Here is a 45,021-nt window from a genome sequence, read left to right on the forward strand (position 1 = left end):
CCCCTGCCCCGTCCGGCGCACAGGCTCCCCCGGCGGGCCCCACCCGGACGAACAGGCTCGCGATCGTCGCGCTGGTCACCGGCGTCCTCGGCCTCGTGCTGCTCGCGGTCGGCTTCGGCATCGCGGCGCTCCTGCAGGCCGGAGGGCGCGGTGAGAAGGGCAAGGGCCTGGCCATCGGCGGCCTCGTGGCGGCCGGCGTCTGGACGGTGGGCGGGGTGGTCGCCCTCCTCCTCACCGCCGGCTCGATGCTGATCGTCGAGCGCGACGAGTCCGGGAACGTCACCGGCGAGGGCCGGACGATGGCCGAGGCGCTGCGGACCGGTGACTGCTTCGACGGGTTCGACGGGGACGAGGCGAAGTTCCTGGTGACGGCGCTGCCCTGCTCGCAGCCGCACGACGGCGAGGTCATCGCCAAGGTGCAGCTGTCCGGCGACGCGTATCCCGGCGACGAGCAGGTGGCCAAGATGGCCGACGAGGCGTGCTACCTCAAGAACGACCATCTGCAGAAGAGCCGGCACGCCGCGGACCTGGAGCCGTACAACATCTGGCCCATCCGCACGACCTGGAACGACGGCGACCGCCAGGTGGTCTGCCTGATGCACTACACCGGCGCCGAGCCGCTCACCTCACCGCTCGGCGAGACCCTCGACCCGGGCCTGAGGCTCTGGGACGAACTGACCGCCGGGGACTGCCTCACCGAATGGGACGACGAGTCGTTCGCCCAGCGCGTCGTCCCCTGCGCCAAGGGGTACCGGATCCAGGTGTACGCGACCTTCGCGATGGAGGCGGGCCCCTACCCCGGCGAGAAGGGGGCGGAACGCAGGGCCGAGCGCGGCTGCGAGCAGCGGCAGGTGCGGATCTTCCGCGGCCACCGGCTGCCGGACCTGGTCTGGGCGCTGTACCCCGAAGAGTGGGAGTGGGAGGCCGGGCAGCGCACCGCCGTCTGCTTCGGCGAGAGCGAGAAGCGCACGCTCAAGAAGCCGATGCTCCCCCGCTGACCCGCACCCGGTACCACCGTGAGCGCCTGCCGCCCGTGAATGCGCGCCACCCGTGAACGCGAACCGCCGGTGCCCGTTCCGGGCACCGGCGGTACGGGTGATGGGAAGCGCCGCTAGACGACGGCTCCCGAACTGTCGGACGTTCGGCGGACGGGCGCCTTGGGCTTGTCCTTCGGCTGCGGCGGCGGGGACTTCGCGTACTTCTCCAGCACGATCGCCACCGGCGTCGCGGTGAACACGCTGGAGTACGTCCCGACCACGATGCCGATCAGCAGCGCGATGGCGAAGTCCATCAGCGAGTCGCCGCCGAGGACGGCCAGCGCACCCAGGATGAACAGCGCACCCATACCGGTGTTGATCGTCCGCGGGACGGTCTGCAGGGTGCCCTTGTTCGCGATGTCGGCGAACCTGCCCTTCGGATTGTCGCCCCACAGCTCCCGGATGCGGTCGAACACCACCACCGAGTCGTTCACCGAGTAACCGATGATCGTGAGCAGCGAGGCCAGGAACACCCCGTCGATCGGTTTGCCGAGCCACGCGAAGACACCCGCGACGATCATGATGTCGTGGAACATCGCGACCACCGCGCCGGTCGCGAACGTCCAGCGGAATCTGATCGTCAGGTAGGCGAGCTGCGCCAGCAGCGCGACGCCGAGGGCGATCAGCGCCTTGGCGCGCAGCTCGTCGCCCAGGCTGGGCCCGATCAGCTCGTCGCGGATCTTGGTGGCCCCGCCGCCCTCCTTGCCGAGGGCGTCCCCGATGCGCTTCTCCTCCTCGTTGGTGAGGTCGCTCGTCCGGACGGAGATGTCGGATTCACCCGAGCTCTGCACGATGGCGCGCGGGAACCCGGCGTCGGAGACGGCCTGGCGGGCGTCGTCGATGTCGAGCGGGCGGCTCGTGGAGTACTCGACGATGCGGCCGCCGGTGAACTCGACGCCGAAGTTGAGCCCCTGGGTGAAGATCCCGAGCGCGGCGGCGACGACCGCGACGCCGGAGATCATGAGCCAGAGCCGGCGGCGCTTCATCAGGTCGGGGCCGCGCTCGTTCAGCCACTTGCGGATGCGCCCGGCGCCGCTGAGGCCGCCGGCCCTGCCCTTGGTGAGCTTGGGGAACCGCGCGGCGGCGGCGTCGGTGAGGACGCGGCTGACCAGCATCGCGGAGATGAGGGAGCCGACGACACCGATGGTGAGGGTGACACCGAAGCCCCGCACCGGCCCGGAGGCCAGGAAGAACAGCAGCGCACCGGCGAGCAGGGTGGTGACGGCGGTGTCCGCGATCGCCGACCACGCCTTGTTGAACCCGGTGGCCAGCACCGAGCGCGCCCTGCGGCTCGGGTGCGCCGACAGCTCCTCTCTCGCGCGTTCGAAGGCGAGCACGTTCGCGTCGATCGCCATGCCGATGGCCAGGACGAACCCGGCCAGGCCGGGCAAGGTCAGCGTCGCCCCGATCGCGACGAGGGCGCCGTAGGAGATCAGCGCGTACCCGGCGAGGGCCACGGTGGCGAGGAGGCCGACGAGGCGGTAGACCGCGACGATGAACAGCCCGGTCAGGATGATGCCGATGACGGCGGCCTTGGCGCTGGCCTCGATCGCCTCGTCGCCCAGCGTCGGGCCGACCACCCGCTGCTCGATGATCTCCACGGGCACGGGGAGCGCGCCGCCCTCGATGAGGGCCGCGAGGTCCTTGGCCTCGTCGGCGCCGAAGTCGCCGGTGATCTGGGTCGAGCCGCCGGTGATGCCGACGCCGCAGGGCACGCTCTGGGTCACCTGCGGCGAGGAGATCACCTTGCCGTCCAGGACGATCGCGACCCGCCGCTCGTCGCCGACCGCGCAGGCGGCCTTGGCCGTCACCTGCTCCCACTTCTTGCCGCCGTCGCCCTTGAAGTCGACGTTGACGGCCCAGCCGCCGACGTTCTGCGGGTCGTAGGAGGCGCTCGCCTCGCCGATGCCCTCACCGGTGAGCACGGCGGGCCCGATCAGGATGGGCTGGCCGCTCTCGTCCGGCAGGACCTGCTGGCCCTTCGCCTTGTCGGGCTCCTGGCCGGTGTTGGCGAGCACGGGGTGTGCGGTGAGCTGGGCGGTCTTGCCGATCGCCTCGGTCGCCCGGGTCGGGTCCTGGACGTCGGGCAGCTCGACGATCAGCCGCCGGTCGCCGGACCGGGTGATCGACGACTCGGCCACGCCGAGGGCGTCGATGCGGCGCCGCATGACCTCCAGCGCGCGGTCGGTGGACTCGCGGTCGGCCTTGACCGTCGGCGAGTCCTGCGTTTCGAGGACGATCTGGGTGCCGCCACGGAGGTCGAGGCCGAGGCGGGCTTCCTTGGTGTAGGCGAAGTAGAAGGATGTGGCGAGCACGGCGAGTGCCAGTACCGCCCGCACCAGGTTGGCGCGGTTCAAAAGGGGACCTCCACGGAGCTTCGGCTCCGCGCGGCTGCGCGCGGAACCGCGGACGAAAGGGTCAGGTGCGCGTGGAGGCGGGCGGGGCGCGCCCGCGCGGGACGCCCTCCGCCGCGGGAACGGGCGCGGTGCCGGCGGCCGCGGGCCGGATGGCGCGGACGGCCGGCGGCCGGGCGTCGGTGCCGGGCACCGGGAGCGCCGCGGGCGCGGGCTGTGCCTCGGCCGCGTCCGGCGCGGCGGCCTGCCGCGTGGGCGCGGTGGCCACGGTGCCGCCGGTGGCCGCGGTCGGCGCGTGGCCGCCCGGGTGCGGCCTGGCGGAGGCGCGGCTGCGGGTGGGGGCGTGCTGGGCCACCCAGGTCCGGACGGCGGAGACCGTCCCGGTGGCGGAGCCCCCGGCCTGCGCTCCGGATCCGGCACCGGATCCGGCCCCGAAACCCGTCGGCGCGGCCACGAAGCCGAGGAGGCCGAGCGTGAGGACGAGGAGCCGGGCGAGGGGGAGGACCGGCCGCGGTGGCTCGCGCATTCCGCTCCTCCGCTCGGCTGGGTCGGCTGCCCGGTGGGAGCCCGGTTCCGGATGGCGCCGCCCACGATGCCGGGGCGGCGGCGGGCGGTCCAGTCAACCTAACCCAGGTTCAGGTTAGGGGAGCACGGTTCGCGCACCGTTGACAAAACACGAGACGGAATTCCCGTCAAGGTGAGCCGGCGTGACAAAGGCGTGCCCTTCCCCGCCCCGGCGCGCGTGCCAGCGAACACGAAGGCGTGTCCGGATGCGGCCAGGCCGGAATCGGCCTGCAGCCATTGTCCGGCCGACAAAAGCGAATTACCTTCGCGTACGCCCACCCCGAACCGGACAGAGGAGTATCCGGTGGCACGTTTCAGACAGGTCGCTGTTCTCGGTACCGCGGCGCTGACCGCGTTCGCACTGACAGCCGCCCCCGCCTCCGCCGCTACCACCACCATCCGCGCGGGCTCGGCGACCGCCGACCCCTACTCCGGCAACGTCCAGGCGTCGCTGCTCGGCGAGGCCTCCGTCTCCGCGTCGATCGGCAGCGGCTCGTGCAGCGAGTCCACCATGACCGGCTCGATCAACTCCGACGGCACCGGCCTCGCCATCGCCTCCGCGGGCTTCGGCGAGTGCACCGGCACCGCCGGCGTCACCATCACCACGCTGAACCTGCCCTGGACCGGCGGCGGCGTCGCGCACGACCCGGCCGGCACCGACGGCCGGGACGCGACGGTCACCATCGCCAACTTCCGGGTCCGCGCGGTCGTGGACCTGTTCGGCGGCATCGGCTGCAACTTCGGCGGGACGCTCGCCGCGAACGGCTACAACGGCGACAACCCCGCGCGGCCGGACACCAGCAGCGGCGAGGCCCAGGTCGGCGTCAGCAACGCCACGGTGAACCGGCAGTCCGGCAGCCACTTCCTGTGCCCGTCCACCGCCCGGGTCACCGCGACCTACGCGCTGCAGGGCGAGACCACCCCCGGCTCCGGCACGTTCGACCAGTCCCTGTACGTGACGAGCTGACGCTCCCCGCCGGCTCCGTTACGAGCTCCCGACAGGCGTTCGCTCCCAGGGAAACGCTCCCATAGAAGGATGCGGGCCGCCCCCCACGCCGGGGGGCGGCCCGTAGCGCTTCCCGGCCGCGTGCCACGGCCGGCCGGCTCAGCAGCCGACGAGCTGCGCGCCCAGGAACGACTCGACCTGGCTCAGCGCGATGCGCTCCTGGCTCATCGAGTCGCGCTCCCGGACCGTCACCGCGTCGTCCTCCAGGGTGTCGAAGTCGACGGTGACGCAGAACGGCGTGCCGATCTCGTCCTGGCGGCGGTAGCGGCGGCCGATCGCCCCGGCGTCGTCGAAGTCGACGTTCCAGTGGCGGCGCAGCTGCGCGGCGAGGTCGCGGGCCTTCGGCGACAGGTCGGCGTTGCGCGACAGCGGCAGCACCGCGACCTTGACCGGGGCGAGCCGCCGGTCGAGCCGCATGACCTTGCGCGTCTCCATCTTGCCCTTGGCGTTGGGCGCCTCGTCCTCGGCGTAGGCGTCCATCATGAACGTGAGCGCGCAGCGGTCGACGCCCGCCGACGGCTCGATCACGTACGGGACGTACCGCTCGCCGGACTCCTGGTCGAAGAACGACAGGTCGGTCCCGGACGCCTTGGAGTGCGTCGTCAGGTCGAAGTCGGTGCGGTTGGCGATGCCCTCCAGCTCGCCCCACTCACCGCCGGTGAAGTCGAAGCGGTACTCCACGTCCACGGTCCGCTTGGAGTAGTGCGACAGCTTCTCCTGCGGGTGCTCGTAGAGACGCAGGTTCTCCTTGCGGATGCCGAGGTCGACGTACCACTGCATGCGCTCGTCGATCCAGTACTGGTGCCACTCCTCGTCGCTGCCGGGCTTGACGAAGAACTCCATCTCCATCTGCTCGAACTCGCGGGTCCGGAAGATGAAGTTGCCGGGCGTGATCTCGTTGCGGAACGACTTGCCGATCTGCCCGATGCCGAACGGCACCTTGCGGCGCGCGGACTGCTCGACGTTCTTGTAGTTGATGAAGATGCCCTGCGCCGTCTCAGGACGCAGGTAGGCGAGCCCGGACTCGTCCTCGACGGGGCCGAGGGAGGTCTTGAGGAGGCCGTTGAACATCCGCGGCTCGGTGAACGAGCCCTTGACGCCGCAGTTCGGGCAGCCGATGTCGGCCAGGCCGTTCGCCGGCGGGCGGCCGTGCTTCTCCTCGTACGCCTCCTCCAGGTGGTCGGCCCGGAAGCGCTTGTGGCAGGACTGGCACTCGGTCAGCGGGTCGACGAACGCCTGCACGTGGCCGCTGGCCTCCCACACCTCGCGCGCCAGGATGACGCACGAGTCGAGGCCGACGATGTCGTCGCGGCCCTGCACCATGGACTTCCACCACTGGCGCTTGACGTTGTTCTTCAGCTCCACGCCGAGCGGGCCGTAGTCCCAGGACGCGCGGAGCCCGCCGTAGATCTCGCTCGACGGGTAGACCAGGCCGCGCCGTTTGGCGAGGTTGACGATCGTGTCCAGCACATCGGAACGGCGTGCCATGAGAAATTCTCCATCCAACTGGCGGTCGGCGGGACAGTGAGTGCGCCCCGGTCCCGCGGCGACGGCGGGCGGGGGCGAATGTGATCCCCGGTGATGGCGGACGCGGCGCGGTCTACCGCGGCGCCCGCGAACGTCCCCAGCTTAGGGCACCGTGCCGCCTGGTAGGTGTACCTAATACGCGAGGCCATCGGCGATGTTGCTGTCGATGTTGAGGGTGACTCCGCCGTGCGTCTCGTCGTGGTCCCCCCGGTACTGCTTGATGCGGCGGTGCGGGCGCCACCAGTCGTCGGGGATGTACGGGTCGCCGTAGATCTCGGCCTTGCCGTTCCAGTGCGCGAACCAGATGCCTTCGGGCTTGCTGATGCCGGTGGCGCGGCCGACGTCGCGGATGCCGGAGGAGACGCTGCTGTAGAGGCAGGGCGTGTACCCCTCCGCCTTCAACTGCCGGACCCAGTTGTCGACGAACCGCAGGACCGCGGCCTTGCAGGCGCGCTTGCGGCTGTCGTACGCCTCCATGTCGAAGTAGATCGGGGCTTCGGCCGGGATGCCGAGCGCCTTGGCCTTGCGGGCGGCGTCCACGGCGGCCTTCCGGCCCTGCTTCGCGGCGTTCTTGGCGGTGAACTGCTGCGGGCGGTCGCCGCACGGGGCCTGCAGGCCGACGTAGGTGGGGGTGATGCGGTACCCCATCTCGCGGACCTCGCGCACCCACCCCTCGGTGAGGTTGGGCTGCGCGCATCCGCGTGCGGCGCCGCCGATGTAGATGTTGGTGACCTTGAACGACGGCCGCCACGCCTTCATCGCCGCGAGGGACGGTGCCGTGCAGGTGTCGAACCCCTTGCCCCGCACCCACCTCTTGGGCGCGTCCTCCGCGGTGCCCGGCTTCGCCTCGGCCGTCTCGGGAGCGGCCGGCGGGGTCGGGCCGGGATCGCTCGTCCGCGCCGGCTCGGGGACGCGCGGCGCGGCCTTCCCGGTCAGCCGGGCGCCGCGCAGCATCCGCTGGAGCGCCGCCGGGTCCGTCCCGTACACGCCGGTGATCGTGACGCCGGCCTCGCGGAGGTCGAGCCGCATCTCGTGGCCGGCGGTCCGCGGGACCGTCAGCCGGGCGAGCGAGGCGCCGGTGACGCGCCGGGCGTCCGGCGGAGGCGCCGATCCACCGGAGGGCTGGATGTGCACGGCCTCGGTCCGGCCGACGATGCGGGCCGGGCAGGCGGGCTCCGGTCCCGGGCGGCCGAGGTAGAGGGCGCGCCGGTCGTAGCGGACGCACCGGAGCGGGTCCCGTTCGAGGTCGTGGACCTCCCAGCCGGCCGGGACCGGGACGCGCAGCCCCCGGTACTCGACGACGCGGTCCGCGTCGCGGGCCGGCCCATCGCCGCCCGCCACCGCGGAGGCCCGCTCGGACGCGGACCGCCCGGTGGCCGAGCCGAGCACGGCGACGGCGGGTATGGCCGTCGCCACCCCGCACAGGACGACGCTGAACAGGACGCCATGGCGCATAGGTTGTCCCCCGGAGAACACGAGGTCCCCGGGCGGTCGTCCCCCGCAGGACCTACGGCATGATCGTGATGCCGCAAAGATGACCTTGGCGGGGGACGCGAAACGGGGGCCGGGCGCTTCTTGCCGGAGCCTTGACCTGCGAGATCAGGCGGAGCTGACGATCTCGTAGGCGCCCGGTTCGTCGACGGCCATGGCGGCGAGCGGGATGAACTGCAGCCGCACCTCGTAGGCGCCGAGGGCGCGGCGGTAGTGCCCGGCGCCGTCCCACTCGGTGACCAGGGCCCACAGGCCGGGGTCGTCGACGGTCCTGGCGAGCCGGCCGGAGCGGAAGCCGGGGCTGGCCGCGAGCGCCGTCAGCACCGCGCCCATGCGCCCCGCGAAGTCGTCGGAGTCCTCGCCCGGCACGCGGTACCGGGTTATCGCGATCATCCGTCAATCTTGGCAGCCGTTCCGCCGTGCTCCGTCCCGGCCTCTCCGGGATGCCGCGCGGTACGTTGGGGCGCGTGAATGCGCGAGGCGACCAGGCGGGCACGCGGGCGACCGGCGTGCGGGCGACGATCGAGCGGTGGAGCGCGGCCCCGGTGGTGTTCCTGCACCGGATACCGCGCTGGACGCTGCTCGTCGCGGTGTTCGCGCTCCTGGCGATCGGCATGATCGGCACGGGCTGGGCGGCGGCCGCCGGGCTGCTGGCGCTGGCGGCCCTGCTGGCCTGGTTCGCCTACCTGAACTGGCCCGCCCTGGACGGTTCGGGAAGGCTCCTGCGGATCGTCGCACTGGCGGTTCTTGTCGGTTTTGCCGTGGGACGTGCGCTTGAACGGTTTTGACAACGGTTTTCATCTTCGTCCATAATTGCGGGGTGTCTCGCCCCCATGACCCGCCGCGCCCGCGCCGCCCAAGGCGCACCCTCCCCGCCACGGCTCTGGTGCTCGCCGGGATCGCGGCCGGGCTGACGGGCTGCGGCGGCGGAGACGGCGGCGCCCCACCCGGCAAGACCGAGGTGACCGCGTCCTTCTACCCGGTGGCCTGGCTGGCGGAGAAGGTCGGCGGCGGCGACGTCTTCGTCCGGACGCTCACCAGGCCCGGGACCGAGCCCCACGACCTGGAGCTGACGCCACGCCAGGCCGCGGACCTCACGAAGACCGACTTCGCCGTCTACGTCGGAGGCGTCCAGCCGGCCGTGGACGACGCCGTCCGCCGCCACGCCAAGGACAAGTCCCTCGACGCCGCGAGCGTGGTGAAGACACTGCCCCGGCACACGGGGGGAGACGGGCACGGCGACCACGGGCACGGCGACCACGGGCACGAAGAGCCGGACCACGACCCGCACATCTGGCTGGACCCGTCCCGGATGGCCGCGGTCGCGACCGCCCTCGGCGACCGGCTGGCCAAGGCCGACCCCGGCCACGCCGCCGGCTACCGCGAGCGCGCCGGGTCCACCTCAGCCGAACTCACCGAACTCGACCGCGCGTACCGGGACGGCCTGCGCACCTGCGAGCGCCGGGAGATCATCACCGCGCACGCCGCGTTCGGCTACCTCGCCGACCGCTACGAGCTGGAGCAGATCCCGGTCGCCGGGGTCGACCCGGGCGCCGAGCCGTCGCCCCGGCGGCTGGCCGAGCTGACGCGGCGGGTCTCGGCCACCGGCGCGACGACGGTCTTCACCGAGACGCTGGTCAGCCCGAAGGTCGCCGAGTCCCTGGCGCGCGCGGCGGGCGTGCGCACCGCCGTGCTCGACCCCGCCGAGGGCGTCGCGGACGGCTCTTCCGGCGACTACCTGACGATCATGCAGCGGAACCTCCGCACGCTGCGTGCCGCGCTGGAGTGCGCATGAGCGTCCCGCCGTTCGAGATGACCGGCGCGACCGTCCGGCGCGACGGCCGCGAGGTGCTCGCCGGCATCGACCTGCGGGTCGCGCCGGGCGAGGTGCTCGCCGTCCTCGGGCCTAACGGCTCGGGCAAGTCCACGCTGGTCAAGGCGCTGCTCGGGCTCGTCCCGCTGGCGGCCGGCCGCACCGAGATCTACGGTGAGCCGCCCGCGCGGTTCCGCGGCTGGCGGCGGATCGGGTACGTCCCGCAGCGGCTGCCGGCGGGCGGCGGCGTCCCGGCGACCGTCCGGGAGGTCGTGGCGTCCGGGCGGACGGCCCGGCGCTCCCGGTGGCTGCCCGCGCTGCCCGGGGACCGGGCGGCCGAGCGGGACGCCGTGGACCGCGCCCTGCGGGCGGTGGGCCTCACCGACCGCGCCCGCGACTCGGCCCACCTGCTGTCGGGCGGCGAGCAGCGGCGCGTGCTGATCGCCCGCGCCCTCGCCGGCGAACCCGACGCCTTCGTGCTGGACGAACCCACCGCGGGCGTGGACACCCGCAACCAGGCGGCGCTCGCAGCGGCGCTGCACGAGCTCACCCTCGGCGGGCGCACGGTCGTCCTGGTGGCGCACGAGCTCGGCCCGATGGAGCCGCTGATCACCCGCACGATCGAGCTGGGCCAGGGCCGCATCGTCCACGAGACCACGCCGACGGGAAGGCCCGCATGAGCGAGATGCTGCAGTACCCCTTCATGCGGGTCGCGCTGGTGATGGCGGTGCTCATCGGGCTGGCGGCGCCCGCGGTGGGCACGTTCCTCGTCCAGCGCAAGCTCTCCCTGCTCGGCGACGGCATCGGCCACATCGCGCTGACGGGCATCGGGCTCGGCCTGCTCACCAGCACCTCCCCCGTGCTCGGCGCGCTGGTCGTGTCGGTGGTGGGCGCCGCCGCGATCGAGATCCTGCGCGCCCGCAGCCGCAGCGGCGCGGACGTCGCGCTGGCCCTGCTGTTCTACGGCGGCCTCGCGGGCGGCGTCATCCTCACCAGCGCGGGCGGCGGCAGCGGGACGGCCCTGCACGCGTACCTGTTCGGCTCGATCACCAGCGTGACGGTCACCGACCTGTACCTGGTCGCGGGGCTGAGCGCCGCGGTGCTCGGGATCGTCGCGCTCTTCGGCCGGGAGATGTTCCTGCTGTGCCAGGACGAGGAGCTGGCGCGCGCGTCCGGGCTGCCCGTCCGGTTCCTCAGCGTGCTGATCGCCGCGACCGCCGCGGTGACCGTCGTGATCTCGATGCGCGCGATCGGGCTGCTCCTCGTCAGCGCCCTGATGATCGTCCCGGTGGCGGCGGCGCAGCAGCTCGCCCGCGGATTCCGGGGGACCATGCTGGTGGCCATGGCGGCCGGTGTACTGTCGGCCGTGACGGGCCTGGCGGGCTCCTTTCAGTACGATCTGCCCCCGGGCCCATCGATCGTGCTGCTGGCGCTGGCGCTGTTCGCGGTCGCGGTCGCCGGGGGCTCGGCGCTGCGCCGCAGGCGCGCGCGGGCCGTCCCGGCCGGGGCCACCGCCCCCGCCGCGGCCGGCCAGGGCGCCGACACGCGCGTGGACGCCGAGGCGGAGGTGCTAGGGGGATGACGACGTCCCGCCGGAACGCGGTGCGGCAGGCGCTGGCCGGTTCCGAGGGGTTCCGCAGCGCGCAGGACATCTACGCCGACCTGCGCGCCGACGGTTCCAAGATCGGCCTCACCACGGTGTACCGGGCGCTGCAGGCCCTCACCGACGCCGGCGAGGTCGACGTGCTGCGCACCGACGAGGGCGAGGCCGTCTACCGGGCCTGCCGCACCGAGGAGCACCACCACCACCTGGTGTGCCGCGAGTGCGGCCGGACGGTCGAGGTCGAGGGCCCGGTCGTGGAGCGCTGGGCGGACGCGATCGCCGCCGAGCACGGCTTCGCCGACATAACGCACACGGTCGAGGTGTTCGGCACCTGCGCGGACTGCACCCGCAAGGCCCGCTGACGCTACCTGCGGGTTCATGATCCGTCCGTCCCGCGACGTGAAAGGATCGGGACATGGCTACGACACGAACCGCTAACGCGCACTGGGAAGGGCCGCTGACCAGCGGCCAGGGGACGGTCTCGCTCGACTCGTCGAAGCTCGGCACCTACGACGTGACCTGGCCGGCGCGCTCCGAGGAGCCGAACGGGAAGACCAGCCCCGAGGAGCTCATCGCCGCCGCGCACTCCACCTGCTACTCGATGGCGCTCTCGCACGGCCTCGCCGGCGCGGGCACGCCGCCGGAGAAGGTGGACACCAAGGCCGAGGTCACGTTCCAGCCGGGCGAGGGCATCACCGGCATCCACCTGACGGTCCGGGCCAGCGTCCCCGGCCTGTCCGCGGCCGACTTCGAGAAGGCCGCCCAGGACGCCAAGACGAACTGCCCGGTCAGCAAGGCCCTCACCGGCACCAAGATCACCCTAGACGCATCCCTGGCCTGACGGTTCCGGGGTTCAGGCGCCTCCGGGCGCCTGAACCCCGAACACCGCATTGGGCACAGCGCCGCCGTAGCGGCGGTCTCTGGAGGCGTAGATCTCGCAGGCGTGCCACAGGTGGCGGCGGTCGAAGTCGGGCCAGAGGGTGTCGAGGAAGACCATCTCGGCGTACGCCGACTGCCAGAGCAGGAAGTTGGAGGTGCGCTGCTCCCCCGACGAGCGCAGGAACAGGTCCACGTCGGGGATGCCGGGTTCGTCGAGGTAGCGGGCGAAGACCTTCTCGGTGATCTTGTCGGGGTTGAGCCGGCCGGCGCGGACGTCCCGGGCGATCGCGGCCGCGGCGTCGGCGATCTCGGCGCGGCCGCCGTAGTTCACGCAGAACTGCAGGGTGAGGACGTCGTTGCCGCGCGTCATCTCCTCGGCGGTCTCCAGCTCGCTGATGACGCTGCGCCACAGCCGGGGCCGCCGGCCCGCCCAGCGGACGCGGACGCCCATCGAGTGGAGCTGGTCGCGGCGGCGGCGGATCACGTCGCGGTTGAAGCCCATGAGGAAGCGCACCTCGTCCGGCGAGCGCTTCCAGTTCTCGGTGGAGAAGGCGTAGGCCGACAGGTACGGGATGCCGAGTTCGATCGCGCCCATGATGACGTCGAAGAGGGAGTCCTCGCCGCGGGTGTGCCCTTCGGTGCGCGGGAGGCCGCGCTCCTTGGCCCAGCGGCCGTTGCCGTCCATGACGATGGCGACGTGCCGCGGCACCAGTTCCGCGGGGATCGGGGGCGGGACCGCACCGTCCCGGTGCGGCTCCGGCGGCGAAACGGCCCTGCTCAAACTCTCTCCCTGGGGATGTCGGTGTCGTCGGCCGGTGCCTCCCGGGCGGGAGCGGCCTCGTCCCGGGACCCGGTGTCGCGCTCCACGTGGCGCAGGGACCGGATCCCGTGTTCCAGGTGCCACTGGAGGTAGGCGGCGACCAGGCCGCTGGTCTCCATCCGGTGGCGCTGCTCGCTGGCGTCGGCGTACTCCCAGTCGCCGCGCAGCAGCGCCAGCATCAGCGCGAACGTCGGCGGCGCGGGGGTCGCGGCGCCGGGCCGGCGGCAGTTCGCGCAGACGGCGCCGCCCGCGGCGATGGCGAATCCGCGCAGGCCGCCGCGGACGCCGCAGCGGCAGCACTCGTCGAGGGCGGGGGCCCAGCCGGCGACCGACAGCGAGCGCAGCAGGAAGGCGTCCAGGACGAGCCGCGGGTCGTGGGTCCGCTCGGCGAGCGTGCGGAGCCCGCCGACCAGGAGCAGGAACTGCCGCAGGGCGGGCTCGCCCTCCTCGGCGGTGAGCTTCTCCGCGGTCTCCAGCATCGCCGTCCCCGCGGTGTAGCGGGGGTAGTCGGTGACCAGGGCCTCCCCGTAGGGGCGCAGGGTCTCGGCCTGGGTGATCAGGTCGAGGGAGCGCCGCTCGTACAGCTGGAGGTCGACGTGGGTGAACGGCTCCAGCCGGGCCCCGAAGCGGGACTTGGTCTTGCGGACCCCCTTCGCCGCGGCGCGGATCCGGCCGGTGCGCCGGGTCAGCACCGTCACGATGCGGTCGGCCTCGCCCAGCTTCTGGGTGCGCAGGACGATGCCTTCGTCGCGGTAGAGGGTCACCCGTTCATTCTGACGCACGGCACCGGATGCCCCGGCGGGCGCCCGGGGCATCTCCCCCGGATCTTCACAAGTCCGTACAGACTATAGCGGTGTGCGGGATAACGATTACATACCGTGACCGGTTTCGGCCGCCGCGTCCGGCCGGAAGGTGTGGCTTGAACCATCCGGAGCTGGCAGCGTTGGGGCATGAGATGCCCCATCGTCGCGCGGTCCGCGCCGGACGCGCCCCCGCGCGGCGCCGGGGGCCCGGCCGGGAGCGGATCTCCCCGCGGAGGCGAACGGATGGCGCTGTGAGAGTGACGGTCGTCCGCAGCGGCGGATTCGCGGGGATCGAGCGCCGCGCCGAGTCCGACAGCGCCAGCGACCCGATGCTGGCGCGGCTCGTCGGGCGCGTGGACCTCACGGCGGTCCCGCCCCCTGGCCGAATCCCCGATCAGTTCCTGTACGAAATCGACATCGACGGCGACCGGACCACGGTCGGCGAGGCCCAGTTGCAGGGCGCCCTCCGGGAGCTCGTCCACCACGTCCTCGGACGCGCATGAACGGACCGGAGGCCCGGCGGCACCGCCACCGGGCCGCCTCCGGCCGCGCGGATCACCCCGCGTGCGAGCGGGCCACGCGGTTCACCGCGGACAGCATCGCCTTGAGCGACGCGGTGACGATGTTCCCGTCGATGCCCACGCCCCACACGGACGCGCCGTTCACGTCGCACTCGACGTAGGCCGCCGCGCGCGCGTCGCCGCCCGCGCTCATCGCGTGCTCGGCGTAGTCCAGGACGCGGACGTCGATGCCGACGGTCGCGAGCGCGTCCTCGAACGCCGAGACGGGGCCGTTGCCGACGCCCTCGATCTCGCGGATCTCGCCGTCGACGCGGATGTCGCAGCTGATCGCGTCCTTCTCGTCCACCCGGGAGGTCGTGCGGTGCGCCAGCAGCCCGACGCGGGGGCCGCCGGTGAGGAACTCGCTCTGGAAGATCTCCCACATCCGCTCGGCGGTGACCTCGCCGCCCTCGTTGTCGGTGTGCTCCTGCACGACGCGGGAGAACTCGATCTGCAGCCGGCGCGGCAGCTCCAGGGAGTGCTCGGTCTTCATGATGTAGGCGACGCCGCCCTTGCCGGACTGGCTGTTGACCCGGATGACGGCCTCGTAGGTGCGGCCGACGTCGTGCGGGTCGATCGGCAGGTACGGGACCTCCCACGGGTGGTCGCCGATCGGCACCCCGGCCGCCTCGGCGTCCCGCCGCAGGTGCACGAAGCCCTTGTTGATGGCGTCCTGGTGGGACCCGGAGAACGCGGTGTACACCAGGTCGCCGCCGTAGGGGTGCCGCTCGTGGACGGGCAGCTGGTTGCAGTACTCGACCGTCCGGCGGATCTCGTCGATGCCGGAGAAGTCGATCTGCGGGTCGACGCCCTGGGTGAACAGGTTCAGGCCCAGCGTGACCAGGCAGACGTTGCCGGTGCGCTCGCCGTTGCCGAACAGGCAGCCCTCGATGCGGTCGGCGCCCGCCATGTAGCCCAGCTCGGCGGCGGCCACGGCGGTGCCGCGGTCGTTGTGGGGGTGCAGCGACAGGATGACGGAGTCGCGGTAGGCGAGGTTCCGGTTCATCCACTCGATCTGGTCGGCGTACACGTTCGGCGTGGCCATCTCGACCGTCGCCGGCAGGTTCACGATGACCTTGCGGTCGGGGGTGGGCTTCCACACGTCGTTGACGGCGTTGCAGACCTCGACGGCGTACTCCAGCTCGGTGCCGGTGAACGACTCCGGCGAGTACTGGAAGTGGATCTCGGTGTCGCCCATGTCCTCGGCGAGCTTGGCGCACAGCTTGGCGCCCTCGACGGCGATCGCGGTGATGCCGTCGCGCTCCTGCTCGAACACGACGCGGCGCTGCAGCGTGCTGGTCGAGTTGTACAGGTGGACGATCGCCCGCTTGGCGCCGCGCACGGACTCGAAGGTCCGCTCGATCAGCTCCGGACGGGCCTGCGTCAGCACCTGGATGACCACGTCGTCGGGGACGCGGTCCTCCTCGATGATCTGCCGGACGAAGTCGTAGTCGGTCTGGCTGGCCGCCGGGAAGCCGACCTCGATCTCCTTGTAGCCCATCCGTACCAGCAGCTCGAACATGCGCAGCTTGCGGTCGGCGTCCATCGGGTCGATCAGGGCCTGGTTGCCGTCGCGCAGGTCGACCGCGCACCAGCGCGGGGCCTCGGTGATGACCGCGTCCGGCCAGGTGCGGTCAGTCAGCTTGACCGGGGCGAACGGGCGGTAGCGCTGGAAGGGCATACCGGAGGACTGCTGTGGCGGAAACATCCGATGAGAACTCTCTGCTCGAACCTCGCGGCCGACGGCACGTCGCAGTCCCGCAGCGAGGGAGCCGGCCTGATTACAGGCCCCCGCTGCGGCCGCTAAGGAGGAGCAGCTCACGGAACACGTCCGCCAACGTAACAGATGCCATCCGCGTTACGGAAACCGACGTCCGGATACTGAGACAACGGGGACCTCTTCTGTCTCATGACCAACGGCGCGGAGTCCGTGCGCCATTCCCCCGCCAGGTCAGGGGACGAGCACGGAGAGGCAGGTCACACAGCCGTCGAGGGCCTCGAACTCGCCGATGTCCACGCTCGTGACGCGCCACCCGTCGGCGGCGAGCCGGGCGGCGGTGCGCGGCGCGGACGCCGCCATCAGGACGTGGTCCGGCCCGAGCACGACGACGTGGGCGCCGGCCGGTTCGCGCGGCACCCGCAGGCAGGGCAGCACCGAGGTGTCCACCAGCTCCGGCACGCCGATCAGGCCGCCGTCCGGCAGCGCGGTCATCGCCGACTTCAGGTGCAGGCAGCCGCCGAAGTCCACGGGGACGAGCCGCCGCCCGCCCACGAACCGGGCCAGCTGGCAGATGCCCTCCTCGTTCGTCCGGGTGCCGCGCCCCACGTAGACGGTGTCGCCGGCCTGGAGCACGTCGCCGCCGTCCAGGGTGCCCGGCGCCTCGATCCGCTCGATCCGCAGGCCGAGCTCCCGCGCGGCGCGCTCCGCGCCGGCGCGCTCGCCGCGGCGGCGCTCCTCCCCCGAGCGGCCGATGACGGCGACGTCGCCGCAGACGACCAGCGCGTCCTCGATGAAGACGGCGTCGGGCTGGTCGTCGGCGGGGGCGACCGCCCGTACCCGCCAGCCGGCCGACCGCAGCGCCGCGACGTACGCCTCGTGCTGGCGCGCGGCGAGCGCCACGTCCACGGGGCGGCGGTCGGCGTGGGTGACGATCCCCTCGGCCAGCCGCGGGCCGGGCGCCCGGACCAGCGCCCGCCCGGCCGCGCCCCCGGCGCCGCGCGTCCGGGCGGCGGGGACCGCTGCCGCGGCGGGACCCGTGTCGACGACGGGGGTCATGTCAGCGCGACGCCCCCTCGGTCGTCACGATCACGCCCAGCGCGTAGGCGGGCGACATGCCGAGCAGGTCCGCGATGCCGTGCAGCTCCCGCCGCTCCCCCTCGCCGAGCGGCCCGTCCGCGAGCCCGATCCGGACGGCCTGCGCGAGGAACCACTCCTTGGCCTCCACGGCGAGCTGCGTCCCGGCGCGGACGACCTCCCGCTCCAGGAACGTGCGCCGCTCCGCGAGGTCGGCGTTGACGGCGGCCTCGTCGTAGCCGGGCTCGCCGTAGCCGGTCACGATCGCGACGGCGCGGGCGCGGGCCGCCGGGTCGGCGGGGTCGCCGGCGCGCAGCACCAGCGCCGCGGCGGCGCGCATGCCCGCGGCGAGGGCCTCGGCCAGCTGCCGCGCGGTCGGCGTCCGCAGCGCCGCCACCGGGAAGCGGCCCCGGCACGTGCGGCACTCCACGTCCTCCCGGAGCCGCCACAGCGGCACCAGCGGGACGAAGAAGATCGAGAAGCAGCGGCGCCCGGCGCGCCTCCGGAAGGCACGGTCGCCCCCGCACCGCGGGCAGTGGAACGTCCCCTGGCCGACGGTGCGGGACACCGCCGTAAGGCCGAAAACGAGCAACACCGGGGATCTCCTCCCATAACGGACTTCGTTCCAAACTACCGAGCCCCACGGTGCGACGTGGTCGTACCGGGCAATGCCGTTCATGCATTTACGCTGGGTCCATGACCGGTGACCTGGGTTCCGAAGCGGGCCGCAAGCGGTCGCGCCCGTCCTTCCTGCCGCCCGTGGACGGTTATCCGCCCGCCGCCGAAGACGTGTGGGAACCCGCCCCCGCCGCCCCGGCGCCCGGGGGCCGGCGCGGCACCGTCTGGATCGCCGCCACGCTCGCCGCCGCCGCGGTGCTGCTGGTGTCGGCGTTCCTGCCGTGGGCCCACGCGCAGATCATCGTCGAGCTGTTCGGGCGGCCGATCGGCCGCGACCTCGGCAGCCTCGCGGGCATCGACGCCGACACCACGGTCGTGGCCGTCCCGGTCCTGGCGGTGGCCGCGATCGCGCTCGCCGCCTGGGACCTGATCGGGCGGGACGCGCGGATCGGCGCGCTCGCCGCGATCCCCGGCACGCTCGCACTGCTCGTCTGCGGCGTCTTCGTCGTGCGGCTCGGCGACGTCCGCGACAACCTTCCCCAGAGCGGCCTGGACTTCGGCTACCAGATCAGCCTGCGGTACGGCTGGTACGTGGCCGTCGTCGCGTCACTGCTGGTGGCGGCGTTCAGCCTCGCCCGCACCGTCGCCGACCGGACGTCCAGGCCGTCCCAGGGGCGGCCGGAGCAGTACGCGGACCAGCGGTACCCGGACCAGCAGTACCCGGACCAGCAGTACGCCGAGCAGCGGTACGCAGGCCAGCAGTACCCGGCGCAGCAGTACCCGGACCAGCACCACCGGCCGGCCGAACCGGACGCCGGCTGGCCACAGGAGGACCAGGCGTGGGGGCGGCCGGCCGGGGACGAACCGTCCGGCGGGCCGGGCGAGCCGAAGCGGGATCAGTCGTAGAACCCGAGCCGGCGGAGCTGCTTGGGGTCGCGCTGCCAGTCCTTCAGGACGCTGACGCGCAGGTCGAGGAAGACCTTGCTGCCGAGCAGCGCCTCGATCTGCCGCCGCGCCGCCGCGCCCACCTCGCGCAGCCGCGCCCCCTTGTGCCCGATGATGATGCCCTTCTGGCTCGGGCGCTCGACGAACAGGTGCGCGTAGATGTCGACGAGGTCGTCGCGGCCCTCGCGGGGGCCCATCTCGTCCACGACCACGGCGATGGAGTGGGGCAGCTCGTCCCGGACGCCCTCCAGGGCCGCCTCGCGGATCAGCTCGGCGACGAGGAGCTGCTCGGGCTCGTCGGTGAGGTCGCCCTCCGGGTAGAGCGGCATGCCGTCCGGCAGATGGGAGATCAGCAGGTCGCCGACGACGTCGACCTGGAAGCCGGTCTCGGCCGAGCACGGCACGATGTCGGCGAACTCCCCCAGCTCCCCGGCGGCGAGGAGCTGCTCGGCCACCCGCTCGGGCGGGACGAGGTCGGTCTTGGTCACGATCGCGACGACCGGGGTCTTCTTCACCCCCGCCAGCTCCCGGGCGATGTACCGGTCGCCGGGCCCGACGGGCTGGTCGGCCGGCACGCAGAAGCCGATCACGTCCACCTCGGTGAGCGTGGACCGGACCAGGCTGTCGAGCCGCTCGCCCAGCAGCGTCCGGGGCTTGTGCAGGCCCGGGGTGTCGACGACGACGAGCTGCGCGTCCGGCCGGTGCACGATGCCCCGGATCGCGCGGCGCGTCGTCTGCGGCCGGCTGCTGGTGATCGCCACCTTGGTCCCGACCAGGGCGTTCATCAGGGTCGACTTGCCGACGTTGGGCCGCCCGATGAAACAGGCGAACCCGGCCCGATACCCCTCGCGCACCCCACTGCCCATCACTGTCACCGTTCAATTGTCGCGCATGCCGGCACGGCGGCGGCCCATCGAGCCAGCCGGGTGCCCGCGGCGGGGCCGGCGCGTGGCCGGGGTCACCCGCCGGCGTGCTGCGCGGCCGGCGTGCCGAGGGCGTTCTCCGCGGCGTCGGCCCGCTCCGCCCAGAGGGTCGCGCCGAGCCGGGACGCGACCTCGGCCGCCTTCCGGTAGTGGGCGGCGGCGGTGCCGGCGGGGTGGCCGAGGAAGCTCGCGAGATCGCCCAGGACGTGCGCCACCGGACCGAGGGTTCCGATGGCGGTCCCGCCGCCGGTGAACTGGTCCGCGTAGGGCAGCAGCGCCGCGTAGCACTCCCCGGCCAGGGCGCGGTCGCCGAGCGCGGTCGCGCGCAGCGCCCGGATCGGCATGGTGAGGTCGAAGAAGTAGTCGAGGCGGACGGGGCCGGCCCCCGCGACGACCCGCTCGGCCTCCGCGGTGCGGCCGGCGGCGATCAGCGCGAGGGCGTGCAGGTCGGCGGTGGCCCCGACGTGGCCCCACTGGCGGTGGAGCCAGGCGGACCCGTCCAGCATCTCCGCCGTCCGGCCCTGGACGAGCCGCAGGCAGAAGACGCCGAGGAGCCCCACGGCCCGCTCGCTCGACCAGATCCTCGTCCGGCCGATGGCCTCGGTCAGCCGCTCGTACGCGCGCTCCGCCTCCTCGAACGTGGCGGTGAAGGCGTGCGTCAGCCCGGCGTACCAGCTCCCGATCTCGGCGAGCAGCGGCAGCCCGTACTGGTCGGCGAGGCGCCGCCCCTCCTCCAGGTGCCGCTGCGCGGTGGGCGGGTCGAGGGCGGACAGGGCCGCCTGCTGCAGCTGCAGGTGCGCGAGGACGAGGTAGGTGGCGAGGTCGTGGCGGGTCGCGAGGTCGAGCAGCTCGGAGGCGATCCGGTGCCGGCGGGCCAGCCCGTCCGCGGACCGGTACGCGTTGACGTAGGCGCCGTTCAGCGCGACGGCGAGCAGCTCCGGGACGCCGAGCGCGCGGGCGGTGCGGACGGCCTCGCCGGACGCGGTGGCCCCCCGGTCGTGCGGCTCGCCCTCCAGCTCGATCGCCAGCGTGGTCAGCAGCCGGACGCGCAGCTCCGGCTCGTCCTCGGGGAGCCGCGCGAGCGCCTCCTCGGCGGCCTCTACGACGGCGTGGTCGAGAGTGCCGTACTCGCGGCTCGTCCAGAGGGTGGGGACGTCGAAGCTCACGATGATCCGGGCGAGCAGGCGGACGTCGCCGGACGCGCGGGCGTCGGCGATCGCCGCGAGCCGCCGGTCGCGGGCGTCGACGACGTTCCCGGCGAGCGCGGCCGCCCGGATCGCGGCGACCTCCGCCTCCAGCCGGTCGCGGGCCGCTTCCGGGCCCTGCCCGCGCAGGGCCTCGACCGCGCGGGCCCACAGCTCGGCGGCGGTCCCGTGCGCGAAGCGGGCCTCGGCGGCCTGCGCGGCGCGCCGGGCGTACCGGACGGCCCGCTCCGGGTCGGTGCCCGCCTCGAAGTAGTGGTGCGCGATCGCGGCGACCTCGCCGGGGGCGTGCCGTTCCAGCGCCGCGGCGACGCGGCCGTGCAGCCGGGCGCGGCGGGCGCGGGAGATCCCGTCGTAGAGGGTGTCGCGGACGAGCGCGTGCGCGAACCGCATCCGGCCGGGGGCCGGCTCGGTGACCAGTCCGCTGCGCAGCCCGGCCTCGACGGCGTCGATGACGGTCTCCTCGTCGCCGGCGAGGTCGGACAGCACGGCCAGGCCGGCGTCCCGGCCGACCACGGCCGCGTCGCGCAGCACGTTCTGCACGGGCGCGGGGAGCCGCGCGATGCGGCGGCGCAGCACGTCGCCGACCCCGGCGGGCACCCGCCGGGCGGCGGCGGGCAGGCCCTCGGCGTCGATGAGCCGGGCCGTCTCCCGGGTGAAGAACGGGTTGCCGCCGGTCCGCTCGGCGATGGCGGACAGCTCCGCGGCGCCGAGGCCGGTGGCGCCGGTGCCGCGGACGAGGGCGGCGACCTCGGCCGCGGACAGGCCGCCGAGCTCGATCCGCAGCGGCTCGTGCCGGGCGAGGTGGGCGAGCGCGGTCGCCAGCCCGCCCTCGACCTCGGTCTGCCGGAAGGTCGTCAGCAGCAGGACGGGCCGGTCCCGCAGCCGCCCGGCGAGCCGGACGAGCAGCGCGAGGGTCTCGTCGTCCGCCCAGTGCAGGTCGTCGAGGACGAGCAGCAGCGGCGCCGTGCCGGCGAGCCCGGCGAGGTAGTCGCCGACGGCCAGCTGCAGCCGGAACCGGCCCGTGCCGACGTCGGCGTCCGCGCCCGCGGTGACGGCGTCGTCCAGCAGCGGCCCCAGGCGCGCGGCCAGCCCGGCGTCGGGCGGTGCGGCGGCGGCCAGTTCGCGGAGGAGCTCGGCCCAGGGCCAGGCCGCGGGCGCTCCCCCGGTCTCCGGGGCCCGGCCCCACGCGCAGGTCCAGCCGCGCTCGGCCAGGTTCCGCGTGAACCGTTCGGCGAGGGCCGTCTTGCCCATGCCCGCGTCACCGGCGACGAGGACGGTGCCGCCCCGCCCGGTGGCGGCGCCGCGGGCGGCCTCGTCCAGTCGGGCCAGCTCCTCGACGCGCCCGACGAAGGCGGGCGCGTCCTTCCGGGGATCGGGCACGGGCCGCAGCACCGGTCGCGGCACGGATCGCGGCACGGATCGCGGCACGGATCGCGGCACGGGCCGTGCGCCGCGGACCACCGCCTTGCCCCGCTCGGGCGGCTCCGGGTCGAGCGACTGGGTCAGGATGCCGGCCTCAAGGCCGCGCAGTGCCGGGCCGGGATCGACGCCGAGCTCCTCGGTGAGGGTCGCGCGGGCGCGGCGGAGCGCGGCGAGCGCGTCGCCCTGGCGGCCCGCCCGGTAGAGGGCCAGGGCCAGCAGCCGCCACGCCTCCTCCCGCAGCGGGTCGGCGGCGGCGTGGGTCTCCAGGTCGGGGACGGCCTCCGCCGCGAGCCCGAGCCGCAGCATCGCCTCGGCGCGGCGCTCGACGGCGAGACGGCGGCGCTCGTCCAGGCGGGCGGCCTCGGCGGCGGCCCACGGCAGGGCGGCGAACTCGGCGTACGCGGGGCCGCGCCACGCGGCGAGCGCGGTTTCGGCACGGCCGCGGGCCCGCGCCGGGTCCGCGGCCAGCAGCCCGGCGGCCTCGTCGATCAGGGCGTCGAACCGCCAGGCGTCGACGTTCGCGTCCGGCAGCCGCAGCGCGTACCCCGGCGGTTCGGTGACCAGCACCGTCGCGGGCGTGCGGGGCGCCCGGTCCGGTTCGAGGGCCCGGCGCAGGTGGGACACGAACGACTGGAGGCCGGCGGCGGCGCGGGACGGCGCCGTCCCCGCCCACAGGTCCTCGACGAGCCGGTCGGCGGTCACCATCCGGCCCCGCGCGGCGGCGAGCCGCGCGAGGACGGAGCGCTGCCGGGGGCCGCCGAGGTCGGCGGGCTCTCCCGCAACCTCGGCGGCGAAGGCCCCGAGAACGCGTACGACAGGCGGCATGTCCCGTTCAGCCTAACCGGGGCATGCCCGCCCATCGTGGTCGATCGGCGCGTTACGTGCGGCTGGGTTCGACCTCGCGTTCGGGCACCGCCGGGGGCGCGGATCCGCCGTGCACGCCGACCTCCGGGAGGATCCGCGCGAGCGGCCGCGGCAGCCACCAGTTCGCCCGCCCGAGCAGCGACATCGTGGCGGGCACGAGCACCAGCCGGACGACCGTCGCGTCCAGCGCCACGGCGACCGCGAGCCCCACCCCCATCTGCTTGACGACGAGCCCGGGGTCGGCGGCGAACCCGAGGAACACCGCCACCATGATCAGCGCGGCGCTGGAGATGACCCGGCCCGTCGCGGCCAGGCCGGTGGCCACCGAGCCGCGGGCGTCGCCGCTGCGCAGCCACGCCTCCCGGATCCGCGACAGCAGGAAGACCTCGTAGTCCATCGACACCCCGAACAGCACCGCGAACAGCAGCAGCAGGATGAAGCTCGACACCGGGACGCTGTGCGGGAGCCCGAGCAGCTCCGCGCCCCAGCCCCACTGGAACACCGCGGTGAGCACCCCGTACGCGGCGCCGATCGACAGCAGGTTCAGCGCGGCGGCCTTCAGCGGCGCGAGCACCGACCGGAACACGATCACCAGCATGACGAACGAGGTGGCGACGACCGCGCCGATCACGGGCCAGAGCCGGTCCGCCAGCACCCGGGACAGGTCCACGTAGGCGGCGGTCAGCCCGGTGATCTCCGAGCCGGGCGGCAGCACGTCCGCGCGGATCCGGTCGACGAGGCCGGTCACCCGCTCGTCCTGCGGCCCGTACTCCGGCGTCACCATGATCACCGCGGCGTCGCCGGCCGCGGACAGCCGGGGCGGCGCGACGGACGTCACGCCGTCGGTGCCCGCCAGCCGCTCGCCCAGGCCGGGCAGCGCCGCCCGCTCCACCTCCGTGAGGTCGACGGCGACGGCCAGCGGCCCGTTCGCGCCGGGCCCGTAGGCGTCGGCGACGAGGTCGTACGCCTGCCGGACGGTGTTGGACGCCGGCTCGCTGCTGGCGTCGCTCGGCCAGGTGCGCATCCCGAGCGCGGGGGCGGCCAGCGCCAGCATCAGCACCGACGCGGCCAGCAGCCACGGCCAGGGGTGCCGCCCCACGTGCTCGGCCCACCGCCGGATCCGCGGCGACTCGACGGCGACCGCCGCGCCGGCCGCCCGGTCGCGGCGGCGCAGCACCCGGTTTCCCGCCAGCCCCAGCAGGGCCGGCAGCAGCGTGACCGCGCCCAGCATCGTCGCCGTGACGACCAGCCCCGTCGTGAAGCCCATCGTCATGAAGACCGGGATCCGCGACAGCACCAGCCCGCACAGCGCCAGCAGCACCGTGCAGCCGGCGAAGATCACCGACAGGCCGGCGGTCGCGTTGGCCCGCGCCACCGACTCCGGCACGGTGAGGCCCTCCGCCATGCCCTCGCGGTGCCGGGTCAGGATGAGCAGCGCGTAGTCGATGCCGACGCCCAGCCCGACCATCGTGGCCAGCGTCGGCGCCGTCGACGCCACGTCGGTGAACGCGGCGAGCAGCGTGATCCCCGACACCCCGGCGCCCAGCCCCGCCAGCGCCACCGCCAGCGGCAGCCCCGCCGCCGCGACCGAGCCGAACGCCAGCAGCAGCACGACCAGCGCGGCGCCGACCCCGATCGCCTCGGCGACACCGCTCGGCGCCGTCACGTTCTCCGGCACCTGGCCGCCGAACTCGACCCGGTGGCCGGCGGCGGTGAGGCCCCGCGTCGCGGATCGCAGCAGGTCGAGGGTCTCCGCCGGCTTCAGGTCCGTGACCGGCACCGAGTACCGGACGGTCAGCAGCGCGGTCGCCCCGTCCCGGCTCGGCAGCGGCGGGTCCACGACGCTGACGTGCGGCATCCCGCGCAGCTCCCCGGCCGCCGCCGCCAGCGCCGCCTGGTCGACCGTCCCGGAGCGGGCGTGGACCACGACCCGCGCGTCGGCACCCGACAGCGCCGGGAACCGCTCCTCCAGCAGGTCGGTGGCCTGCTGCGACCCCGTGCCCTGCAGCGTGTAGTCGTCGTGCAGGGCGCCGCCCGCGACGCCCGCGAGGCCGCCCAGCACCGCGACGATCGCCAGCCATGCCGCGATGAACCGCCAGGGCCGCAGCGCGGCGGCCTTCCCCAGTCGGTAGAGCAGACGGGACATCGTTCTCCCCCGGATCAGCGTTGCGTACGCCCCGAGCATCACGCGCGGCCCTTGCCGGACACTTGGCGGTGACTTGCGAGTGACCGGCAGGCGGCCGGCGGACCGCAAGTGCCGCTTGCGATGCCCGTACGCTGGGGGCGTGAGCGAGCTGAACCCCGAGGACGCGAAGATCATCACCCTGGCCAGGGCGGCGCGGGCCCGCAACGGGGCCCCCGAGGGCGCCGCGGTCCGCGACGAGACGGGCCGCACCTACGCCGCGACGAGCGTGGACCTGCCGTCGCTGAAGCTCTCGGCGCTCCAGGTGGCGGTGGCGACGGCCGTGTCCAGCGGCGCCGAGGACCTGGAGGCCGCGGCCGTCGTCACCGCCGCGGACGCGCCCGCCCCGGCCGACGTCACCGCCGTGCGCGACCTGGGCGCCAAGGCCCCCGTCCTCGTGGCCGGACCCGACGGCACCCTCAAGACGACCCTCTGACGCCCCCCGGGGGCCTACTCAACGGGCCTGGTCGGCCTTCCCGGCGTCCGCCTCGGCCGCCGCGTCGCCGTCGCCGCCGTCCAGCCGCCGCACCAGGACGGTGCCGACGCGGTTGCGGCGCCCGGCGATCGTCTCGGCCTTGAGGGACAGGACGGGACCGCCGTCGTCGCGGGCACCGACCTGCGCGGTGGAGCCCTCGATGGGGACGCGGCCGAGCGCGTGGGCGAGCAGCCCGCCGACGGTCTCGACCTCCTCGGTGTCCATCTCCACGTCGAACAGCTCGGCGAGGTCCTCGACGGGGAGGCGGGCGGTGACCCGCGCGGCGCCGTCCGGCAGCCAGGTCACCGGCGGCGTCTCCCGGTCGTACTCGTCGGTGATCTCCCCGACGATCTCCTCCAGGATGTCCTCGATGGTGACCAGGCCGGCGGTGCCGCCGTACTCGTCGATGACGATCGCGAGGTGGATCTGCCGCGCCTGCATCTCCCGCAGCAGCTCGTCGATCGGCTTGCTGTCGGGGACGTAGGTCGCGGGCCGCATCACCGAGTCGACCGTCTCCACCGACTCGCCCGCGCGGTGCTCCTGGCTGCGGCGGACGACGTCCTTGAGGTAGGCGATGCCGACGACGTCGTCCTCGTTCTCGCCGACGACCGGGATGCGGGAGAAGCCGCTGCGCAACGCCAGCGACATCGCCTGCCGCAGCGTCTTGCCGCGCTCGACGAACACGATGTCGGTGCGCGGCACCATCACCTCGCGGACGAGGGTGTCGCCCAGCTCGAACACCGAGTGGATCATCTCCCGCTCGACCGGCTCGATCAGGCTGCGCTGCTCGGCCAGGTCCACCAGGTCGCGCAGCTCCGCCTCGGACGCGAACGGCCCCTCCCGGAACCCCTTGCCCGGGGTGAGAGCGTTGCCGAGCGCGATCAGCAGCCGCGGCAGCGGCCCGAACACCCGCGTCACCGGGTGGATCACCGCGGCGCCGGCCAGCGCGATCCGGTCGGCGTGCTGGATGCCGAGCGTGCGCGGCGCGACCCCGATCACCACGTAGCTGACCAGGATCATGGCCGCGGCGGCGGTGACGTAGGCGCGCCAGGTCTCGTCCAGCCAGGAGATGCACAGGTCCGCGACGATCACGGTCGCGACCAGCTCGCACGCGATGCGCAGCAGCAGGACCATGTTGACGTAGCGGGCGGGGTCGGCGACGACCTCGGCCAGCCGCTCCGCGCCGCGCCGCCCCTCGCGGACGATCTCCTCAACGGTGACGCGCGACACGCGGGCCAGCGCCGCCTCCGTGCTCGCGAGCAGGCCGGCCATGAAGACCAGGCCCACCGCCAAAGCGGACAGCCACGCCTGCGAGGTGCTCATCAGCCGCCGCGCTTCTCCCGCCAGGACGCCAGCAGCTCGGCCTGCAGGCCGAACATCTCCCGGTGCTCCTCCGGCTCGGCGTGGTCGTAGCCGAGCAGATGGAGGATGCCGTGCGTGCACAGCAGTTCGAGCTCGTCCGCCCTGCTGTGGCCCGCCTTGCGCGCCTGCTTCTCGGCGACCGCCGGGCACAGGACGACGTCGCCGAGCAGCCCGGGGTCGGCCTCGTCGTCCTCGTCGCCGCCGGTCATGTGCCCCGGGCGGAGTTCGTCCATGGGGAACGACAGCACGTCGGTGGGGCCGGGCTCGTCCATCCACTTCTCGTGCAGCTCGGTCATCGCGGCCTCGTCGACCAGCAGGATCGACAGCTCCGCCAGCGGATGGACGCGCATGCCGTCCAGGACGTGCCGGGACAGGCCGGCGATGGCCTTCTCGTCGACCTCGGCGCCCGACTCGTTCAGCACCTCGATGCTCACTACCGCCCCCGCTTGCGGGAGCCGCCGCGGCCCGCGGCGTCCCGCTGCAGCTCCGGCACCTGCTGCTCGGCGTGCCGGTTGTAGGCGTCGACGATGTCGGTGACGAGCTTGTGCCGCACGACGTCGCGGCTGTCCAGGCGGCAGAAGTGGATGTCGTCGACGCCGTCCAGGATGTCCTGGACGACGCGCAGCCCGCTCTGCTGCCCGTTCGGCAGGTCGACCTGCGTGACGTCGCCGGTCACCACGACCTTCGAGCCGAACCCCAGCCGGGTCAGGAACATCTTCATCTGCTCGGGCGAGGTGTTCTGCGCCTCGTCAAGAATGATGAACGAGTCGTTCAGGGTGTTGTGGGTCAGGAGGAAGTCCTCCGTGACGTACAGCGAGTCCGCTGCCGCCACCTGGATGCAGACCGCTTCCGCCTTGCCTGCAGGCTCGATCGAATCGATGAAACGCATCGGCCGCCCGCCGCCCGCCGCCCGATACTTCTCTGCCTTCCGCTCAAGCCTGAACGGCACTATCTCAGGCGGCAAGCGCAGGTCGAGGATGAAGGCGTCGTGCCGGTAGTGCACCGCACGGCCCTTGGCACGTCCAGGAGCACGCCCCGCCAGAGGGCGCACACGGTGATACACGACGCCACCGAGCGACCGGACGAGGAAGAGCACGTCATCTCGCAGCCGCCGGGATGTGGTCGTGTACTGGATACGGCAAGTGCGGGCATCCTGCGTCACGGGCCCGCCGTCCGCGTCCAGAAGTCCTTGGAGGACCCCGAGCCGGACCTCTGCGGAATTGTGCAGATACTCCGCCGGTATGAATTTGGTGTCCGACCTGGACCCGCATAGCCCCAGTCGGCGCATGACACCTGTAACCGGGTTCTCGATGGTAATGACCTGGCCGGGTTCGGCGATTCGGTTCAGCACGTAGTCCGGTCCCCGCCTGTGCCGGACGGCGACCCCAGGAAGCAGGGATTCCAGGGCCCCGGCGAGTTCCGGGTCATTCGTCGAGAAACTCGGCGTCGTGGAACCCGTCAGGCACCCGTCTCCCAACAGCAGCCCAAGCGCGTAGGCATCCATCGGGACATCGCGGGCGGGGAAGTGAACGGGCGCATCCAGGAGAGGGAGTTCGTACCGGCGAGCATGCGCAGCCCGCAGGTTGCCGATCATCTCCCGTGTCTCCAGGACACGGTTGGGCTTGTTCCTCCGGCGATCCGCCCTGGTCCGGACGGACCACAAGTGATCGGCCGTACACAGAGTGGAAGCTCCGTCCTGTGCCGTCAGTCGGAAGATCTCCTTCTCGCCCTGGGGGTAGACACCCAGCACGGGCGTCGGCTTCCCATTCGAGCCCATGACGAGGTCACCAACCTCCAGCTCACCTATGGGGCGGAACCCTTCAGGCGTCAGGACGCGGGTGAAGATGGGCTGCGCACGGCCGCGCATGTACGCCAGCGGGGCGACCTCGATGGTGCCGGCGGCCATCAGGCGCGGGATCGAGTCGGGGTCGACCATGTCGTGCAGCGCGTCGTAGAGGGGCCGCAGGTACGGGTCGATCTTCTCGTAGAGCGTGCCGGGCAGGAACCCGAGCCGCTCCCCCGCCTCGACGGCGGGCCGGGTGAGGATGATCCGGTTGACCTGCTTGTCCTGCAGCGCGCGGACGGCCTTCGCCATCGCCAGGTACGTCTTGCCGGTACCGGCCGGGCCGATCCCGAACACGATCGTGTGCTTGTCGATCGCGTCGACGTAGCGGCGCTGGTTCAGCGTCTTCGGGCGGATCGTGCGGCCCCTGCTGGACAGCACGTCCAGCGTCAGGACCTCGGCGGGCCGCGCCCCGCTCTCGCCGCGCAGCATCGCCAGGCTGCGCTCGACGGCGTCCGGGGTGAGCTGGGTGCCGCCCTTCAGCAGGGCGAGCATCTCGGTGAAGAGCCTGGAGACGAGGTCGGTCTCCGCCTCGGGGCCCGTCACGGTGATCTCGTTGCCGCGGACGTGGATGTCGATGCCGTCGCCGAACGCCTGCTCGATCACGTGGAGGAGTTCGTCCCGGGAGCCCAGCAGGCTCACCATCGAGTGGTCGTCCGGCACCACGATCCTGATCTGGGACTGTGCGCCTGTGCGGTCGTCACGCCCCGCGCGTGCCGACCTCGGGTGAGTTGATTCGACCATCAGCCGGGCCTTGCGGCCTCTCAGACCTGCCTTCTGTCTGCTCCGGGTGTCCAGGTGTGTCGGTTCCATCGTACTGGCCGCCTCCGACACGGCGCGGATGGTTTTCCCGCCCCCCGGGCACCCGGCCCGGCCGCCGGGCGGGACGTCAGCCGGGCGGCCAGTTCAGGCCGCGGCCGCCGAGGACGTGGCCGTGCACGTGGAACACGGTCTGGCCGGCCTGCGCGCCGGTGTTGAACACGAGCCGGTAGCCGGTGTCGGCGATGCCCTCGTCCACCGCGACCTGGTGGGCCTCGCGCACCACCTCGGCGAGCAGCTCCGCGTCGGCCGCGAGGTCGCCGACGTTCGCGTGGTGCGCCCGCGGGATCACCAGCACGTGCGTGGGCGCCTGCGGGTTGATGTCGCGGAACGCCACCGTGCCCGCCGACTCCCGGACGACCTTCGCCGGCACGTCCCCGGAAACGATCTTGCAGAACAGGCAGTCGGTCATCCCTCTCCCCTCGCCGGCGGCCCGAGACCGCCCCGGAATCCTACCGAGACCCGCGACCCCGTGCCCCGCGGGCGCCGGTCGTCGGTAGGGTTCGGCCATCGACCTCGCGTAGCGGTCGGCATTCCCACCGCCCACTCGTTATGGTTGTCAGCTCAAGGCGTACCCCCCGGTTCGCAAGGCATTTGCGGCACGTCTGGACCCGGCGGGGCGCGCCTTATCCACGCCGCTCCGAGGGCGCCCGTGCACACGGGCGGCCGGGGACGGCAAAGGCGGCGGACAGGTGACCGAGGCAAACCAGGACATGCCCTTTCGTAAACCCATCGACGAGGGTGCGCGTCCAACTGACGTGACCGAGACCCTCGTGGCCAGGGGCACGGCGGGGGCGGTGGCCGTCGCCTGGGACGCCGATCAGGCGGTGACCGCGCTCTACAGCGCCAACTACCGTTCGCTGGTGCGGCTCGCCGCCATGCTCGTCCGGGACGCGGGAACGGCCGAGGAGGTCGTCCAGGACGCGTTCGTGGCGATGCACGGCGGCTGGCGGCGCCTCCGCGACCCCGACAAGGCCCTGTCGTACCTGCGCCAGTCGGTGGTGAACCGGTCGCGATCGGTGCTCCGGCACCGCGCCGTCGTGGAGAAGTACGCCCCCAAGGGCCTGCCGGACGCGCCGAGCGCGGAGGCCGGCGCCATCGGGGAGCTGGAGCGGTCGGCGGTCATCGACGCGCTGTCCCGGCTGCCCGCCCGCCAGCGCGAGGCGCTCGTCCTGCGCTACTACGCCGACCTGTCCGAAGCGGAGATCGCCAGCGCGATGGGCATCTCCCGCGGCGCCGTGAAGAGTCATACGGCACGCGGCATGACCGCGCTGAGAAACGTCCTGGAGCAATTCTCATGACCACCGACCCCCACGACGAGCACGGCGAGATCCTCCGCCGCGCCCTGCACGCGGAGGCGGACTCGGTCAACCCCGCAGGTGACGGCCTGGAGCGGATCCGGGCCCGGATAGCCGACAACCCCGGCCGCCGGTTCGGGCCGGGCCGCTTCGGGGCCGGCGCGTTCGGGCTCGGCGGTCTCGGGTTCGACCGGTTCACCGCCGGCTGGACGCGCCCCGTGCTCGCCCTCGCCGCCGCGGTGGCGATCGCCGGGCTCGGCGTCACCGCACCGCAGACCATCGACCTCATCCAGGAGTCCGTCGGCAACAAGGGCCCGTCGGGCAGCGAGCACGATCACGCCGCCGGAAGCCACACCGCCACGGGCGGCGACCCGCAGTTCCCGAACCCCTCGACGCCCGGCGGTTCCACCTCCGGTTCCCCGAGCACCTCGCGGACGCCGAGCTCCAGTTCCTCGCCGGGGCTGTCGTCGTGCAGCATCCAGCCGCCGCCCGGCACGGCCACCGCCACCGCGTCGCCCGGCGCGACGCCGGAGGACGCCCCCGCGTCCGCGCCGTGCCCGAGCGACAGCCCGTCGCGGCAGCCGAGCACGACGCCGAGCCCGCCGGCCTCCACGACTCCCGAGCCGGAGCAGCCCAGCCAGCCGCCGACGTCGCCCCCGCCGAGCGAGACCTCGCAGGGCGCCGGGCAGGGCGCCGCCGGAACCACCGGAGCGGCCGGCACCCCCTGAGCGGGCCCGCGCCGGAGGCGCGCGCCTACCAGCGGCCGGCCGCCGCCAGCATGACGGCGGCGGCCGCCACCCCCGCCGTCGACGTCCGCAGCACGGTGGGGCCGAGGCGCACCGGGCGGCCGCCCGCCGCGGCGAACCGCTCCAGTTCCTCGGCGGTGATGCCGCCCTCGGGGCCCACCACCAGGACGATCTCGCCCTCCGCGGGGGGTTCCACCGTGCTGAGCGGCGTATCGGCCTCCTCGTGGAGCACGAGTGCCAGGGAGGCGGCGGCGATCCGTTCGGCGGCGCGGGCGGTGGTCGCGAGATCCGCCACCTGCGGCAGGCGGCTCCGCCTGGCCTGCTTGCCGGCCTCGCGGGCGGTGCCGCGCCAGCGTCCGAGGGCCTTCTCGCGGCGCTCCGGCCGCCACTGGGTGACGCAGCGCGCCGCCGACCACGGGACGATCTCGTCCACGCCGACCTCGGTCATCGTCTCGACCGCCAGCTCGCCCCGGTCGCCCTTCGGCAGCGCCTGGACGACCACGATGCGCGGCGCCGGCGGCGGCTGCCGGTGCCGGGCCAGCACGTCCAAGGTGAGGGACGTCCGGCCGGCCTCGGTGACGACGCACTCGGCCAGCAGGCCCGCGCCGTCGGTCAGGTCGACGCGCTCACCGGGCCTCAGCCGCCGCACCGTCGCGGCGTGCCGTCCTTCGGCGCCGTCGAGGACGACGGTGCCGCGCTCCAGCGCGTCCGTCCCGGCGATGAAGACCGGCGGGCTCACCCGCCGGCTCCGCGGGAGGCAGCTTCGCTCATGGGTTCCCGTACCGCCCCGCTAGGGTTCGCCGCGGCGGCCCTCGTCGTAGGCCGCCGCCACCGTCCTTCAGTGCTGGTTGAAGACGTCCTTCAGCCGCGAGAACATGCCGCGCTGGCCCGGCGCGAACTTGCCGGGCGGGCGCTCCTCGCCGCGCAGCGCGGCCAGCCGCCGCAGCAGCTCCTCCTGCTCCTCGTCGAGCCGGTTCGGCGTCTCCACGTTCACGTGGATCATCAGGTCGCCGCGGCCGGACTCGTTCAGGTGCCGGACGCCCCGGTTGTACAGCGTGATGACCTGCCCCGACTGCGTGCCGGGCTTGATGTCGACGCTCTCGGCCGCGTCCAGGGTCTCGATCGTGACGCTGGTGCCGAGCGCCGCGGCCGTCATCGGGATCTCGACCGTGCAGTGCAGGTCGTCGCCCTCCCGCTCGAAGATCGGGTGCGGCCGCTCCACGATCTCCAGGAACAGGTCGCCGGGCGGCCCGCCGCCGGGGCCGACCTCGCCCTCGCCGGCGAGCTGGATGTGGATGCCGTTCTCCACCCCGGCGGGGATCTTGACCTTGACGGTGCGCCGGGTGCGGACCCGGCCGTCGCCCGAGCACTCGGTGCACGGGTTGCGGATCACCGAGCCGAACCCGCCGCACGCGGGGCACGGCCGCGCCGTCATGACCTGGCCGAGGAACGAGCGCTGGACCTGCTGCACCTCGCCGCGCCCGTGGCAGGTGTCGCACGTGTCGGGGTGGGTGCCGGGCGCGCAGCCCGACCCCTCGCAGTTGGTGCAGGCGACCGCGGTGTCGACCGACAGCTCGCGGGTCGTCCCGAACGCCGTCTCGCTCAGGTCGAGCTCCACCCGGAGCGTCGCGTTGCGGCCGCGGCGCGCCCGGGACCGGGGGCCGCGGGACGTCGCGGTGCCGAAGAACGCGTCCATGATGTCGCTGAACGGGAACCCCGCGCCGCCGAAGCCGCCGGCGCCGCCGCCCCCGGACGCGAACGGGTCCGCGCCGAGGTCGTACATCTCGCGCTTCTTCGGGTCGGAGAGCACCTCGTACGCCTGGGTGATCTCTTTGAACTTGTCCTGGGTCTCCGGATCCGGGTTGACGTCCGGGTGGAGCTCCCGCGCGAGCCGGCGGTACGCCTTCTTGACCTCGTCGGGGCTGGCGTCCCGGCGGACGCCCAGGGTCGCGTAATAGTCGTTGGCCACCTTACGACCCCGCCAGGATCTGTCCCACGTAGCGTGCCACTGCCCGTACCGCTCCCATCGTGCTGGGGTAATCCATGCGTGTAGGCCCGAGCACTCCAAGCCGGGCCAGTGTGAGGTCGCCGACGCCGTAGTCGGCGGCGACGACCGAGGTCGATCGGAGCCCCTCGTCGGGGTTCTCGGTGCCGATCCGCACCGTAACTGTAGAGGAGTCGCCGGTCTCGCCGAGCAATCGCATCAACACGACCTGCTCTTCGAGCGCCACGAGCACCTCCCTCAGGCTCTGCGAGAAGTCCACGGCGGCCAGGTTGGCGGCCCCCGCGAAAACGATCTTCTCCTCGTGCTTCTCGACGAGCGTCTCCAGCAGCACCGACAGCACCGCCGCCGCGAGCGGCCGGTCGGCCGGCCCCACCTTCTCCGGGAGGTCGGCCACCGCCGTCGGCACGTCACCGAGCCCGAGCCCGTCGAGGCACGTGTTGAGCAACGCCCGCAGGTGCCCGATCGATTCCTCGGAGACGTTGCCGTTCGTCTCGATGACCCGCTGCTCCACCCGTCCCGTGTTGGTGATCAGGACGAGCAGCAGCCGGCCCTCCGCGACCGGCACCAGCTCCACGTGCCGCACCGACGAGCGGGTCAGCGACGGGTACTGCACCACCGCGACCTGCCGGGTGAGCTGGGCGAGCAGCCGCACCGTCCGGCCGACGACGTCGTCGAGGTCGTAGGCGCCCGTGAGGAACGTCTCGATCGCGCGGCGCTCCGCGACCGACAGCGGCTTGATCGTGGACAGCCGGTCGACGAACAGCCGGTACCCCTTGTCGGTGGGGACGCGCCCCGCGCTGGTGTGGGGCTGGGCGATGTACCCCTGCTCCTCCAGCACCGCCATGTCGTTGCGGATCGTGGCCGAGGAAACGCCGAGGTTGTGCCGGTCCACCAGGGCCTTGGAGCCCACGGGCTCGTTGGTGGAGACGTAGTCCTCGACTATGGCGCGCAGGACCGCCAGTTTCCGGTCGTCCAGCACCGTGTCACCTCCTTCATCCCCTGCCATGGGCCCCCGATCGCCACCACGGCGGCCCGGGGGGGCCGTCCGCGCACGCGCTGCTGGCACTCAATACTCCCGAGTGCCAAGTGTACGACCCGGAAGGCCCCTCTGGAGAGCCCGTGCCCACCCCGCACGGCTGCGCGATCCTACCCGTACCGGACGTGCCCGCCACGCCGAGGGACGTGGAACGACACCGCACGGACGCTCCGCCGGGTTAATGTGCGGACCCGTGCGGAGTAAGGACTACGGAAACGACGTGCTGGCCGGCGACTGGCGCAGGCCGCGCAAGGGCCGGATCCCCGAAGTCCCGGCCGAGCCGGGCCTGGTCGCCGAGGACCCCGGCAGCGGCTTCTGCGGCGCCGTCGTCGGCTGCGACAAGTTCGGCGTCACCCTGGAGGACCGCTTCGGCAAGCGGCGCGTGTTCCCGCTCGCCAAGGCCGGCTTCCTCATCGACGGCAGACCGGTCACCCTCGTCAGGCCGAGCACCGCGCCCCGGGGCCCGGCCCGCTCCGCGTCCGGCTCCATCGCCGTCCAGGGCCTCCGCGCCCAGGTCGCCAAGGAGAGCCGCATCTACGTGGAAGGCGTCCACGACGCCGAACTGGTCGAGAAGATCTGGGGCCACGACCTGCGCGTCGAAGGCGTCGTCGTCGAATACCTCGAAGGCATCGACGACCTGCCCGCCATCGTCGCGGAGTTCGCCCCGGACGAGCAGCGCCGCCTCGGCGTCCTCGTCGACCACCTCGTGGACGGCTCCAAGGAGTCCCGGATCGCCGCCCAGATCTCGTCCCCGCACGTCCTGATCACCGGCCACCCGTTCATCGACATCTGGGAAGCCGTCAAACCCGCCGCCGTAGGCATCCGCGCCTGGCCGCGCATCCCCCGCGGCATCCCCTGGAAGGAAGGCGTCATCGCCGAACTCGGCTGGGGCGACAACACGGGCGCCGCCTGGAAACACATCCTCAGCAAGGTCAACACCTACACAGACCTGGAACCGGCACTGCTGGGCAGGGTGGAAGAGCTGATCGACTTCGTAACCGTCTAAGGAACGCGTGGGGTGGGGGTCAGGTCAGGTCTCGTACTAGGGCGTCGGCCAGTAGGCGGCCGCGTTTGGTCAGGACGGCGCGGCCCTGGTCGTAGGGGGCCGCCTCTAGCAGGCCGTCGTCGATGGCTTGGCGGACTTCCTTGTCGTTGAGGATGTCCGTGGGGCAGCCCTGGGACAGGCGTAGTTCCAGCATGATGCGCTCTATGCGGCGGTCATCGTCGTCCAGGATCTCTCTGGCGTGGGCGGGGGTCCTGCCCTCCGCTAGGCGGGCGGCGTAGGCGGCGGGGTGCTTGACGTTCCACCAGCGGGTTCCGCCCATGTGGCTGTGTGCCCCTGGCCCGACGCCCCACCAGTCGGCGCCCGTCCAATAGAGCATGTTGTGGCGGCAGACGGCGTCCGGGCCGGTGGCCCAGTTGGAGATCTCGTACCAGTGCAGGCCGTGGGCGCTCAGGAGCGCGTCCGCGATCAGGTACCGGTCGGCCATGGCGTCGTCGTCGGGGGCGGTCAGCTCTCCTCGCCTGACCTGTGCGGCGAGCCGTGTGCCCTCTTCGACGATGAGCGCGTACGCCGACACGTGATCGGGTTCGGCTGCCAGGGCGGCCTCCAAGGACGCCTTCCAGTCGTCGTCGGTCTCCCCTGGCGTCCCGTAGATGAGGTCCAGGTTGATGTGTTCGAAGCCCGCCTTGCGCGTCCAGTCGACCACCTGCGGGATGCGTCCGGGGGTGTGGCTGCGTTCCAGGACGGCCAGGACGTGCTCGCGCGCGCTTTGCATGCCGTAGGAGACGCGCGTGAAGCCGACCTCGCGCAACCTGGCCAGGTACGCCTCGTCGACCGACTCCGGGTTGGCCTCCGTGGTCACCTCGGCGTTCGCGGCCAGACCGAACTCGTCCCTGATCGCGTCGAGCACACGGCCCAGGTCGCCGGCCGGGAGCAGCGTCGGTGTCCCGCCCCCTACGAAGACGGTCTCCACGGGCAGGTCCGCGTCGCCCAGCACCCGACGGGCCATCCGCACTTCGGCGATGGCTGTGTCGGCATAGGAATCGCGGCTGGCGCCGGGGCCCAGTTCCGTCGCCGTGTAGGTGTTGAAGTCGCAGTAGCCGCACCGCGTCACGCAGAACGGGACGTGCACGTAGAACGCGAACGGCCGCGTCCCCAATCCCTCCCGGGCGCGTTCGGGCAGCGTGCCGTCCACCGGCACGGGGTCACCATCGGGAAGCGTTGAGGGCACCCCTCAAGTCTGCCCGGCCCGGCCCCCTGCTCCGTCCCGTGCGTCGAGCTTGTCGCGGAGCCAGTCCGGGATGTTGTCCTCGGAGCGGGGGAAGCGGTCCAGGTCCAGGGCGTAGGCGGAGGGCGTCAGCGGCGGCGTGAACTCGGGTTCGCCGTCGTAGTCGAACTCGGCGCTGAAGTGCCCCGAGCGCTCGATCTGCAGGCGCGCGGTGAACCAGGCGCCTTTGTCGCGGCGGTACATGACGCGGCGGAGCTCGTCCATCTTGCCCACGGCCTGCCCCGGCGGCATGGTCTGGCGGCGCTCGCCGTCCGGGCCCTCGACCTCCAGGGAGGCGCTGTCGATGCCGACCGTGGCACGGAACTCGAAGTCGAGCCTCTCCCAGCCCGACGGGGCCGCGGAGCGCAGCGCGCGGACGGCGCCGTTCACCGTCTCCCGCTCCTTCGGAGAACGCAGAACCTGCTCGGGGTGGGTCACGCTACCTCCGGGAGGTCGTCAAAGTCGGCCGATCGGAACGGTACCCGTCCGACCGTACCGATATATGGACCCGGATTGAGCGCACGCCCCTCGTGTCGTGAGCATTGCCCCGGAGACACCGCCCCCCGCAACGCGACGCCCGACGGCGAGGGCGATGCGAACGAACACCCACTACGATCAGCCGGATGCGGGATGAGGGTGCGGCTGAGGGGGGACGGGCGCCCGCGCGGGTTGTGCTCTGCGGGGAGCCCGACGGGTGGCACTACGTGGTCGTGGACGCCGCGGGCGCCGAGCGGCGCCGGACTCTTCCCGTGGCGGGTACGCGTTGGCGGACGGGCGCGGTGTCCGGGCCGGAACCGGCGTGGTGGCGGCGCAGGCTCGCCGAGACGGCGGAGGCGCTGCGCGAGGTGGTCGCCGAGCGGCTGACCGACGCCACGTTCCGCGACCTGGGGGTCGAGGCCGACATCACCTGGTTCGCGGTGGACGAGCCCGTCGCGTGGGAGGGCCTCGTCACGCTGCGGGAGGCCGATCCGGCGCGGTTCCCCGGGCGGGTCGCGCCGTTCGTGGTCGCGCTGGATCCGGGCCGCGGCGCGCTGCTGCCCGACGCGAGCCTGCTGTTCTCCACGCGTGCGGCGGACGCCTGGAGCACCCTCGCCGCGATCGCCGAGCGCTGCGGCACCGCTCCGCCGGAGGCGTCGCTGCTGTGCGGGTGGGCCGGGCACCGGAGCGTCCGGGTGGGGCGCGGGCGGCTGGCGCTGTCCACCGGCCGGGACGAGGGCGGTGTGGAGCGGCTCGCGGAGATCTGCGCGACGCGGCCGGCGGGCTGGAGCGGCAACCCGGAGCTGCGTCCGCGGTTCGAGAGCGTCGACCTGCTGGACGAGCCCGCCGGGGACGTCGTCGTGCTGCTCCGGGAGCTCGGGCACGAGATCGTCCGGCGGGGGCGGACGGCGCGGCTGCCCGCGCTCGGCCTCACCCTTTACGAGCCCGACGGCGCGGAGGCCGCCGCGGAGCGGTTCACCGGCGTCTCGCTCCGGCCGCCGGCCGCGGCGGCGCCGCTGTGGGGGCCGGTCCGGACGCCGGACGCCGCCGACGCACCGTAGCGCCACGAACCCGACACTGAGCGGCGACCGGGCCGTCACCGGATCGCGACCCGGCCGGTCTAGCTTCGCCGATCATGAGAAGCCGTGCGCGGCACGCCGTGCTCGCCCTGACCGGTGCCGCGCTCGCCGGCGCCCCGCTCGCCGTCGCCGCGCCCGCCGCCGCCGCGTCCGGGACGATCGTCGTCGACCGCGGCGGTCCCGCCCGGACGCTGCCGTTCACCGCCGGCCGGGACGGTGAGGCCGTCATCTCGTTCGCCGCGTCCGCTCCGGGCGTCTCGTGGGCGCGCGAGGGGGCCGAGTCCGCGGTGGTGTCGATCGCGGTGGACGGGCGTCACGTGACCGATCTGGTCGTCCCGTCGTCCGAACCGGTGGATCGGAGCCTCGGCCTCGGGCACGTCCGGAAGGGCGACCATGAGGTGACGTTGCGGTTCGCGAAGGGCAGCGCTCCCGCGGCCGCGCGGGTCAGGCTCGGCCGCACCCGCGTGCGCATGCCGGCCGACGCGACGGCATTGCGCCACGCCCCCGTCGTCGTCGGGCGGACGGGCTGGCCGTTCGGTGACCCGTACCAGAACGCCACCACCGACACCCCGCTGCTCGCCTGGCACGAGACGCGGCCCGCCGCGACCCCCGGGCACCGGGTCATCGAGTACTCGATGGTGTGGAGCAACGAGGACGGCGGCACGGACACGCCCGCGCTGCTGGCCCGCTGGGGCCGCACGACGGACATCGAATGGGTGTACCGGGTCGAGGTGGACGAGTCGGGCGAGCGTGTGGCCGGCACCGCCGTCTACCAGGCGCCGCTGCACCTGACGTTCCAGTTCACGGGCCGTTTCGAGGGCGACCACCCGGTTCTGCAGACGTGCACCGAGAACAACAACATGTGCGACGTCGTCTCCCCGGACCCGCCGCTCCGTTTCCTCCTGGACGCCTCCCGGACGCGACCGCCGGGGCGCGCCCGCGAGGCCGTCATGGACCGTGACCCGTGGACGTACCGTGTCGCCGCCCAGGAGCTCGTGCGCGAGGGGAAGATCGAGCGGCCGTCCGATCCGGCGACGCGCGAGGCCGGCGACCCGCGCACCTACCTGTTCGCCGAGTTCGCCAAGACGACCGGTGCGCCCACCGCGTGGGGTTCGGCGCCGGGGGTGGCGCTCGGCGTCCGGCTGAAGGCCGACCCGTCGACGCTCTACCGGTCCGACCACGGCCGGCCGGACTGGTCGGCCGAGCGCGACGGCGCCGTCGCCACCACCGTCGAACTCCCGCAAGGGACGGCGATGTCCGACATCGCGTCGATCGAGGCGTTGCGCAGGCCCGTCGGGCTCGGCGACAACGGCGCACCGGCCACGGTCACCTCGATCAACCGGGGCTTCTTCCTGGACGACGCGTACCTGCCGCAGCCGTCCGGCGTCTCGTGGCAGGGGTCGGTGACGCTCACGCGGGAGAACCCGTCCGCCGTCCTCTGGCGTCCCGGGCTCACCTGACGCGGCCTCACGTGGCGCGAACCGGCCACGGCGCAGGGAAAAGCGGGAACTGTCCCGAACTCCGGGCGCGTCCAAGGAGTCATACACTTCGCCAATAGGTCGCACACCGTACGTGCGGAGCGAACTTAAGAGAGGACGTCCGCCATGGCCTACGGGCCTCCCCCGTCGCCCGGCCCTGGGCAGCCCCACCAGGCCCCTTGGCAGCAGCCCGGAAACCTCTGGCAGCAGCAGCCCCACCAGGCGCCGCAGCAGCCCCCTCAGCAGCAGCCCGGCCCCGCCTGGCAGCCGCCCCAACCTGGCGGGGGCACCGCCCAGATGCCCGGCAGCTACGGCCCCGTCTCGGACGACGACAAGACGTGGTCGCTCATGGCGTACGTGGGCCAGTTCCTCGTCGGCGCGATCGCGCCCGCCATCGTCTACTTCGGCAAGGCACGGTCACCGTTCGTGCGCCGGCACGCCGCGCAGGGCCTCAACATGGGTCTCGCGGCCATCGCGGTGTGGTTCGTTGGAGGGCTGCTGTCCCTGGCCGTCGAGGTGCTCATCTGGGTGCCGATGCTCTTCACGGCCGCCGTGATGTTCTTCCTCGTGTTCGCGGCCCGCGCCGCCAACCGCGGCGAGTTCCGCCGCGTGCCGCCCGCCGTGGCCTGGCCGCTGCTCAAGAAGTAGGACCGCTCGCTGAACGAGCCCCTGCCCGGGCAGGGGCTCGCAGAGCCGGTTCCTACTTGCGGCCCTTGTCGGTGGGCTCGCCGCCGCTCGTGGACAGCGCCGCGACGAAGGCCTCCTGCGGGACGTCCACCCGCCCGATGGTCTTCATCCGCTTCTTGCCCTCCTTCTGCCTCTCCAGCAGCTTCCGCTTGCGGGAGATGTCACCGCCGTAGCACTTGGCGAGGACGTCCTTGCGGATGGCGCGGATGTTCTCCCGGGCGATGATCCGGGCGCCGATCGCCGCCTGGATCGGCACCTCGTACTGCTGCCGCGGGATGAGCTCCTTGAGCTTGGACGTCATCATCAGCCCGTACTCGCGCGACTTGTCCCGGTGGACGATCTGGCTGAACGCGTCCACCGACTCGCCCTGCAGCAGGATGTCGACCTTGACGAGGTCGGACTCCTGCTCCCCGCTGGGCTCGTAGTCGAGCGTCGCGTACCCGCGGGTCCGGGACTTCAGCTGGTCGAAGAAGTCGAAGATGATCTCGGCGAGCGGGAGGGTGTAGCGGATCTCGACCCGGTCCTCCGACAGGTAGTCCATGCCGAGCAGCACGCCGCGGCGGCCCTGGCACAGCTCCATGATCGCGCCGATGTGCTCGGCCGGGGACAGCAGCGTCGTCCGCACCACCGGCTCGTACACCTTGGCGATCTTGCCCTCGGGGAACTCGCTGGGGTTGGTGACGGTGTGCTCGGTCCCGTCCTCCATCACGACGCGGTACACGACGTTCGGGGCGGTCGAGATCAGCGTGAGGGCGAACTCGCGCTCCAGCCGCTCGCGGACGATCTCCATGTGCAGCAGCCCGAGGAAGCCGCAGCGGAACCCGAACCCGAGCGCCGCCGACGTCTCCGGCTCGTAGATCAGCGCGGCGTCGTTCAGCTGAAGCTTGTCGAGCGCGTCGCGCAGCTCGGGGTACTGGTCGCCGTCCATCGGGTAGAGGCCGGAGAACACCATCGGCTTCGGGTCGCGGTAGCCGCCGAGCGGCTCGGGCGCCGGCCGCGACGCGCCGGTCACGGTGTCGCCGACCCGCGCCTGCCGGACGTCCTTCACGCCGGTGATCAGGTAGCCGACCTCGCCGACGCCGAGGCCCTGCACCGGCTTCGGCTCCGGGGAGATGACGCCGACCTCCAGGGTCTCGTGCGCCGACCCCGTCGACATCATCATGCTCTTCTCGCGCCGCGACAGCCGCCCGTCCATGATCCGGATGTAGGTGACGACGCCGCGGTAGGTGTCGTACACCGAGTCGAAGATCAGCGCGCGGGCGGGGCCGTCGGGGTCGCCGACCGGCGCCGGCACGTCCCGGACGATCTTGTCGAGCAGCTCGCGGACGCCCTCGCCGGTCTTGCCCGACACGCGCAGCACGTCCGACGGGTCGCAGCCGATGATCCCGGCCAGCTCCTCGGCGTACTTCTCCGGCTGCGCCGCCGGCAGGTCGATCTTGTTGAGGACCGGGATCAGGTGCAGGTCCGCCTCAAGCGCCAGGTACAGGTTCGCCAGCGTCTGCGCCTCGATGCCCTGCGCCGCGTCCACCAGCAGGACCGCGCCCTCGCACGCCGCGAGCGACCGGGACACCTCGTAGGAGAAGTCGACGTGCCCGGGGGTGTCGATCAGGTTGAGCACGTGGTCGACGCCGCCGGACGTGTAGGGCAGCCGGACGGCCTGGCTCTTGATCGTGATGCCGCGCTCGCGCTCGATGTCCATGCGGTCGAGGTACTGGGCGCGCATCTGGCGCTCCTCGACCACGCCGGTCAACTGCAGCATCCGGTCCGCGAGGGTCGACTTGCCGTGGTCGATGTGCGCGATGATGCAGAAGTTGCGGATGATCGCGGGATCGGTCTTGTCAGGCTCGGGCGCTGCCACCGGGGTCCGTTCGCAAATTCACTGGGATGGACAAGGACATGTGTACGTCCCATGGTCCCATGTCCCGCGCGATGCTCCGTGCACGGTTCGGTTTGGGCACGGCCCCGGTGATTGGTAAGCTGTGCGACTGCGTGTGGCGTAGCGTCGTGCCCCGGGGGCACCGTCCGCCCCCCGTTCAGACCTTTCGTCAGAGCCTGCCGTGGCGCAGGCGAGGATCGCGATCAAGCTGAGGCACTGCAAACGTGGCTAACATCAAGTCCCAGATCAAGCGCAACCGGCAGAACGAGAAGGCCCGGGTGCGGAACAAGGCCGTGAAGTCCGAGCTGAAGACGGCGATCCGCAAGTTCCGCGAGGCCGCCGACGCCGGCAACGTCGACGACGCCGTGGCCGCCCAGCGGCACGCCGCACGCAAGCTGGACAAGGCCGTCAGCAAGGGCGTCATCCACAAGAACCAGGCGGCCAACCGCAAGTCGGCGATCGCCAAGCGCGCCGCCGCGCTCCAGGCCAAGTAGGCGGCACGCACGGGGCCGGGCGTTGAGTCGCGCCGGCCCCGACGCATGTCCATGGACGAGCGGCGCGCGGTCCGGATCTCCAAGTACCTCGCCCGGCATCTCCGGCACCGGCCCGACCGGATCGGCCTCACCCTCGATCCCGGCGGCTGGGCCGGCGTCACCGAGCTGCTGGCGGCCTGCGCCGCGCACGGCTTCCCGCTGACCCGCGCCGAACTCGAACACGTCGTCGCGGTCGACGGCAAGCGGCGCTACGTCCTCGACGGGGACCGCATCCGCGCCGCGCAGGGCCACTCGGTCCAGGTCGACCTGGACCTACCTCCCGCGGCCCCGCCGGACCTGCTCTTCCACGGCACGGTGGGCCGCGCCGTGGCGTCGATCCTGCGGGACGGCCTCCTGCCCATGGGGCGGCACGCCGTCCACCTCTCCCCCGACCGCGAGACGGCCCACCGCGTCGGCGCCCGCCGCGGCGCACCCGTCGTCCTCCTCGTGGAGGCCGGACGGATGGCCGCCGACGGGCACGTCTTCCACGTCAGCGAGAACGGGGTGTGGCTGACCGCCCGCGTCCCGCCGGAATATCTTCGCGAATGACCTCGGCGGCCGCCCAGTCCGGGACGTGCCGCACCCATTCCGGCCCTTCCTCCGGCCCGAACAGGTACCGGTAGGGGACGATGTCCCGGATGGCGGCGTGCACGTCCAGCCGATCGTCGACCATGTGCGTGATGCCCAGCTCCCGGCAGTGCCGCGCCTTCTCGGGCCGCCGGCGGCAGAACCGGACGTTCTCCATCGGCAGGCCCGTCCGCGCGTAGAAGTCGTGATGGTCGAGCCAGGCCAGCGTCCGCCGCTGGATGCGGTCACCGCACTTGGAGATGATCCAGGCCCGCCCGCCGAACGCCTCGATCAGCCCCGGCAGCACCTCGTACACGCCTTCGGTCGCCGGCGAGGCGAGCGCCTCCTCGAAGCTGCCGCCGAGGAACACGGTGTCCTGGGGCCCCGCCGCGAGCAGCCCCCCGTGAATGACCCGGCCGAAGTCGACGCCGAGCCGCGGTTCGATGTTCATGCCCTCACCCTTCCGCCGAAGGTCCTAGAGCAGAACTATTGAAGTATCTCCCGGCTATAGTCACGGGCTATGGAACTGAGCCGCCTCTCAACGGACGCGCTCGCCTCCTTCGCCGTCTTCGCCGACCATCTCAACTTCACGCGGGCCGCCGAGGAGCTGCACATCTCGCAGCCCGCCCTCCACGTCAAGGTGCGGAAACTCGCCGAGACCCTCGGCCGCCCCCTCTACACGAGGCACGGCCGCCGCCTCGCGCTGACCCCCGCCGGCGTGGAGGTCGCCCGCTTCGCCCGCGACCTCGACGCCCGCGTCGCCGCGTTCCTCGCCGGCGTCCACGGCACCGCGCCCACCCGCGTCCCCGTCCTCGCCGCCGGCGAAGGCGCCTACCTCTACCTGCTCGGCGACGTCGTCCGCCCCGGCATCCGCCTGATCAACGGCGACCGGGCCAGGACCCTCACCGCGATCCGCACCGGCCGCGCCGACCTCGGCGTCTCGGTCCTGGACGTCATGCCCGCGGACATCTCGGCCGTCCCGCTGGCCGCCTACCCGCAGGTCCTGGTCATGCCGGACGACCACCCCCTGGCCGACCGGCCGGACCTCGCCCTCCCCGAC

General features: G+C 73.1%; 43 protein-coding genes and 3 pseudogenes. 20 read left to right on the plus strand and 26 right to left on the minus strand.

The features are described from left to right. A partial coding sequence (locus tag E1200_RS05420) for a DUF4190 domain-containing protein (protein ID WP_207933194.1) occupies positions 1-998 on the plus strand: 998 nt, incomplete at its 5' end. A gap of 113 nt (positions 999-1,111) precedes the next feature. On the opposite strand, the gene secD is transcribed toward E1200_RS05420, so the two are convergent. After that, positions 1,112-3,394 (minus strand): protein translocase subunit SecD, encoded by a 2,283-nt coding sequence (secD, locus tag E1200_RS05425; protein ID WP_131950677.1) that lies wholly within the window; start codon positions 3,392-3,394, stop codon positions 1,112-1,114. Positions 3,395-3,455: 61 nt separating this feature from the next. Beyond that, positions 3,456-3,917 (minus strand): hypothetical protein, encoded by a 462-nt coding sequence (locus tag E1200_RS05430; protein ID WP_131950678.1) that lies wholly within the window; start codon positions 3,915-3,917, stop codon positions 3,456-3,458. 342 nt (positions 3,918-4,259) lie between these two features. On the opposite strand from E1200_RS05430, the gene E1200_RS05435 reads away from it, so the two are divergent. Further along, positions 4,260-4,922: a hypothetical protein gene (locus E1200_RS05435; protein WP_131950679.1), complete on the plus strand. Its 663-nt coding sequence runs from the start codon at positions 4,260-4,262 to the stop codon at positions 4,920-4,922. A 138-nt stretch (positions 4,923-5,060) separates the two neighbouring features. Here the strand turns inward: E1200_RS05435 and E1200_RS05440 are convergent, their stop codons facing one another. From E1200_RS05440 to E1200_RS05450, 3 genes are all read right to left on the minus strand, one after another. Next, positions 5,061-6,449, minus strand: a complete 1,389-nt coding sequence (locus E1200_RS05440) for a glycine--tRNA ligase (RefSeq protein ID WP_131950680.1) — start codon at positions 6,447-6,449, stop codon at positions 5,061-5,063. A 171-nt stretch (positions 6,450-6,620) separates the two neighbouring features. Further along, entirely contained in the window at positions 6,621-7,943 is a 1,323-nt protein-coding gene (locus tag E1200_RS05445; protein WP_131950681.1) for a DUF1906 domain-containing protein, read from the minus strand. Positions 7,944-8,087: 144 nt separating this feature from the next. Further along, positions 8,088-8,372: an antibiotic biosynthesis monooxygenase family protein gene (locus E1200_RS05450; RefSeq protein ID WP_131950682.1), complete on the minus strand. Its 285-nt coding sequence runs from the start codon at positions 8,370-8,372 to the stop codon at positions 8,088-8,090. A gap of 74 nt (positions 8,373-8,446) precedes the next feature. Between E1200_RS05450 and E1200_RS05455 the strand changes: the two genes are divergently transcribed. Genes E1200_RS05455 through E1200_RS05480 form a run of 6 tightly spaced genes read left to right on the plus strand, consistent with a single transcriptional unit; the run spans position 8,447 to position 12,236 of the window. After that, a complete protein-coding gene (locus E1200_RS05455; protein ID WP_131950683.1) occupies positions 8,447-8,767 on the plus strand; it encodes a DUF6703 family protein in 321 nt (106 codons plus the stop codon). Positions 8,768-8,799: 32 nt separating this feature from the next. Next, complete coding sequence (locus tag E1200_RS05460) at positions 8,800-9,774, plus strand: metal ABC transporter substrate-binding protein (RefSeq protein ID WP_243708355.1); 975 nt, start codon at positions 8,800-8,802, stop codon at positions 9,772-9,774. Next, a complete protein-coding gene (locus E1200_RS05465) occupies positions 9,771-10,472 on the plus strand; it encodes an ATP-binding cassette domain-containing protein (protein ID WP_131950684.1) in 702 nt (233 codons plus the stop codon). Before E1200_RS05460 ends, E1200_RS05465 begins: the two co-directional genes overlap by 4 nt. Next, positions 10,469-11,374 (plus strand): metal ABC transporter permease, encoded by a 906-nt coding sequence (locus tag E1200_RS05470; protein WP_131950685.1) that lies wholly within the window; start codon positions 10,469-10,471, stop codon positions 11,372-11,374. Before E1200_RS05465 ends, E1200_RS05470 begins: the two co-directional genes overlap by 4 nt. Further along, positions 11,371-11,757: a transcriptional repressor gene (locus E1200_RS05475; RefSeq protein ID WP_131950686.1), complete on the plus strand. Its 387-nt coding sequence runs from the start codon at positions 11,371-11,373 to the stop codon at positions 11,755-11,757. Before E1200_RS05470 ends, E1200_RS05475 begins: the two co-directional genes overlap by 4 nt. A gap of 53 nt (positions 11,758-11,810) precedes the next feature. Beyond that, the gene (locus tag E1200_RS05480; protein ID WP_131950687.1) at positions 11,811-12,236 is read left to right on the plus strand and encodes an OsmC family protein; all 426 of its coding nucleotides are present in this window, start codon (positions 11,811-11,813) and stop codon (positions 12,234-12,236) included. A gap of 12 nt (positions 12,237-12,248) precedes the next feature. Here E1200_RS05480 and E1200_RS05485 read toward each other — a convergent pair whose 3' ends face one another. Both E1200_RS05485 and recO read right to left on the minus strand, forming a co-directional pair. Continuing rightward, positions 12,249-13,055: an isoprenyl transferase gene (locus tag E1200_RS05485; protein WP_131950688.1), complete on the minus strand. Its 807-nt coding sequence runs from the start codon at positions 13,053-13,055 to the stop codon at positions 12,249-12,251. Continuing rightward, complete coding sequence (gene recO, locus E1200_RS05490) at positions 13,052-13,858, minus strand: DNA repair protein RecO (RefSeq protein ID WP_243708356.1); 807 nt, start codon at positions 13,856-13,858, stop codon at positions 13,052-13,054. Before recO ends, E1200_RS05485 begins: the two co-directional genes overlap by 4 nt. Before the next feature lie 290 nt (positions 13,859-14,148). Between recO and E1200_RS05495 the strand changes: the two genes are divergently transcribed. Further along, on the plus strand, positions 14,149-14,400 hold the full coding sequence (locus tag E1200_RS05495; RefSeq protein WP_243708357.1) for a protealysin inhibitor emfourin: 252 nt from the start codon (positions 14,149-14,151) through the stop codon (positions 14,398-14,400). A gap of 52 nt (positions 14,401-14,452) precedes the next feature. Here the strand turns inward: E1200_RS05495 and leuA are convergent, their stop codons facing one another. The 3 genes from leuA to E1200_RS05510 all read right to left on the minus strand — a co-directional run bounded on the left by leuA (position 14,453) and on the right by E1200_RS05510 (position 17,846). Beyond that, a complete protein-coding gene (gene leuA / locus E1200_RS05500; RefSeq protein WP_131950689.1) occupies positions 14,453-16,165 on the minus strand; it encodes a 2-isopropylmalate synthase in 1,713 nt (570 codons plus the stop codon). A gap of 243 nt (positions 16,166-16,408) precedes the next feature. Further along, positions 16,409-17,233 carry a dimethylargininase gene (ddaH, locus tag E1200_RS05505; protein WP_131950690.1) on the minus strand — a complete coding sequence of 275 codons (825 nt, stop codon included), beginning with the start codon at positions 17,231-17,233 and terminating at the stop codon, positions 16,409-16,411. 1 nt (position 17,234) lies between these two features. Further along, on the minus strand, positions 17,235-17,846 hold the full coding sequence (locus E1200_RS05510; protein WP_165950204.1) for a TerB family tellurite resistance protein: 612 nt from the start codon (positions 17,844-17,846) through the stop codon (positions 17,235-17,237). Between the two features lie 101 nt (positions 17,847-17,947). Here E1200_RS05510 and E1200_RS05515 point away from each other — a divergent pair, with 101 nt between their 5' ends. Next, positions 17,948-18,775, plus strand: coding sequence for a hypothetical protein (locus tag E1200_RS05515; RefSeq protein ID WP_131950692.1), 828 nt, complete (start codon positions 17,948-17,950; stop codon positions 18,773-18,775). Here the strand turns inward: E1200_RS05515 and era are convergent. The 3 genes from era to E1200_RS05530 all read right to left on the minus strand — a co-directional run bounded on the left by era (position 18,766) and on the right by E1200_RS05530 (position 25,374). Next, complete coding sequence (gene era / locus E1200_RS05520) at positions 18,766-19,680, minus strand: GTPase Era (RefSeq protein WP_131950693.1); 915 nt, start codon at positions 19,678-19,680, stop codon at positions 18,766-18,768. The genes E1200_RS05515 and era overlap by 10 nt on opposite strands. 92 nt (positions 19,681-19,772) lie before the next feature. Next, the gene (locus E1200_RS05525) at positions 19,773-23,189 is read right to left on the minus strand and encodes a BTAD domain-containing putative transcriptional regulator (RefSeq protein WP_131950694.1); all 3,417 of its coding nucleotides are present in this window, start codon (positions 23,187-23,189) and stop codon (positions 19,773-19,775) included. 52 nt (positions 23,190-23,241) lie between these two features. After that, on the minus strand, positions 23,242-25,374 hold the full coding sequence (locus tag E1200_RS05530) for an MMPL family transporter (protein ID WP_131950695.1): 2,133 nt from the start codon (positions 25,372-25,374) through the stop codon (positions 23,242-23,244). A gap of 139 nt (positions 25,375-25,513) precedes the next feature. Here E1200_RS05530 and E1200_RS05535 point away from each other — a divergent pair, with 139 nt between their 5' ends. After that, the gene (locus tag E1200_RS05535) at positions 25,514-25,846 is read left to right on the plus strand and encodes a cytidine deaminase (protein ID WP_131950696.1); all 333 of its coding nucleotides are present in this window, start codon (positions 25,514-25,516) and stop codon (positions 25,844-25,846) included. 18 nt (positions 25,847-25,864) lie between these two features. On the opposite strand, the gene E1200_RS05540 is transcribed toward E1200_RS05535, so the two are convergent. The 6 genes and pseudogenes from E1200_RS05540 to E1200_RS05555 form a co-directional block, all read right to left on the minus strand. After that, on the minus strand, positions 25,865-27,208 hold the full coding sequence (locus E1200_RS05540; protein WP_207933195.1) for a hemolysin family protein: 1,344 nt from the start codon (positions 27,206-27,208) through the stop codon (positions 25,865-25,867). Beyond that, entirely contained in the window at positions 27,208-27,681 is a 474-nt protein-coding gene (ybeY, locus tag E1200_RS05545) for an rRNA maturation RNase YbeY (protein WP_131950697.1), read from the minus strand. The genes E1200_RS05540 and ybeY overlap by 1 nt, the downstream gene beginning before the upstream one ends. Beyond that, a pseudogene (locus E1200_RS34645) lies at positions 27,681-28,025 on the minus strand (PhoH family protein); the annotation flags it as partial. The gene ybeY and the pseudogene E1200_RS34645, both read right to left, overlap by 1 nt. A 294-nt stretch (positions 28,026-28,319) precedes the next feature. Then, a pseudogene (locus E1200_RS35345) lies at positions 28,320-29,114 on the minus strand (LAGLIDADG family homing endonuclease); the annotation flags it as partial. Beyond that, positions 29,103-29,834 (minus strand): annotated as a pseudogene (locus E1200_RS34655) (PhoH family protein); the annotation flags it as partial. The pseudogenes E1200_RS35345 and E1200_RS34655, both read right to left, overlap by 12 nt. Before the next feature lie 145 nt (positions 29,835-29,979). Further along, positions 29,980-30,321 (minus strand): histidine triad nucleotide-binding protein, encoded by a 342-nt coding sequence (locus E1200_RS05555; protein ID WP_131950699.1) that lies wholly within the window; start codon positions 30,319-30,321, stop codon positions 29,980-29,982. A gap of 346 nt (positions 30,322-30,667) precedes the next feature. On the opposite strand from E1200_RS05555, the gene E1200_RS05560 reads away from it, so the two are divergent. Then, on the plus strand, positions 30,668-31,210 hold the full coding sequence (locus E1200_RS05560) for a SigE family RNA polymerase sigma factor (protein WP_229808129.1): 543 nt from the start codon (positions 30,668-30,670) through the stop codon (positions 31,208-31,210). Then, positions 31,207-31,935 (plus strand): hypothetical protein, encoded by a 729-nt coding sequence (locus tag E1200_RS05565; protein ID WP_131950701.1) that lies wholly within the window; start codon positions 31,207-31,209, stop codon positions 31,933-31,935. The genes E1200_RS05560 and E1200_RS05565 overlap by 4 nt, the downstream gene beginning before the upstream one ends. Before the next feature lie 25 nt (positions 31,936-31,960). Here E1200_RS05565 and E1200_RS05570 read toward each other — a convergent pair whose 3' ends face one another. The 3 genes from E1200_RS05570 to hrcA form a co-directional block, all read right to left on the minus strand. Next, positions 31,961-32,692, minus strand: coding sequence for a 16S rRNA (uracil(1498)-N(3))-methyltransferase (locus tag E1200_RS05570; RefSeq protein ID WP_131950702.1), 732 nt, complete (start codon positions 32,690-32,692; stop codon positions 31,961-31,963). Positions 32,693-32,791: 99 nt separating this feature from the next. After that, on the minus strand, positions 32,792-33,922 hold the full coding sequence (gene dnaJ, locus E1200_RS05575; RefSeq protein ID WP_131950703.1) for a molecular chaperone DnaJ: 1,131 nt from the start codon (positions 33,920-33,922) through the stop codon (positions 32,792-32,794). A gap of 1 nt (position 33,923) precedes the next feature. Beyond that, a complete protein-coding gene (gene hrcA / locus E1200_RS05580; protein ID WP_131950704.1) occupies positions 33,924-34,937 on the minus strand; it encodes a heat-inducible transcriptional repressor HrcA in 1,014 nt (337 codons plus the stop codon). 250 nt (positions 34,938-35,187) lie between these two features. Between hrcA and E1200_RS05585 the strand changes: the two genes are divergently transcribed. Next, positions 35,188-36,000, plus strand: coding sequence for a DUF3097 domain-containing protein (locus E1200_RS05585; protein ID WP_243708358.1), 813 nt, complete (start codon positions 35,188-35,190; stop codon positions 35,998-36,000). A 19-nt stretch (positions 36,001-36,019) separates the two neighbouring features. Here the strand turns inward: E1200_RS05585 and hemW are convergent, their stop codons facing one another. Next, positions 36,020-37,228 (minus strand): radical SAM family heme chaperone HemW, encoded by a 1,209-nt coding sequence (gene hemW / locus E1200_RS05590; RefSeq protein ID WP_131950706.1) that lies wholly within the window; start codon positions 37,226-37,228, stop codon positions 36,020-36,022. Between the two features lie 3 nt (positions 37,229-37,231). Next, entirely contained in the window at positions 37,232-37,702 is a 471-nt protein-coding gene (locus tag E1200_RS05595) for a hypothetical protein (RefSeq protein WP_131950707.1), read from the minus strand. A gap of 185 nt (positions 37,703-37,887) precedes the next feature. On the opposite strand from E1200_RS05595, the gene E1200_RS05600 reads away from it, so the two are divergent. The 3 genes from E1200_RS05600 to E1200_RS05610 all read left to right on the plus strand — a co-directional run bounded on the left by E1200_RS05600 (position 37,888) and on the right by E1200_RS05610 (position 40,946). Beyond that, on the plus strand, positions 37,888-38,802 hold the full coding sequence (locus E1200_RS05600) for a hypothetical protein (protein WP_131950708.1): 915 nt from the start codon (positions 37,888-37,890) through the stop codon (positions 38,800-38,802). Positions 38,803-38,876: 74 nt separating this feature from the next. Further along, the gene (locus tag E1200_RS05605; RefSeq protein WP_131950709.1) at positions 38,877-40,280 is read left to right on the plus strand and encodes a hypothetical protein; all 1,404 of its coding nucleotides are present in this window, start codon (positions 38,877-38,879) and stop codon (positions 40,278-40,280) included. Between the two features lie 144 nt (positions 40,281-40,424). Beyond that, positions 40,425-40,946 (plus strand): DUF4870 domain-containing protein, encoded by a 522-nt coding sequence (locus E1200_RS05610; protein ID WP_131950710.1) that lies wholly within the window; start codon positions 40,425-40,427, stop codon positions 40,944-40,946. A 52-nt stretch (positions 40,947-40,998) separates the two neighbouring features. On the opposite strand, the gene lepA is transcribed toward E1200_RS05610, so the two are convergent. Further along, the gene (lepA, locus tag E1200_RS05615; protein WP_131950711.1) at positions 40,999-42,843 is read right to left on the minus strand and encodes a translation elongation factor 4; all 1,845 of its coding nucleotides are present in this window, start codon (positions 42,841-42,843) and stop codon (positions 40,999-41,001) included. Positions 42,844-43,085: 242 nt separating this feature from the next. Between lepA and rpsT the strand changes: the two genes are divergently transcribed. Together rpsT and E1200_RS05625 are read left to right on the plus strand one after the other, a co-directional pair. Continuing rightward, complete coding sequence (gene rpsT, locus E1200_RS05620; protein ID WP_131950712.1) at positions 43,086-43,355, plus strand: 30S ribosomal protein S20; 270 nt, start codon at positions 43,086-43,088, stop codon at positions 43,353-43,355. A 51-nt stretch (positions 43,356-43,406) separates the two neighbouring features. Then, entirely contained in the window at positions 43,407-43,943 is a 537-nt protein-coding gene (locus E1200_RS05625; protein WP_131950718.1) for an RNA 2'-phosphotransferase, read from the plus strand. On the opposite strand, the gene E1200_RS05630 is transcribed toward E1200_RS05625, so the two are convergent. Continuing rightward, the gene (locus E1200_RS05630) at positions 43,885-44,412 is read right to left on the minus strand and encodes a hypothetical protein (protein WP_131950713.1); all 528 of its coding nucleotides are present in this window, start codon (positions 44,410-44,412) and stop codon (positions 43,885-43,887) included. The genes E1200_RS05625 and E1200_RS05630 overlap by 59 nt on opposite strands. A 69-nt stretch (positions 44,413-44,481) precedes the next feature. Between E1200_RS05630 and E1200_RS05635 the strand changes: the two genes are divergently transcribed. Beyond that, on the plus strand, positions 44,482-45,021 hold a 540-nt coding region (locus E1200_RS05635), incomplete at its 3' end, for a LysR family transcriptional regulator (RefSeq protein ID WP_131950714.1).

Source organism: Actinomadura sp. GC306, assembly GCF_004348665.1.
GTDB lineage: Bacteria > Actinomycetota > Actinomycetes > Streptosporangiales > Streptosporangiaceae > Spirillospora.

Coding starts and splice junctions, on each gene's coding strand:
- E1200_RS05565 (WP_131950701.1), top strand. CDS start 31,207: ATGACCACCGACCCCCACGACGAGCACGGCGAGATCCTCCGCCGCGCC.
- E1200_RS05540 (WP_207933195.1), bottom strand. CDS start 27,208: ATGAGCACCTCGCAGGCGTGGCTGTCCGCTTTGGCGGTGGGCCTGGTC.
- E1200_RS05440 (WP_131950680.1), bottom strand. CDS start 6,449: ATGGCACGCCGTTCCGATGTGCTGGACACGATCGTCAACCTCGCCAAA.
- E1200_RS05530 (WP_131950695.1), bottom strand. CDS start 25,374: ATGTCCCGTCTGCTCTACCGACTGGGGAAGGCCGCCGCGCTGCGGCCC.
- E1200_RS05600 (WP_131950708.1), top strand. CDS start 37,888: ATGCGGGATGAGGGTGCGGCTGAGGGGGGACGGGCGCCCGCGCGGGTT.
- E1200_RS05605 (WP_131950709.1), top strand. CDS start 38,877: ATGAGAAGCCGTGCGCGGCACGCCGTGCTCGCCCTGACCGGTGCCGCG.
- E1200_RS05470 (WP_131950685.1), top strand. CDS start 10,469: ATGAGCGAGATGCTGCAGTACCCCTTCATGCGGGTCGCGCTGGTGATG.
- E1200_RS05515 (WP_131950692.1), top strand. CDS start 17,948: ATGACCGGTGACCTGGGTTCCGAAGCGGGCCGCAAGCGGTCGCGCCCG.
- E1200_RS05465 (WP_131950684.1), top strand. CDS start 9,771: ATGAGCGTCCCGCCGTTCGAGATGACCGGCGCGACCGTCCGGCGCGAC.
- ddaH (WP_131950690.1), bottom strand. CDS start 17,233: ATGACCCCCGTCGTCGACACGGGTCCCGCCGCGGCAGCGGTCCCCGCC.
- E1200_RS05480 (WP_131950687.1), top strand. CDS start 11,811: ATGGCTACGACACGAACCGCTAACGCGCACTGGGAAGGGCCGCTGACC.
- leuA (WP_131950689.1), bottom strand. CDS start 16,165: ATGTTTCCGCCACAGCAGTCCTCCGGTATGCCCTTCCAGCGCTACCGC.
- E1200_RS05630 (WP_131950713.1), bottom strand. CDS start 44,412: ATGAACATCGAACCGCGGCTCGGCGTCGACTTCGGCCGGGTCATTCAC.
- E1200_RS05430 (WP_131950678.1), bottom strand. CDS start 3,917: ATGCGCGAGCCACCGCGGCCGGTCCTCCCCCTCGCCCGGCTCCTCGTC.
- era (WP_131950693.1), bottom strand. CDS start 19,680: ATGGGCAGTGGGGTGCGCGAGGGGTATCGGGCCGGGTTCGCCTGTTTC.
- E1200_RS05555 (WP_131950699.1), bottom strand. CDS start 30,321: ATGACCGACTGCCTGTTCTGCAAGATCGTTTCCGGGGACGTGCCGGCG.
- E1200_RS05625 (WP_131950718.1), top strand. CDS start 43,407: ATGGACGAGCGGCGCGCGGTCCGGATCTCCAAGTACCTCGCCCGGCAT.
- E1200_RS05475 (WP_131950686.1), top strand. CDS start 11,371: ATGACGACGTCCCGCCGGAACGCGGTGCGGCAGGCGCTGGCCGGTTCC.
- E1200_RS05445 (WP_131950681.1), bottom strand. CDS start 7,943: ATGCGCCATGGCGTCCTGTTCAGCGTCGTCCTGTGCGGGGTGGCGACG.
- E1200_RS05450 (WP_131950682.1), bottom strand. CDS start 8,372: ATGATCGCGATAACCCGGTACCGCGTGCCGGGCGAGGACTCCGACGAC.
- E1200_RS05610 (WP_131950710.1), top strand. CDS start 40,425: ATGGCCTACGGGCCTCCCCCGTCGCCCGGCCCTGGGCAGCCCCACCAG.
- E1200_RS05525 (WP_131950694.1), bottom strand. CDS start 23,189: ATGCCGCCTGTCGTACGCGTTCTCGGGGCCTTCGCCGCCGAGGTTGCG.